47 protein-coding genes and 1 tRNA gene (1 of these 48 running past the window's edge) are annotated in these 57,671 nt (G+C 48.0%); 26 read left to right on the top strand and 22 right to left on the bottom strand.

Annotated features, from left to right (window positions below):
• The first annotated feature begins 1,019 nt into the window (after positions 1-1,019).
• The 4 genes from thrS to rnr all read left to right on the top strand — a co-directional run bounded on the left by thrS (position 1,020) and on the right by rnr (position 7,659).
• Positions 1,020-2,954 carry a threonine--tRNA ligase gene (gene thrS / locus BTV99_RS04815; protein ID WP_075101251.1) on the top strand — a complete coding sequence of 645 codons (1,935 nt, stop codon included), beginning with the start codon at positions 1,020-1,022 and terminating at the stop codon, positions 2,952-2,954.
• A 23-nt stretch (positions 2,955-2,977) separates the two neighbouring features.
• The gene (infC, locus tag BTV99_RS04820; RefSeq protein ID WP_075101252.1) at positions 2,978-3,481 is read left to right on the top strand and encodes a translation initiation factor IF-3; all 504 of its coding nucleotides are present in this window, start codon (positions 2,978-2,980) and stop codon (positions 3,479-3,481) included.
• A gap of 500 nt (positions 3,482-3,981) precedes the next feature.
• On the top strand, positions 3,982-5,226 hold the full coding sequence (locus tag BTV99_RS04825) for a toxic anion resistance protein (RefSeq protein WP_075101253.1): 1,245 nt from the start codon (positions 3,982-3,984) through the stop codon (positions 5,224-5,226).
• Positions 5,227-5,367: 141 nt separating this feature from the next.
• Positions 5,368-7,659, top strand: a complete 2,292-nt coding sequence (rnr, locus tag BTV99_RS04830; protein WP_075101254.1) for a ribonuclease R — start codon at positions 5,368-5,370, stop codon at positions 7,657-7,659.
• A 106-nt stretch (positions 7,660-7,765) separates the two neighbouring features.
• On the opposite strand, the gene BTV99_RS04835 is transcribed toward rnr, so the two are convergent.
• From BTV99_RS04835 to hisA, 3 genes are all read right to left on the bottom strand, one after another.
• Complete coding sequence (locus BTV99_RS04835) at positions 7,766-8,026, bottom strand: hypothetical protein (RefSeq protein ID WP_075101255.1); 261 nt, start codon at positions 8,024-8,026, stop codon at positions 7,766-7,768.
• 257 nt (positions 8,027-8,283) lie between these two features.
• Positions 8,284-9,939 carry a mechanosensitive ion channel family protein gene (locus BTV99_RS04840; RefSeq protein WP_172953028.1) on the bottom strand — a complete coding sequence of 552 codons (1,656 nt, stop codon included), beginning with the start codon at positions 9,937-9,939 and terminating at the stop codon, positions 8,284-8,286.
• 252 nt (positions 9,940-10,191) lie between these two features.
• Entirely contained in the window at positions 10,192-10,929 is a 738-nt protein-coding gene (gene hisA, locus BTV99_RS04845) for a 1-(5-phosphoribosyl)-5-[(5-phosphoribosylamino)methylideneamino]imidazole-4-carboxamide isomerase (RefSeq protein ID WP_075101256.1), read from the bottom strand.
• 1,073 nt (positions 10,930-12,002) lie between these two features.
• Here hisA and BTV99_RS04850 point away from each other — a divergent pair.
• The 13 genes from BTV99_RS04850 (at position 12,003) to BTV99_RS04910 (ending at position 27,337) form a co-directional block, all read left to right on the top strand.
• The gene (locus tag BTV99_RS04850; RefSeq protein ID WP_075101257.1) at positions 12,003-13,355 is read left to right on the top strand and encodes a Na(+)-translocating NADH-quinone reductase subunit A; all 1,353 of its coding nucleotides are present in this window, start codon (positions 12,003-12,005) and stop codon (positions 13,353-13,355) included.
• 5 nt (positions 13,356-13,360) lie between these two features.
• On the top strand, positions 13,361-14,596 hold the full coding sequence (locus BTV99_RS04855; protein ID WP_075101258.1) for an NADH:ubiquinone reductase (Na(+)-transporting) subunit B: 1,236 nt from the start codon (positions 13,361-13,363) through the stop codon (positions 14,594-14,596).
• Complete coding sequence (locus tag BTV99_RS04860) at positions 14,577-15,479, top strand: Na(+)-translocating NADH-quinone reductase subunit C (protein WP_075101259.1); 903 nt, start codon at positions 14,577-14,579, stop codon at positions 15,477-15,479. The genes BTV99_RS04855 and BTV99_RS04860 overlap by 20 nt, the downstream gene beginning before the upstream one ends.
• Before the next feature lies 1 nt (position 15,480).
• Positions 15,481-16,152: an NADH:ubiquinone reductase (Na(+)-transporting) subunit D gene (locus tag BTV99_RS04865; protein ID WP_075101260.1), complete on the top strand. Its 672-nt coding sequence runs from the start codon at positions 15,481-15,483 to the stop codon at positions 16,150-16,152.
• Complete coding sequence (gene nqrE / locus BTV99_RS04870) at positions 16,152-16,760, top strand: NADH:ubiquinone reductase (Na(+)-transporting) subunit E (protein WP_075101261.1); 609 nt, start codon at positions 16,152-16,154, stop codon at positions 16,758-16,760. Before BTV99_RS04865 ends, nqrE begins: the two co-directional genes overlap by 1 nt.
• Before the next feature lie 121 nt (positions 16,761-16,881).
• Positions 16,882-18,117, top strand: coding sequence for an NADH:ubiquinone reductase (Na(+)-transporting) subunit F (gene nqrF / locus BTV99_RS04875; RefSeq protein ID WP_075101262.1), 1,236 nt, complete (start codon positions 16,882-16,884; stop codon positions 18,115-18,117).
• Between the two features lie 302 nt (positions 18,118-18,419).
• Positions 18,420-19,505, top strand: a complete 1,086-nt coding sequence (locus BTV99_RS04880) for an FAD:protein FMN transferase (RefSeq protein ID WP_256713732.1) — start codon at positions 18,420-18,422, stop codon at positions 19,503-19,505.
• A gap of 121 nt (positions 19,506-19,626) precedes the next feature.
• A complete protein-coding gene (nqrM, locus tag BTV99_RS04885) occupies positions 19,627-19,872 on the top strand; it encodes a (Na+)-NQR maturation NqrM (RefSeq protein ID WP_075101264.1) in 246 nt (81 codons plus the stop codon).
• A gap of 287 nt (positions 19,873-20,159) precedes the next feature.
• Positions 20,160-21,500: a CynX/NimT family MFS transporter gene (locus tag BTV99_RS04890; protein ID WP_143507068.1), complete on the top strand. Its 1,341-nt coding sequence runs from the start codon at positions 20,160-20,162 to the stop codon at positions 21,498-21,500.
• A 95-nt stretch (positions 21,501-21,595) separates the two neighbouring features.
• On the top strand, positions 21,596-22,384 hold the full coding sequence (locus tag BTV99_RS04895; protein WP_372046515.1) for an arylesterase: 789 nt from the start codon (positions 21,596-21,598) through the stop codon (positions 22,382-22,384).
• Positions 22,385-22,452: 68 nt separating this feature from the next.
• Positions 22,453-23,154 (top strand): ABC transporter ATP-binding protein, encoded by a 702-nt coding sequence (locus tag BTV99_RS04900; RefSeq protein ID WP_075101266.1) that lies wholly within the window; start codon positions 22,453-22,455, stop codon positions 23,152-23,154.
• A complete protein-coding gene (locus tag BTV99_RS04905; protein WP_083608544.1) occupies positions 23,144-25,762 on the top strand; it encodes an ABC transporter permease in 2,619 nt (872 codons plus the stop codon). Before BTV99_RS04900 ends, BTV99_RS04905 begins: the two co-directional genes overlap by 11 nt.
• Positions 25,763-26,008: 246 nt before the next feature.
• A complete protein-coding gene (locus tag BTV99_RS04910; RefSeq protein ID WP_075101267.1) occupies positions 26,009-27,337 on the top strand; it encodes a valine--pyruvate transaminase in 1,329 nt (442 codons plus the stop codon).
• Positions 27,338-27,412: 75 nt separating this feature from the next.
• On the opposite strand, the gene BTV99_RS04915 is transcribed toward BTV99_RS04910, so the two are convergent.
• The 4 genes from BTV99_RS04915 to hisB form a co-directional block, all read right to left on the bottom strand.
• On the bottom strand, positions 27,413-28,366 hold the full coding sequence (locus tag BTV99_RS04915; RefSeq protein WP_083608536.1) for a DJ-1/PfpI family protein: 954 nt from the start codon (positions 28,364-28,366) through the stop codon (positions 27,413-27,415).
• Positions 28,367-28,641: 275 nt separating this feature from the next.
• A complete protein-coding gene (locus BTV99_RS04920) occupies positions 28,642-29,031 on the bottom strand; it encodes a hypothetical protein (protein WP_075101268.1) in 390 nt (129 codons plus the stop codon).
• 127 nt (positions 29,032-29,158) lie between these two features.
• The gene (hisH, locus tag BTV99_RS04925; RefSeq protein ID WP_075101269.1) at positions 29,159-29,794 is read right to left on the bottom strand and encodes an imidazole glycerol phosphate synthase subunit HisH; all 636 of its coding nucleotides are present in this window, start codon (positions 29,792-29,794) and stop codon (positions 29,159-29,161) included.
• Positions 29,795-29,939: 145 nt separating this feature from the next.
• Positions 29,940-30,599: an imidazoleglycerol-phosphate dehydratase HisB gene (gene hisB / locus BTV99_RS04930; protein WP_241900585.1), complete on the bottom strand. Its 660-nt coding sequence runs from the start codon at positions 30,597-30,599 to the stop codon at positions 29,940-29,942.
• Positions 30,600-30,998: 399 nt separating this feature from the next.
• Between hisB and BTV99_RS04940 the strand changes: the two genes are divergently transcribed.
• Positions 30,999-31,421 (top strand): hypothetical protein, encoded by a 423-nt coding sequence (locus tag BTV99_RS04940; RefSeq protein WP_075101271.1) that lies wholly within the window; start codon positions 30,999-31,001, stop codon positions 31,419-31,421.
• A 134-nt stretch (positions 31,422-31,555) separates the two neighbouring features.
• A tRNA-Phe gene (locus BTV99_RS04945) sits at positions 31,556-31,631 on the top strand.
• 83 nt (positions 31,632-31,714) lie between these two features.
• On the opposite strand, the gene BTV99_RS04950 is transcribed toward BTV99_RS04945, so the two are convergent.
• The gene (locus BTV99_RS04950; RefSeq protein WP_075101272.1) at positions 31,715-32,071 is read right to left on the bottom strand and encodes a hypothetical protein; all 357 of its coding nucleotides are present in this window, start codon (positions 32,069-32,071) and stop codon (positions 31,715-31,717) included.
• Positions 32,072-32,261: 190 nt separating this feature from the next.
• On the opposite strand from BTV99_RS04950, the gene BTV99_RS04955 reads away from it, so the two are divergent.
• Positions 32,262-32,762, top strand: coding sequence for a DUF4385 domain-containing protein (locus BTV99_RS04955; protein ID WP_075101273.1), 501 nt, complete (start codon positions 32,262-32,264; stop codon positions 32,760-32,762).
• Between the two features lie 228 nt (positions 32,763-32,990).
• Positions 32,991-33,674, top strand: coding sequence for a phosphoglycolate phosphatase (locus BTV99_RS04960; protein ID WP_075101274.1), 684 nt, complete (start codon positions 32,991-32,993; stop codon positions 33,672-33,674).
• A 51-nt stretch (positions 33,675-33,725) separates the two neighbouring features.
• On the opposite strand, the gene BTV99_RS04965 is transcribed toward BTV99_RS04960, so the two are convergent.
• Positions 33,726-35,294 (bottom strand): YifB family Mg chelatase-like AAA ATPase, encoded by a 1,569-nt coding sequence (locus tag BTV99_RS04965; protein ID WP_075101275.1) that lies wholly within the window; start codon positions 35,292-35,294, stop codon positions 33,726-33,728.
• Positions 35,295-35,588: 294 nt separating this feature from the next.
• Between BTV99_RS04965 and BTV99_RS04970 the strand changes: the two genes are divergently transcribed.
• Complete coding sequence (locus BTV99_RS04970) at positions 35,589-38,117, top strand: penicillin acylase family protein (protein WP_075101276.1); 2,529 nt, start codon at positions 35,589-35,591, stop codon at positions 38,115-38,117.
• 351 nt (positions 38,118-38,468) lie between these two features.
• Positions 38,469-39,932, top strand: coding sequence for an oxygen-independent coproporphyrinogen III oxidase (gene hemN, locus BTV99_RS04975; RefSeq protein ID WP_372046517.1), 1,464 nt, complete (start codon positions 38,469-38,471; stop codon positions 39,930-39,932).
• Positions 39,933-40,020: 88 nt separating this feature from the next.
• On the opposite strand, the gene BTV99_RS04980 is transcribed toward hemN, so the two are convergent.
• The 4 genes from BTV99_RS04980 to BTV99_RS04995 all read right to left on the bottom strand — a co-directional run bounded on the left by BTV99_RS04980 (position 40,021) and on the right by BTV99_RS04995 (position 42,926).
• On the bottom strand, positions 40,021-40,881 hold the full coding sequence (locus tag BTV99_RS04980) for an SPFH domain-containing protein (RefSeq protein ID WP_075101278.1): 861 nt from the start codon (positions 40,879-40,881) through the stop codon (positions 40,021-40,023).
• 39 nt (positions 40,882-40,920) lie between these two features.
• Positions 40,921-41,418, bottom strand: coding sequence for an NfeD family protein (locus tag BTV99_RS04985; protein ID WP_058025274.1), 498 nt, complete (start codon positions 41,416-41,418; stop codon positions 40,921-40,923).
• A 232-nt stretch (positions 41,419-41,650) separates the two neighbouring features.
• Complete coding sequence (locus BTV99_RS04990) at positions 41,651-42,205, bottom strand: porin family protein (protein WP_075101279.1); 555 nt, start codon at positions 42,203-42,205, stop codon at positions 41,651-41,653.
• 175 nt (positions 42,206-42,380) lie between these two features.
• Positions 42,381-42,926 (bottom strand): porin family protein, encoded by a 546-nt coding sequence (locus BTV99_RS04995; protein ID WP_075101280.1) that lies wholly within the window; start codon positions 42,924-42,926, stop codon positions 42,381-42,383.
• A 417-nt stretch (positions 42,927-43,343) separates the two neighbouring features.
• Between BTV99_RS04995 and BTV99_RS05000 the strand changes: the two genes are divergently transcribed.
• On the top strand, positions 43,344-44,585 hold the full coding sequence (locus BTV99_RS05000) for an 8-amino-7-oxononanoate synthase (RefSeq protein ID WP_075101423.1): 1,242 nt from the start codon (positions 43,344-43,346) through the stop codon (positions 44,583-44,585).
• Between the two features lie 125 nt (positions 44,586-44,710).
• Complete coding sequence (locus tag BTV99_RS05005) at positions 44,711-45,535, top strand: methyltransferase domain-containing protein (RefSeq protein WP_075101281.1); 825 nt, start codon at positions 44,711-44,713, stop codon at positions 45,533-45,535.
• 104 nt (positions 45,536-45,639) lie between these two features.
• Here BTV99_RS05005 and dnaK read toward each other — a convergent pair whose 3' ends face one another.
• Both dnaK and grpE read right to left on the bottom strand, forming a co-directional pair.
• A complete protein-coding gene (gene dnaK, locus BTV99_RS05010) occupies positions 45,640-47,577 on the bottom strand; it encodes a molecular chaperone DnaK (RefSeq protein ID WP_075101282.1) in 1,938 nt (645 codons plus the stop codon).
• 197 nt (positions 47,578-47,774) lie between these two features.
• Positions 47,775-48,374 (bottom strand): nucleotide exchange factor GrpE, encoded by a 600-nt coding sequence (gene grpE, locus BTV99_RS05015; RefSeq protein WP_075101283.1) that lies wholly within the window; start codon positions 48,372-48,374, stop codon positions 47,775-47,777.
• Positions 48,375-48,894: 520 nt separating this feature from the next.
• On the opposite strand from grpE, the gene BTV99_RS05020 reads away from it, so the two are divergent.
• A complete protein-coding gene (locus tag BTV99_RS05020) occupies positions 48,895-50,295 on the top strand; it encodes an alpha/beta hydrolase (RefSeq protein WP_075101284.1) in 1,401 nt (466 codons plus the stop codon).
• Positions 50,296-50,307: 12 nt separating this feature from the next.
• Here the strand turns inward: BTV99_RS05020 and BTV99_RS05025 are convergent, their stop codons facing one another.
• The 7 genes from BTV99_RS05025 to dprA all read right to left on the bottom strand — a co-directional run.
• Entirely contained in the window at positions 50,308-51,414 is a 1,107-nt protein-coding gene (locus BTV99_RS05025; protein WP_075101285.1) for a metallophosphoesterase, read from the bottom strand.
• 413 nt (positions 51,415-51,827) lie between these two features.
• Complete coding sequence (locus tag BTV99_RS05030) at positions 51,828-52,310, bottom strand: hypothetical protein (RefSeq protein WP_075101286.1); 483 nt, start codon at positions 52,308-52,310, stop codon at positions 51,828-51,830.
• An 87-nt stretch (positions 52,311-52,397) separates the two neighbouring features.
• Positions 52,398-53,363, bottom strand: a complete 966-nt coding sequence (locus BTV99_RS05035; protein ID WP_075101287.1) for a TIGR01777 family oxidoreductase — start codon at positions 53,361-53,363, stop codon at positions 52,398-52,400.
• A gap of 392 nt (positions 53,364-53,755) precedes the next feature.
• A complete protein-coding gene (locus tag BTV99_RS05040; RefSeq protein ID WP_075101288.1) occupies positions 53,756-54,697 on the bottom strand; it encodes a fatty acid desaturase in 942 nt (313 codons plus the stop codon).
• A gap of 241 nt (positions 54,698-54,938) precedes the next feature.
• A complete protein-coding gene (locus tag BTV99_RS05045; protein ID WP_075101424.1) occupies positions 54,939-55,457 on the bottom strand; it encodes a GbsR/MarR family transcriptional regulator in 519 nt (172 codons plus the stop codon).
• A gap of 336 nt (positions 55,458-55,793) precedes the next feature.
• Positions 55,794-56,423 (bottom strand): L-threonylcarbamoyladenylate synthase, encoded by a 630-nt coding sequence (locus BTV99_RS05050; RefSeq protein WP_075101289.1) that lies wholly within the window; start codon positions 56,421-56,423, stop codon positions 55,794-55,796.
• Between the two features lie 89 nt (positions 56,424-56,512).
• Positions 56,513-57,671: the 3' portion of a DNA-processing protein DprA gene (gene dprA, locus BTV99_RS05055; RefSeq protein WP_075101290.1), read on the bottom strand. It continues 74 nt past the right edge of the window; the window shows 1,159 of its 1,233 coding nt (coding positions 75-1,233); its start codon lies beyond the right edge, outside the window; the stop codon is at positions 56,513-56,515.

Genomic DNA, 57,671 nt, shown 5'->3' on the forward strand with positions numbered 1-57,671 from the left:
AATCGCTTAAAATTATGTTCGTAATGAATTAACTTTGAGTTTTTCTGCTGAGTAAATGATAATTTTTATAGTTAGAACTGACTCCGAAAAGAAGTCAAAACCAACTTTATTTTTTAGCATTCTAAATCAGCAAAAATCCACACAAGTTGTTCTTTAGTTGTGCTTTTAAATAGTGTCTTATACTGTCGTCCAGTAGTAAGATATTTCGCTTACTTATAGTAAGTAAGGCTAAATAGCGCTAAACCTTAGTGGTTTATCCTATCTAGCGAGCCGACTATCATATCATAACGATTTGGTTTGTCAAGCTTTTTTATCTAATTTGTTTCTCAAGGTTCGCTGCGTTGTTACTATGTAATTTACCCTAGTAATGCTTAGCTCGTCCTGATGAGGTGCGTATTATAGAGAGTTTCTGACGGGTGTCAACTGCTTTTTGATAAGTTTTTTAATTAATTTTGATAAATATAAAATAGACTAGTGTTTTCAATATGTTAGTGAAAAAACTTTTTAAAACAGCGATGCGACTTAAACCATCATCACTTCATTAGTTATATAGTGGTAGCAAAATTGGCGTTATCTATTACCTATTGAAATCTGCTTAATAAATACTTATATAGTCAACCCGATATAAACATGATGCAGCGAGATGAAACGTTATTTTTCATAGCATCGGTAATTAGATAACTTTGAAGCATCAAGTGCTGCATCGATACTTAAACAGTCACCGTGCTGACGTCGCTTGTCATAACACTTTTGTCACTTTGTATCTATAGTCTCCAACCTAGTGTTGCTAGGCAGTGTTTGCTATAATAGTGGCTTTTATGACACTACCTTGTAATGCTAAAGTGAGCCTTTAGATAAAGTGGCCAAAAGCCTGCTATTAATATCGTCTCAACTTAGTGTTTTGGGTGGTACTTTTCTTAACATATCACAGCAGTTAGATATAATTGATGCGGTCTTACGGTTATATGATTGATGGTTGCAATCATCACTGCCAACGGATCCAAAAAGGTGAATAGATTATGGTAGCGATTACTTTACCAGATGGTAGCGTAAAAAACTTTGAAGGCAATACAACCGTCATGGAAGTGGCGCAGAGTATTGGTGCAGGACTTGCCAAAGCGACGGTCGCTGGGCGCGTTGATGGTCAATTAGTCGATGCACACGATCCGATCACCCATGATGCCAAAGTTGAAATCGTGACGCCAAAAGACGCTGACGGTGTCGATATCATTCGCCACTCCTGCGCCCACTTGTTAGGTCATGCAGTAAAACAGCTCTACCCAGAGGTAAAAATGGTCATCGGACCGGTCATCGAAGATGGTTTTTATTACGACATCTATAGCGAGACGCCGTTTACCCCTGAGCATATGGAAGCCATCGAAAAACGCATGATGCAACTGATCAAACAAGATTATGATGTTATCAAAAAAATGACACCGCGCGATGAAGTCATCAAGATATTCGAAGCGCGCGGCGAAGATTATAAGCTGAAACTGATCAATGATATGCCGGGTGAAGAAGCCTTTGGTCTGTATCACCATCAAGAATATGTCGATATGTGCCGTGGTCCACACGTGCCAAATACGCGCTTCTTAAAAGTATTTAAACTGACCAAAATGTCGGGTGCATACTGGCGCGGTGATGCCAAAAACGAGCAGCTGCAACGTATCTATGGTACAGCGTGGGCTGATAAAAAAGACCTAAAGGCCTATATCCAGCGTATTGAAGAAGCGGAAAAACGCGACCACCGTAAAATTGGTAAAGCGCTCAATCTGTTTCATATGCAAGAGCAAGCGCCGGGCATGGTGTTTTGGCACCCTAATGGCTGGACGATTTATCAAGTGCTTGAGCAATATATGCGCAAAGTCCAACACGATCACGGCTATGAAGAAATTAAAACGCCGCAAATCGTCGATCGTAGCTTGTGGGAGCGCTCAGGCCACTGGGGTAATTATGCCACCAATATGTTTACCACTGCCAGCGAAAACCGTGATTATGCGGTAAAGCCAATGAACTGCCCGTGTCACGTGCAAGTATTTAACCAAGGCCTAAAGTCATATCGTGACCTGCCACTGCGTATGGCAGAGTTTGGTTCATGTCACCGTAATGAGCCATCAGGCTCCTTGCATGGTTTGATGCGCGTACGCGGCTTTACGCAAGATGATGCGCATATCTTCTGTACCGCAGCACAAATTCAGCAAGAGGTCGCTGACTTTATTAAACTAACCCTAAAAGTCTACGAAGACTTCGGCTTTGATAACATCATCATGAAGCTCTCCACCCGCCCTGAAAAGCGTGTCGGCTCTGATGAGTCTTGGGATTTTGCCGAAAAAGCTTTGGCCGATGCTCTCGACAGCTCAGGTCTCGATTGGGAATACTTGCCGGGTGAAGGCGCGTTTTATGGTCCCAAAATTGAATTTAGTCTAAAAGACTCTCTAGGCCGCGTCTGGCAGTGCGGTACCATTCAGGTCGACCCCAATATGCCTGAGCGTCTTGATGCAGAGTTTGTCAACGAACAAAACGAGCGTGAAACCCCAATCATGCTACACCGTGCTATTTTAGGATCTTTCGAGCGTTTTATCGGTATTTTGATCGAACACTATGCCGGTTGGATGCCAGTATGGCTTGCACCCAAGCAAGTGGTGGTGATGAATATCACTGACAAGCAAGCAGAGGCTTGTGAAAATGTGGTTAATGAGCTGAAAAACGTCGGTATTCGAGCCGTTAGCGACTTGCGTAACGAAAAGATTGGATTTAAGATACGAGAGAAAACATTAGAACGTATCCCCTATATGCTAGTATTAGGGGATAAAGAGATTGAAACGGGCAGCGTCAATGTCCGGACGCGTGAAGGCGAAAACCTTGGCGTGATGAGTATCTCTGACTTTATGGCATTAGTACAGACCGCTGTCGGTAAAAAAGGCCGACAGACCCCAAAAACAGATGAGGAGTAATACCTATTAAACAGTCCAACCGTTTGAACATCAACGAAGATATCAAAGTCAAAGAAGTCCGACTCGTTAAAGAAGACGGCGAACAAATGGGCGTGGTCGATATCGAAACCGCGATGAAAGCGGCGCGTGATGAAAACTTAGATTTGGTCGAATTGGTTCCTGAAGCAAAACCGCCTGTATGTAAGATCATGGATTACAAGCATTTCTTATATGATCAAAAACAAAAGGCCAAAGAAGCTAAGAAAAACCAAAAGCAGACTCAGCTTAAAGAGATGAAACTACGCCCCAGTACTGAAGAGGCGGATTATCAAGTTAAGCTGCGTAAAATTATCAGCTTTTTGGAAGCTCAAGATAAGGTTAAGATTAGTATTCGTTTCCGTGGACGCGAAATGGCGCACCAAGATATTGGTCGCAAGCAACTTGACCGCATCATTGAAGATACCGCTGATATCTCAAACGTCGAACAATATCCTAAGATGGAAGGTCGTCAGATGGGTATGCTGCTCGGCCCAACTAAGAAAAAGTGATCGACTAACCAGATTGCTATTAGTTAGTGGCGGCTGTCAATCGGCATGCTAATCCGCCGATGTTAGATAATGTCGGTATTGATTAATATGGATACTTATACTGTTGACCATCAATATGCTACGGGATATTGATGGTTTTTTTGTATATAGGCTTTCTGCCTCTTTATCATAAGCAGCGATACTGCCTTTATTAGCCATGGCTTTTATCACCTATAGTTTTTATCATTTATAGCGTTTTAAACGCTGTTTTTGGTATCACAAGCTGACGCTATTTTACAAAACCTCTCTTCTCAAGCTTTTCATTACCAGTTAGTCTAAAGCTCAATGGCTCTGTATTCATTCGCCTTTGTATTTATTCGGCTTTATATAAGACACAGGCTGTGACATACAGGCCGCGACTTGTCTTTTAAATAAAACAATACCCGATATAGTCGACACTACATAAACCGCACGGATGATATATTACTGATTTTGTCCTTTTAGAGATTATAGGAAACTTTATGCAAGAATTGACGCCACCAGAAAACGCCGCTGCGCCAAGCATTTCACTGACGCCGCCTGAGCCCGTCAAAGAAGTACAAAAAAGTGAAGCCGACCAGATGGTGACTCTCGATAAAAGCCAAATACCAGAGCTCGATGCTAAAGTTGATGCTTTTGTCGATCATGTCATCACCAACTCTGTACATAGCCCTGAGTTTCAGCAAAACGTCCAGTCCATACATAACTTAGGCAATAAAGAGATTCGTGAGTCCGCGCAAGTCTCTAATCGTATGCTCGAGCTGCCAGCAAAGAGCATCAACGACAATCTGTTTGATAACTCCCCTATCGCCAAATCTCTGACAGAGCTGCGTGGTATCGTCGAAGATTTGGACCCTAGCAAAAAAGATTTGACCAGCTCACGCAAGCTGTTTGGCCTTATTCCTTTTGGCAATAAGGTTCAAGATTACTTTCGTCAATACGAGTCAGCGCAGTCACATATCAATGCTGTCGTGACCAGTCTCTATAACGGCAAAGACGAGCTGCTCAAAGACAATGCCATGATCGAGCAAGAAAAAGTCAATATGTGGGAGCTGATGCAATCGATTCGTCAGTACATTTACGTGGGTAAAAAAATCGATGAGCAGTTGGAGCAAAAAGTCTATGCCATCGAGGCGGCTGACCCAGAAAAAGCGCGCATCATCAAAGAAGAGATGCTATTTTATGTGCGCCAAAAAAATACCGACTTTTTGACGCAGTTGGCCGTCAACGTCCAAGGCTATTTGGCGCTTGATACCATTCGCAAAAATAATCTGGAGCTGATCAAAGGTGTCGACCGCGCGACCACGACGACCATCTCAGCGCTCCGCACGGCGGTGGTGGTCGCACAAGCGATGACCAATCAAAAACTGGTACTTGATCAAATCACTGCGCTTAATAAAACTACGAGCAGTTTGATCGAATCGACCTCTGCGATGCTCAAACGCCAATCGGGCGAGATCCATGAGCAGGCGACCAGCAGCAGTATCGAGCTTGATAAACTGCAAAACGCCTTCAATAATGTCTATGATACGATGGACATGATCAGCAATTATAAAATTGAAGCGCTAGAGAACATGAAACAAACGGTCAATACCTTGACCACTGAGGTCGATAAAGCACAAAAGTATCTCGACAAATCCAATCAGACCACGGTGCTAGAGGTCTCAAAGGAATTAGACAGCAAAAAAATCACCGATAAGTCTAGTGCGGTGGATATCGATATTTGATGGTTTTTTTCAGCTGTCTTCTTTAAAAGCAGACAGCTTGTTGCGACTTAATACAGATTAGGCGATTGACGCAAGATATTGCCTCGTCGTTCGTGTTAAGATAGCCCTTATTAATAATTTTAAAAATAGATACGGTAATTTATGAGTTGGAACGATCCAAACGCCTCAAGTGAGGCAAAAAGATATGACAATCCTATCCCTAGTCGCGAGCTGATACTGGGCACGATTAATGAGCATGGCGAAGTCACTCACAAGCAACTGGCGCAGATCTTTGAGATTGAAGACCCAGATCAGTTTGATGCGCTGGGCAATCGCCTAAAAGCCATGGCACGCGACGGTCAAGTAAACCGTGAAGGTCGTCCTTATCGTTATCGGACAGTGACCAAACAAGATGTGGTCACCGGTACTGTGTCGGCGCATCCCAAAGGTTTTGGCTTTGTATTATTAGAAGACATGCCCGATTTGTTTTTGCACGAAAAACAAATGCGCTGGGTATTTAATGGCGATACGGTAGCCGCGATCGGCACCTCAACAGACAATCGCGGTCGCACCGAAGGCCGCATCGTCGATATCATAGAGCGTCGTCAAAACAACTTCATCGGCACGCTAACACGTGATGATGAAGGCTACTGTGTCGAGCTTGGTAGTCCAAACCATCACCAACCCATTACTGTCACTGATGACAACGTACAGGCTCTAAACGCCAAGCAAGGCGCGCCCGTCAAAATAGACATCATCGATTGGCCAAACCAGCACGAGTTTGCTACTGGCAAAATCACTGAAGTCCTCTCCGATGATAACGACCGCGAGCTGATCATCGAAACGACGTTGCTCAATTATGATATTCCATCAGAATTTAGTGATGCGGCTCTCAAGCAAGCCAATGATTACGAAGAGCCTACTGACAAAGACCTAAAGGGCCGTACTGACTTACGTCATTTGCCCTTAGTCACCATCGATGGTGAAGACGCACGCGACTTCGATGATGCGGTATATGCCGAAAAACGCTCAGGTGGTAACTACCGCGTCTTAGTGGCTATTGCAGATGTCAGCTACTACGTCACGCCAAACTCGCCGTTAGATAAAGACGCGTATGAGCGCGGTACGTCAGTATACTTTCCGCATCGTGTGATTCCGATGCTCCCTGAAGTATTGTCGAATGGTCTGTGTTCGCTAAACCCTGATCTTGATCGCCTATGTATGGTGGCTGATATCAAGATATCGCGCGCTGGTAAAATCACAGGCTATGATTTTTATCCAGGTGTGATGCACTCACAAGCACGCTTGACGTACAACCAAGTCAACGCGTATTTCGACAATCCAAAAGACAAAAGCGTGCCTGATTCTTTGACAGGCAATAAAGACGTCAAAAAATCAATTGATACACTGCATCAACTCTACGAGCTGCTTTTGAAAAAACGCGAAGAGCGCCATGCGATGGAGTTTGAGACAGTAGAGACCTACATTAAGTTTGATGAAAAAGGTGGCATCGAAGCAATATTGCCACGTACGCGCGGCGATGCGCAAAAGCTGATCGAAGAATGTATGCTACTGGCCAATACTTGTGCGGCAAACTTTGCTCTCAAGCATGAACTGCCTGTCTTGTATCGTAACCACGATCAGCCAGATAGCGAAAAATCCATGCGTATCCATGAATACGCCAAAAACTTTGGTTTGAGCTTCCCAGAAGAAAGCCCAACGCAGGCCGATTATCAGCGTATCATCGAAGCCACCAAAGACAGACCTGATGCCATTAGTATCCATAGCATGCTGCTGCGCTCGATGATGCAGGCCAACTACGCGCCGGACAACATCGGTCACTTTGGCTTGGCGTATGACGAGTACAGTCACTTTACCTCGCCCATCCGCCGTTATCCTGATTTGATGCTACACCGTGCGATCAAGGCAAAAGTCACGGGTAGCAAGCAGCCAGTGATGGATTTTTCACTCGAAGGTGCTGGCACGCAAACCTCAGATACCGAGCGCCGCGCCGAAAAAGCCTCGCGTTTTGTGGAGTCATGGCTCAAATGTCACTACATGAAAGATCATGTCGGTGAAGAGTTCAATGGCGTGGTGACCACCGTGACGAGCTTTGGCTTATTTGTCACCTTGACTGACTTGTATATCGACGGTCTGGTGCATATCTCAAACGTCGGCGATGACTTCTTTGTCTATGATGAGACGCAGCAGCAGCTCATCGGTAAAGACAAAGGCACGCTGTTTGGTCTGGGCGATTTGGTCAAAGTCAAAGTCGCAGGCGTCAATATGGACTTGCTACAAATTGACTTTGATTTACAAGCCAAGCTACAAGCCAGTGAGATGAACCAAACCAAAAAAGACCAAACCAAAAAAGACCAAGCTAAAAAACCACCAACCAAAAAATCACCAGCTAAAAAGAGCAGCAACCGCAAAGGCTCAAGCAAAAAAAGCTAAGCCACATAAGAGGTGGTAGATAAAAAGGTATTGATAAAAAAGGCTAATCCAGTGTTAGCCTTTTTTTGTGCCCGCTACGCTACTGGGCTTTAGCCACTTGCACAACTCACTGCTGCTCGGCTCGCTGTGCTTGCTCTATCTGCGTGGTAGCATCATCCAAGATGGCCTTGGGCTGCTGACCTAACGGCTGATTGGCAATATTTTCGCCAGTGTTTGCACCTGTATCTGTCACAGCCGCCGACTCAGCGCTATTATTGTTTACTAGTACCTCTCTGTGCTTATCACGCTGATGCCCACTTATCAGATTAAAACCCAATAATGCCACCATGCCCACAAGTGCGAAAATAATCAAATGTTTCATTTGCATAAAAGTGTCTCGTCTCTAGATAGTCATCAAATATCTATTTTGTTGCACTTTTTATGCCGTTTTTTAGGGCGTGTTCGCATTTTAAAAATGATGATAAAAATGAGATAAACTGCCGCTAAACATTGCCACTAAACAAGGAAGATAGCACAGATAATCTCGAGATATTAGTCAGCTATTTGGCCCTGTTTGGCCAGATTTAGCCATTTTTCACTCATTTAGGTGGCTATCTATTGAGTTGAGGACAGGCGCTAAGCTGATTATTCTTGCGGGCTATTGTTATTTAGCAAATCAGTCTCATCTGAGTTTTCGGCAATTTCTTGCTCGACCTTTTCCATCAGCTTATCATCGGGGCGGGCATCGAGGACATCGCTGCCACTGCGGCCTTGCAGGATAGTTTTGGCACGGGCTTTTGCTTGCTCTTTATCTTTATCATCGGTGGAGCTTGGCACTTGATTGCTTGAGGTAGCGCTGGGCACGGTGGTCGTAAGGGTAGCACCCGAGGTGGTGTTGTTTTGTGGCATCTGCTCAAAAGCGTGCTCTAATTTATGGTTAAAACGCAGTCGATAAATGGGCTCAGGTAAGCTAAAGCCTTCATTTTCTAGCGCGTGCTTGGTTTCGCGAATGGCGATACTACGCGCTTTAGAAAAATCGGTCTCGGATTGATCCACCCATACCTGAAACTCTAAAATGATATTTGAGTCGCCGACATTGGTAATGACAGCAATCGCTTTTGGCTCATCTAAGACAAACGCCAACTGGTGTATCGCATCTAGCCCAACCTTAATGGCTGCCAGTGGGTCATCGTTGGCGTCCACACCCAGCTCAAAAGTAAAGCGGCGCTCAGGGTTTTTGGTGTAATTTAGAATAGTACCTTTAAAGACCTCGGCATTCGGAATGCGCAGCTGGTTGCCATCTAAGGTCATCAAAATAGTCGCCCGCGATGTCAGGCGCACGACGATACCCTCTTGCCCATTGATGACAATGTGGTCACGCGCGCGAAACGGCTGCCGGATACTAAGCATGAGTGAGGCAATATAGTTTTCAATCGTGTCTTTGACCGCAAAGCCAACCGCGATACCGATCACGCCTGCCCCGCCAAGTAGCGTACCCAAAACAGTCTCTGCGCCGATCAGACTCAGCGCCAAGATCAGACCAAAGATGATAAAAATGACTTTGATGGTTTGGGCCAGTAGCTCTGCCACAAATGGATTTGGCGTCAGACGTTGCCACATTTTTTTGCGATTGGAGAGCCAGCTGCCAAACCAAGTCACCAAGGCAAACAGCACAATACCGACCAATAGTAGCGGTAGCGCCTTCACTAGATTGGTCACCTGTGCTTTTAGGCCTTGATAGACAGTGGTGACGTTGTCTTGTACATCGAGGGTACGATTGATTCGGTCTTCGACCGTGACCACGTCTGTCAAGCGATTGGTCAAGTTAATAGCTTGCTGCGCCTTTTTTTCATTGGGCGTCTCTCCCGTCAGGGTAACCACCCCTTGCGTCACGCTGACATTGACCGCTTGCAACCCGTCTATTTCTGAAAATATGCCAGTGATACGTTGGCGGATATCATTATCTGTTTGCGGAGTTGGCGTGGTCTCGATTTGCGCGTTATTGGTGCTCTCACCACTGATGATGGGCGGCGGGGTAGGCTCAGGTGATGGCTCTAGGGCCTCTGGCGTTTCAGCTATGCTGTCAGAGGTAGCAGGTGCTGGCTCGGCATTGTCTTCATCAAGCGCTTCTACATTGTCAACATTGTCACCACTGAGCGCAGCGCTAATGGAGGCAGCGTCTTCAATAGCTGCATGAGCTGGCAGCGAACAAAGCAGCGCCAATAGCAACAGCAGCTGACCGCATATACTGGCCAGACGGCGGATGATGGTGGGCATTTTTTGCGTTAGATAAATCGACATAAGCATCCTTTGCTTGTTGCATCATTGCCAAAACCTCAAGGTCTTATGCAAGCGTGGTCCCTGCCCTTTGTCTTAGCTTAGCAGCTAGGCGTGAGTCTATTACTATAAAGCAAACATACGGCTATTTGCTTGACGCCGCCGCTATGGCGCAGCAAACAGATAGCCGTAGCGCGTTGCCTATTCTCGCCATTGAGCGCTGAGCACAGCAAGTAAGAGCCTAGCGAGTAATTTTTTAGCAAATTTTAGGTAAGCTTAGCTGTCTAGGTATGCTTGAGCAGCACGCAAATCGAGTGTGCCTTCGTAGATGGCGCGGCCGGTGATGATACCCTCGATACAGTCGCCATAGGGTTTTAGCAGCTCGATGTCTTTTATGTCGGTCACGCCGCCTGAGGCAATCACAGGCAGGCCACCTTCGCGAGCTAGATTGACTGTCTGTTCGACGTTGACGCCTTGCATCATGCCGTCACGGGCGATGTCGGTATAGACGATTGACGATACGCCTACATCGGCAAAGCGCTTGGCCAGCTCGGTGGCGCGAGTATCAGTGACATTTGCCCAGCCATGGGTCGCCACCATACCGTCTTTGGCATCGATACCCACGATGATATGCCCTGCAAACTCACGGCAAGCTTCAGTGACAAAGTCGGGATCTTCGACTGCTTTGGTGCCGATAATAATATACGTCAAGCCTGCGGTGATGTACTGCTCGATGGTGTTCATATTACGCACACCGCCGCCCAACTGGATAGGCAGGGTTGGGTAAGCCTTGGCGATGTCATTGACCACTTGTCTATGTACTGGTATCCCATCAAACGCCCCGTTTAAGTCCACCAAATGTAAGCGGCGAGCACCTTCTTCTACCCAGCGCGCCGCCATGGCCACAGGATCGTCAGAAAACACCGTATCATCCTCCATACGGCCTTGCTTTAAGCGCACACATTTACCATCTTTTAAATCAATCGCCGGAATAATGACAGGCACAGCACACATAGGACATTCCTTATAACGCACTAATAAAATAAGTAATCACAATATCACTGATATTAAAACACTACCGCAGACCGTTTCGAAATCAGTGGCTAACAAAATCAGTCAGAATATAGTATCAGTAAATGCTCTTCGTGTTGGCTCAAATCTGAATAATTCAAACAACAAATAATGCCAAAAACTTAACAATCATAACCATAAGTTTTAGCAGACGGAATCACTGACAACATTAGGTAAATTCACTTACCGGCTGGCAATTTTAGGTCAATTTAGCGTATAATCCTAGGTAAATTTGTATTTGTTTCTATATGATAGCAACCATGCGCCACACTTTTTCAGTTAACCATCACTGAAGTGCTCATGGCGGTCAGGATGAGTCGAGCAACAGCTAAATGAACCAGTACAATATTGGCTGACAGTTGGCTAAAAGGGTTAACGTAACAATCTTCAATGCCAGTCTGAGAGCAGACTGCGCTGCGCCATTACCCTTGAGACGTCTTTTTATATATCTCCCTTACATCCCTATCATGAGATAACGCCTTAGAAAGTCACTCCTAGATTACCAGCGGCAGATGGTCATACACAGTATGTCTACCAGCGGCAGGGCTAGTGTGGCTTCGACCAGTTTATCTATCTTTGTAGATTACTTGGCTGCGTTTTTATGTCATTGGCTCTGCAACAAAAAGCCAGTTCATAAAGCGACAATCGTGCTGGTTTACAGGTTTTAATTTTCAATGAAACGTATGATGGAGCTGTTTACGATCAATGCAGTCGCTTTTGGCCAACGCTCAAAGTGAGTGCGTTTGGTTTGATGGTTTTAGCATACACCTTGGTAGCCAGTCGCCAACTTTGGTAATTCGAATAAGACATTAACGTGTTGTTAAGGAGTCTAAGGTCAGCGTTAATACTCTTACTAGCAGTGATATTCTTGCGTTGTTTTCAAAGCCTTATGTATCTCTATCCTACTATAGGAATAGCGAGTTGAGGGCTTTATTAAATGACGCAGATGTTCATGCTGCCGATATACCAAACAGGACGTCTGGTATCGTTTTAGACTATGGACTAAGTTTTCGCTTATGATTACCATCAAAAAAGGTTTGGATTTGCCCATCACCGGTGAACCCTCCCGCGAGATATCTGAGCACCAACCAACACATGTAGCAGTCATTGGCTATGATTATGTGGGTATGAAACCCACAATGAATGTCAAAGAAGGTGATGTCGTAGCTAAAGGCCAGCCCGTTTTTGAAGACAAAAAACGTGTTGGTGTTATCTACACCGCCCCTGCTGCTGGTAAAGTCGTCGCGATCAATCGCGGCGAGCGCCGAGTGTTTGAAAGCCTTGTGATTGCGGTCGACCTAAACGGTGAAGAAGTAGACTTCGAGCGCTATGACTCCCAGCAACTTGCTGACCTAGACTCGAAGGTCGTTGAAACCCAACTGCTGGCCTCTGGCGAATGGACTGCGTTTCGTACGCGCCCCTATAGCCGCGCACCAGAAATCGGTGCCCGTCCGCATGCCATCTTTGTCACCGCGATGGATACCAATCCACTTGCGTTTGACCCGATGCTGCTGATCAATGAGGAGCTGCAAGCGTTCAATGATGGCCTCGCAGTATTATCTACCCTCAGCCCTAAGACTTTCGTCTGTCATCATGGTGATGCTAGCCTGACGCCCGTTGCAAAAACCGCGGCAAGTAACGTCACTGAGTATCATAGTTTTGCAGGTAAGCACCCAGCAGGACTGGCCGGCACGCACATTCACTTTTTGCATCCAATCATGCGCGGTGTCACCGTCTGGACGATTGGCTATCAAGACGTGATTGCTATCGGTAAGCTCTTTACCACTGGCCGCCTATACACACGCCGTATGATTAGCTTGGCAGGCCCTGCAGTCAATACTCCACATCTGATCGCAACCGAACGCGGTGCTGACATCACAGCATTGACCAAAGGCCAACTGGCCGCTGGTGAAAACCGTGTCATCTCAGGCTCAGTGCTGTCAGGACGCAAGGTGTTTAGCAACATCGCTTATCTTGGCCGCTTTCACAACCAAGTCAGCGTCCTACCTGAAGGCCGTGAGCGTCCAGCATTTCACTTCTTTACCGCTGGTAAAAACCGCTTCTCTAAACTGCCAATCTATATCTCGCAGTTTTTTGGTGGCAAAAAATACAACTTCACCACCACCAGCAACGGCTCACCGCGTGCGATGGTACCCATCGGGGTCTATGAAGAAGTCATGCCGCAAGATTATCTGCCAACACAGCTACTACGTGCCTTGATTGTTGAGGACATCGTTAGCGCCGTTGATTTGGGCGCACTCGAATTGGACGAAGAAGATTTGGCATTATGCACCTTCGTCTCTCCTGGCAAATATGAATTCGGTGATATCTTGCGTGATAACTTAACGCGCATTGAGCTGGAGGGCTAACCACGATGAAATTTTTACACAATATGTTCGATCGTATGGAGCCGTCTTTCACCAAGGGTGGCAAACACGAAAAGTACTATGCCATCTTTGAGATGTTCGATACGTTTTTGCGTCAGCCAGGTACCACTACCTACGCCTCGTCACACGTGCGCGATGGTATCGATCTAAAACGCATCATGATTACTGTCTGGCTCTGTACCTTCCCTGCGATGTTTTGGGGTATGTACAATATCGGCCACCAAGCATTAACTGCCATCGCTCAGCTAGGCTTGCAGCCTGAAGGCTGGCGCACGGTCATCACCAGCATGGCAGGCTACAACCCAGATAGTATCTGGGCCAGCTTTGTCTATGGGGCCATGCAGTTCTTACCCATTTATATCGTCACCTTCGCGGTTGGTATTCTCTGTGAGATTATCTTTGCCGTGGTGCGCGGACATGAAGTCAACGAAGGTTTCTTTGTGACCTCAGTGCTCTTTGCGCTTTGTCTACCGCCAGATATCCCATTATGGCAAGTCGCCTTGGGTATCATCTTTGGTGTGGTCGTGGCAAAAGAGGTCTTCGGTGGTACGGGTAAAAATTTCCTAAACCCTGCCCTATCAGGTCGTGCCTTCCTCTACTTTGCCTATCCAGCGTATATGTCTGGTGACTCAATCTGGACGGCAGTGGACGGCTTCTCTGGCGCGACACCGCTTGGTCTTGCAGCACTTGGCGTCTCTCCACAAGATTTCGTCGATGTCTATGGCAATGCCATCACTTGGAGTGATGCGTTCTTGGGCAACATGCAAGGCAGTATCGGTGAAGTCTCTACGCTCGCTATCCTCATGGGTGCGGTCGTACTACTGTGGACGCGTATCGCCTCCTGGCGCATCATGGCAGGCTGTGTGGTCGGTCTCATCGCCACCTCGCTGGTCTTTAACATGATCGGCTCAGAAGACAATCTGATGATGAACTTGCCGTTTTATTGGCATTTGGTCATCGGTGGCTTTGCCTTTGGTGCCGTCTTTATGGCAACCGATCCTGTCTCTGCTGCGCATACCAATAAAGGCCGCTGGGCGTATGGCATCTTGATTGGCTTTATGACCGTATTGATTCGCGTCGTCAACCCAGCCTTCCCAGAAGGCATCATGCTGGCCATTTTATTCGCCAACTTATTTGCTCCATTGTTTGATTACTTTGTTACCCAAGCAAACATCAAACGCCAAACTGCTCGGAGGGTTCGTTATGTCCAAGCCCAAAAGTAATAACGCAAAAACCATCAGCGTTGCACTGACGCTATGTTTGGTGTGCTCTGTATTGGTCTCGGCAGTTGCTGTGGGTCTAAAACCAGCACAAATCGAAAACGCTCGCTTAGACCGTAACAAAAACATCCTCGTTGCCGCTGGCATGTACAATGCTGAGTCAGATACAGCAAGCGATGTGGCTGAGCGTTTTAAAGATTTTGATGTCGAGATCATCGACCTAAACAAAGGCGACTATCTCGATGATGATGCGCTAAAAGCCGCTGGCATCCCTGATCGCAACGCCTATGACGCCAGTCAAGCGACCAAAAACCAAGCCTTGAGTGAAGACTTGGGCAACAACGATCCCGCTGGTATTGGCCGTAAGCCAAAATATGCCAAAGTCTACGTAAAAAGCGACGACGCTGGCAATCCTGAAATGGTGGTGCTACCGATTCAAGGCTACGGCCTATGGGGCACGATCTATGGTTTCTTAACGCTTGAGAGCGACATGAATACCATCAAAGGTATCAGTTTTTATGAGCATAAAGAAACCCCAGGGCTCGGTGCTCGTATCGAAGAGCCAGAGTGGCGCGCCCAATGGAGTGGCATCCAGTCGTATGACGAAGATGGCAATGTGGCCACTGGTGTGACCAAAGCTGGCACACCAAAAGACAACTGGGTCGATGGCATCAGCGGTGCAACCTTAACGGGTCGCGGTGTCAGCAATATGATTCAGTTTTGGCTGGGTGAGCAAGGCTACAAGCCTTATCTAGATAAGCTGCGCCAAGATAGTGGTCAAACGATTGACAATGCAGACACGCAAGCCAGTCAAGCGACGCTGACAGCTGAACCGAACACCGAACTGGCAGCGCTGCCGCCAGTAGCAAACGGCAAGGAGGCATAACATGGCTGACACCAAAAGTATTTTAACCACGCCTATCTTTGACAATAACCCCATTGCCCTACAGATCCTAGGTATCTGCTCGGCATTGGCAGTCACCACCAGCATGGCCAACGCCATGGTGATGTGTGTGGCCTTGACACTGGTAACGGCGTTTTCGAGCTTTTTTATCTCTATCATCCGTAAGCAAATTCCATCGAGCATCCGTATCATCGTCCAGATGACGATTATTGCCTCGTTGGTTATTTTGGTCGATCAGGTACTAAAAGCGGTGGCTTATGATGTGAGTAAAGGTCTATCGGTCTTCGTTGGTTTGATCATTACCAACTGTATCGTGATGGGCCGTGCCGAAGCCTTTGCCATGAGCAATCCGCCTGTCCCTAGCTTTTTGGATGGGATCGGTAACGGTCTTGGGTATTCAGCGGTATTGTTATTTGTTGCAACCATCCGTGAGCTACTCGGTGCCGGTACCTGGTTTGGTATCACCATCTTGCAGCCTGTCACTGATGGCGGCTGGTATATTCCAAATGGTTTGTTATTACTACCACCGTCAGCGTTCTTTATCATCGGTTTGTTTATCGCCATCGTGCGTATCTGGAAACCAGAACAAGTTGAAGACGCTGAGTTTGTCATGAAGCCGCAATCTAAAGGCATGGTACATGGAGGCGGTCACTAATGGGACACTATGTTAGTTTATTTATAACCTCAGTCTTTATCGAGAATATGGCGCTGGCCTACTTCTTAGGTATGTGTACCTTTTTGGCAGTGTCCAAAAAAGTCTCAACGGCCATAGGCCTTGGGGTCGCGGTCATTGTCGTGATGGCCATCACCGTACCGCTAAACAATCTGTTGTTTCAGTTTATCCTAAAAAGTGGGGCGCTGGCATGGGCAGGTTTTCCTGATATTGACCTAAGCTTCTTAGGCCTACTCAGTTATATCGGTCTGATTGCTGCGACCGTACAGATTCTAGAGATGTTCTTAGATAAGTTCGTTCCAAGCTTGTACAACGCGCTTGGGGTGTTCTTACCGCTGATTACTGTCAACTGTGCCATCTTGGGTGGTGTTCTGTTTATGGTGGAGCGTGACTACAACTTTAGCGAATCGGTCGTATATGGCGTGGGCGCAGGTTTTGGTTGGGCATTGGCGATTACCGCATTGGCTGGCATCCGTGAAAAGCTCAAATACTCAGACATCCCAGCACCGCTGCGTGGTCTTGGTATTACCTTTATCACGGTTGGTCTGATGTCACTTGGCTTTATGTCTTTTGGCGGTATGTCAATCTAAACCGCTACGCTGAAAAGCCTAGTTAGCGATTTGACCTATTTAATTCATTTATTCGGTAGGGGGAGCAGTAGACGCTGGGCGTCCTGTTCCTCCCCTACTCCATAGATTAAGGATACATATCATGGATTATGCTACGGCGATTGGTGGCGTTGCTATGTTTACCTTGATCATCATGGGCCTTGTCGCCATTATTTTGGCGGCGCGCTCAAGACTGGTCAGTTCAGGTGATGTTACCATCCATATCAATGATAATCCCGATAATGACGTTGTGACACCAGCGGGCGGCAAGCTACTGCAAACCCTAGCAAGCGAAGGTATTTTCTTATCTTCAGCTTGTGGTGGTGGTGGTACGTGCGCGCAGTGTCGTTGCCGCGTTATTGAAGGTGGCGGTTCTATCCTGCCCACCGAAGAAGGCTATTTTACACAAGGCGAGATTCGCAATCACATGCGCTTAGCCTGTCAGGTAGCTGTCAAGCAAGACATGAAAATCGAGATCGACCCTGAGTTTTTTGATGTACAAAAATGGGAATGTGAAGTTGTCTCTAACGATAACGTGGCAACCTTTATCAAAGAGCTGGTACTTAAGATTCCAGAAGGCGAGGAAGTCAACTTCCGCGCTGGTGGCTATGTACAGCTAGAAGCGCCGCCGCATGAAGTACATTACAAAGACTTCGATATCGGCGAAGAGTACCGTGAAGACTGGGAAAAGTTCGGCGTCTTCAAATACGTCTCAAAAGTTGATGAGCCTGTTATTCGTGCGTACTCGATGGCCAACTACCCAGAAGAAAAAGGCATCATTAAGTTTAACATCCGTATCGCCAGTCCACCGCCGCGTGGTCCTGAAGGTATCCCGCCGGGCAAGATGTCGTCTTGGGTATTTAGCCTAAAACCTGGGGACAAGGTGACGGTATCAGGCCCGTATGGTGAGTTCTTTGCCAAAGATACCGAAGCTGAGATGATCTTCGTCGGCGGCGGTGCTGGTATGGCACCAATGCGCTCGCATATCTTCGATCAGCTAAAACGTCTGAACTCTAAGCGTAAGATTAGCTTTTGGTACGGTGCGCGCTCGATTCGTGAAATGTTCTATGTCGAAGACTACGATCAGCTCGAAGAAGAGTTCGATAACTTTGAGTGGCATGTGGCACTATCTGATCCATTACCAGAAGATAACTGGGATGGTCCGACCGGCTTTATCCATAATGTCCTGCTTGAAAATTACCTAAAAGACCATCCAAACCCAGAAGACTGTGAATACTACATGTGCGGGCCACCGATGATGAACGCGGCGGTAATCGACATGCTCCATAGTTTGGGCGTGGAGGATGAAAACATCTTACTTGATGACTTCGGTGGTTAAGTAAAAAAGCAACACTAAAAGCGATATTAAAAAAAGAGTCTCAAGCGAGGCTCTTTTTTTTGTCAAAAAATTGACCGCTAAGAAAAACACTGACTTAAAACTTGAACTGTAACCTGAGGCAACGCTATTGGCCTTATAAGTGATAAGGGGTGTAAAATAGGAGAGGTTTAGCGCCGTTATTCGTTGACGCTCCATTCACCCCTTTGCTTTATCAAGCTGTGATGACTCATATGACAAATGTAACCTCATTTTTTGCCGCGTTTTTTGCCGCGTCTCAATCCATACGCCCGACCTTACTGACGATGACCACGGTAGCCACTGTAATGAGCCTCAGTGCCTGCCAGCAGCTCCCTGACTATGACTATCTAAGCGGTGAAACGATGGGCACCAGCTATCATATTAGCTATCAGTTACCAGCAGGGGCGGATGAAGCGGCCATACAAGCAGCCATTGATCAGCGGCTGCAACAGATCAACGACAGCATGTCGACCTATCAATCTGACTCTACCATCTCTAAGTTCAACCAGCTGGGAAAAGACACGCCCATAGCGATCGATGCCGACTTTGCGCATGTGCTTGAGGTGTCGCGCACCGTCTATCAGCAGTCCGGCGGTGCCTTTGATCCGACAGTGATGCCCCTAGTAAAGACATGGGGGTTTGGCAGTACAATGACCGTCGAGCGCTTACAAAGTCCGCCCACTGCACTCGAGATCGCTCAAGCAAAAGCCTTGGTCGATTTTGACAGTATCGTACAAGAACAGCAAAGCATCTACAAAACCAAAGAAGGCGTGGGGCTGGATTTTTCTGCGGTGGCAAAAGGCTATGGCGTCGATGTCATCGCTGATGTGCTCAGAGACGACTATCAAATCAAAAATTATATGGTGGAGATAGGCGGCGAGATTGCGACCTCTGGTGTCAACAAACAAAAACAACCTTGGCAAATCGCTATCGACGCCCCTATCGAAGACAGCACTGTCAATGAGCGCGAGACCATATCAGCGATTCGCCAACCCATCAGCACGGCCAATCAAATGCATCTGGCGACCTCTGGCAACTACCGCAACTCTGTGGTGTTCGATGGCGAGCGCTATAGCCATACCATCGACCCCACCACGGGCATTCCCATCGCGGGCGGCGCGCCTTCTGTCACTGTCGCCGCAGAGTCTGTGGCGCTGGCCGATGCGTGGGCAACGGCGCTGACTGCCATGCCGTATCAGCAAGCGCTAGACGTCGCTCAAAAACAAAACCTAGCGGCGATGTTTGTGATATTAGCCGATACCGATCGTGATAGTGATAAAAAAACCACTAAAGACACTGACAATATTGGGAAATGGCAAGTGGTACAGACACCAGCGATGCAAGCATTACGCGCCGACAAACCCTTGTAAACTGTCAGCTGCATGCGCCAAACATCTTGATACGCTCAAGCGGCACCTGCAAAAATCTGCTATACTATGAAGGTGTTGTCTTTATAGATGACAGCCCTATTTTTAATACGAGGTTTCCTCTATGTTTACTCAATTGCTCCCCATGCTTGCGATTACCTTTACCGTATTTGTGCTGTTTTTTGTCTTTATGGGTATTGGATATATGGTGAAAAAAAAGCCCCTAAAAGGCTCTTGCGGCGGGGTGGCCAAACTGATGGGCGACGAGCATTGCTCATTTTGTGGCAATGACCCAAACAAATGCGACTCACTCATCGCCGAGCAGCAAGAAACCGCGCTCAAAGCCGCTCAGTTAGGCAAATCTGTCTAGAGTAGGTATAGATACCACGTTTGTTACCATACGCTGGTAGTATTTAGTCATCAATTGTTCTTATAATAGCGTCAAACTCTACAAAATAGAGTTGGCGCTATTTTTCTTGTGCCATATTCGTTTTGATAGCTTTTATAAGCCGCTGATGTTTTATAAAACTAGAATCAAACCTTCATCGTTATCATCCATATACTAAGTTTGCCCTGATTGATAGGGCAGCAAGTTCATATGACAGGCTTTCTGCCCATGTTGTAAAGCCCTAATGGCTTTTCTAACTCATCGTTTTAATGAGACTTTTCTGGTGTTATTTGATAAGCGGTGCTGCGGCGGCGCTATCTAATGACGTGTTTTTTATTTTATATAATAGTCGTGCTGCCATGTCTACCTCTGCAAATCTGTCTGCTTCTCAAACAAAAGCGTCAAAATCCTCCATCCCGCCATCATCACGCTTTACTTTTTGGCTGGTGCTATGCGCGATCGTATTACTCGCGACCAACATGCGCGCGCCTATCGTGGCGCTTGGCTCTATCGCACCTGTGGTGCAAGAGGCGCTTGGTATCTCTGAGACTGAGCTTGGCTGGCTGGGCGCAGTGCCGATGCTGACTTTTGCCTTGGGCGCGCTTATCTCGCCTGCCATCGGTAAGCGCTTTGGGCTTGAGAATACCTTGATTGCGATGATTGCCCTGCTAACGATTGGCATGGTCATCCGCTCGGTGATTCCGACTTGGATTGGCTTTTTGAGCGGGACGGTATTACTAACGCTGGCCATCGGTTTTGCCAACACCTTGGCCGCGCCTGTCATCAAACAGCGCACGCCCAATCACATACCGCTGGTGACAGGCTGCTTTAGCTTGACCTTGACCGTCGCCGCAGGCATCGTCGCCGGCGTGGTGTTGCCGTTATCTGAGCAGTTTGGTTGGCAGTGGGCGCTTGGCGGTTGGGCGCTTTTGGGCTTTTTTGCCTTGGTTTTGTGGGTGTTCTTGCGGGTGCGGCTAGGCTCATCGACACGGGTGGTGGCGCCGCTCGCTACCGGCTCATCAGACATTTCGGTATGGCGCTCAGCATTTGCTTGGCAGATTGCAGTGTTTATGGGTCTGCAGTCTTTGTTGTTTTATACCGTTGCCAGTTTTTTACCTTCGATTTGGCTTAGTAAGGGGCTGTCTGCGGTGAGTGCTGGACAAATGGGATCGGTATTTCAGTTTATGGCACCGGTGGCGATTTTGAGCCTGACGTGGCTGGTCAATCGCGGTCGACCGATTCAGGCACTGGCCGTCTTTGCCGCCGCCTTAAACGTGTTTGGTGTATTGGGCATCATGTACCTATCGACCGACCTTGCTTGGCTGTGGTCTGGGCTCATGGGCATGGGCTGTTCGGCGATTTTTACCTTAAGTATGATGCTGTTTTCGATGCGCACTTATACCGCCAACCAATCCAGTGAGCTGTCTGGTATGGCGCAGGCGGTGGGATATCTGCTGGCGTTTTTTGGTCCGCTCGGTACTGGCTGGATCCATGATGCCACAGGCAGTTGGGACTTGGCGCTGTTTATGCTGCTGATCTTGATGATCATCAACGTCGTGATGGCGTGGCTGGTCAGTCGCCCAATCATGGTCGATGGTAAGCACGCTTAACATCGGCTTACCCTAAATCACGGTAACCTTATCATAATATTGGTCGCGATCTTATTTTGCTACACTGGTTTGATTGCTTATAGGACAGACTACGTATTATGAAACCATCTTCTCGTTTGACTTCGCACCTACCGGTGGTAGCTCTCTTAGCCATGGTGATGGCCGCCACTGGTTGTCAAAAATCGCCTGATAATGCTGATACCACGCCAGCCGACAGCACACAACCAACCCCGCCTATCAGCCAAACTACTCAACCCAGCCAGACTGCCGACACATCATCCACCTCACGGTTGGATGAGCAGCAAGCAGCGCTGACCATCTTGGCGCTGGGCGACTCCTTGACCGAAGGCTTGGGCGTGTCGCCTGAAGATAACTACCCTGCCCAACTAGAAGCTCAGTTAAAACAGATGGGCTATCCCAATATCACTGTCGTCAATTCCGGCTTGAGCGGCGAGACCAGCACAGGGCTGGTCAATCGCTTGGATTGGGTGCTACAGACCAAACCTGATATCACCATACTGACCATCGGTGCCAACGATGCCATGCGCGGTATAGAAGTCGCCACTATCGAAAATAACATCCGTACCGCCATCGAACGCTTGCAAGCAGGTGGCAGCGAAATCATTTTGGGCGGTATGCAGATTTATGACAATCTTGGCGCAGACTACGTAGAGTCGTTTGCCGCGATTTATCCGCGCATCGCCGAAGACACGGGGGTTACGCTGATTCCGTTCTTTTTGGACGGGGTGGGCGGTGATGCCGCCCTCAACCAAGCGGATGCCATTCACCCGACTAAAGAGGGCTATCGCATGATCGTTAATGAAAATGTTTTGCCAGTGCTCACGCCTAAGCTAGAAAAAATAGTCGAAAGTGAGCGTAATTAAAGGCGCTTATCTGTAGCTGCTTCACTTCGATGCCTTATGGCCTTAAACCAACCAACCGGAACTGTCCCATGACCGCCACACTTACCAGTAACGCCATACTCAGTGCCGCGCATTTACATAAAACCGTGCAAGTCGGTGAGCAATCGCTGGTCATCATCAAAGACGTCAGCATCCATGTCGATGCCGGCGAATTTGTGGTGATTATGGGCAAATCAGGCTCAGGTAAATCCACCTTACTGGGTCTACTGGCCGCGCTAGATTATCCCGATAGTGGCTCGGTTACGCTGGCTGGACAAACGCTAAGCGCGCTTGATGAAGATGCGCTAGCGGTGATTCGTCAGCGCGAGATGGGCTTTGTCTTTCAGTCGTTTCATCTACTGCCGACCTTGAGCGTGCGCGACAATATCGCTTTTCCGCTAGATATCGCGCGGCGTGCTGATCCTGCGCGGGTCGATGCCTTAATCGAAGCAGTCGGGCTCGGCCATCGACGTGATAGCTTGCCCAGTCAACTATCCGGCGGTGAGCAGCAGCGCACAGCGGTGGCGCGCGCGCTGGTCGCCCAGCCAAAGATTGTCTTTGCCGATGAGCCGACAGGTAACTTGGATGAGCAAAACGCCGAGCAGGTCATGCAGCTATTGCTAGACTTGCGTGCGCAGACAGGCTCGGCGCTGGTCGTCGTGACGCATGATCCAGCACTCGCTGACATGGCCGATCGAGTCATCACCATGCATGACGGTATGATAGATGGGTCAAACGCTGATGAAAAATAAACCAAGCGCTGCTACAATTCAGTCTGCTACAACCCAGCCTCATGGCCTGATAGGTCAGCTATTTACTCGCACGTTAGGCGCGCAAGCCCTCACCCGTAGCTGGTGGCGACGCTGGGTGTATCCGGTATTGTTTTTACTGACGCTGACGCTATCGCTGGCCACTTATCTGACTCTGGACTCTATCCAGCAGTCCGTCGATCGCTACATCACTGACAATCAGCGAGCGCTGGTCGGCGGCGATCTGATACTCAACAGCAAACAAGACTGGCCAAGCGAGGTCATGGCACAAGTCAACACCCTGCCTGCCAGCCAAGTCGTCTACGACCATCAGTTTAGTGCGATGGTGGTGAGCGCAGAGCAGACATTGCTGACACAGCTCAAAGCCGTCTCTCCTGCTTATCCATTATATGGCGACGTCGAGCTGGCCTCCGGACAACCGCTGTGGCAACAGCTGACAGCCGATAGCATCATCGTCGCGCCAGAGGTGCTAAATGGTCTTGGCGCTACCGTCGGCGATGTCGTCACCATCGGTGATGGACGCTTTACCATCCGTGATGTACTGACCAAAGAGCCAGATCGCCCTTTAAGTGCCTTTGGCTTTGGCGGGCGGGTCTTGATGCAGCAACAAGCGCTGGCAGCCACCAACCTATTGGGGCAGCGCAGCCGTGTCAACTACCGTATCGAGATGGCAGGAGATGCCGAGACGATAGCGGCGCAGCACGCAACGCTTAAGCAGCTACTCGTAAGCCATCCTGATATCGAGCTGTCTGACGCTCAGTCAGCAGATACGTCTGTCTCGCGTATCTCTGATAATGTCTTGATGTTTTTAAAGCTATTGGTCATCGCCGTCCTCCTGCTCTCGGCGGTGGCGATGTATGGGGTGATTAGTGCCTTTGTCAGCAAAGAGCAGCCAAACAACGCCATTCGCCTTGCCTTAGGTGAGCCGCTTGCCTCGCTCAAACGCAGCTACTACCAGTTACTACTTACGACCACCGTCATCGCTTGTATCGCAGCGAGTATCCTTGGTGCCGGCTTACTACAGGTCAGTCAGCCCTACCTTGGCGCTATCTTACCTGCCGATGTGGCGCTAGCGATCAACCCCATTAGCGTCCTAAAAACCATCATCATCGCGCTGCTCTTGAGCTTTGTCATCGCCCAGCGCGGTTTACGTCCGCTGAACCACACCAAACCTGCCACCTTGCTCAATCAAGGCGCAAGTCAGTCCAATCAAAACCTGCCATGGTATCGACGCCTGCCTATACTATGGTACGGGCTGATGCTAACAAGTCTGTATGTGTTTTTTGCTTATGAAGTGGGCTCGTGGCTACTGGGCGCGCAGCTGCTGATCGGCCTGATTGGCTTTGTCGCGATATTTTGGCTGCTTGCTCGTGGCTGGCTATGGCTCTTGGCACAACTGGCCTCGCGCCACCGTATCAGCTGGATGCAGCGTATCGCCATTCATAATTTGGCGCGCAAAGGCAACCAATCGGCGCTGTTTTTTGTCACCTTATCGCTGTCGGTCGCCGTCCTAACACTTATCACCACGCTTAATCACAGTATCAACGAGCAGTTTATCAACACCTACCCTGCAGACGCGCCCAATATATTTTTGCTCGATGTGCAAAGCGCGCAGCATGAGGCGATCGGCACCATTATCGATGCGCCCGTGAGCTACTACCCAGTCATTCGGGCGCGGGTGGTGGCAGCAGGCGGCGTGCCTGTACAAGATATCGAGCCTACAGAAGGCTTTGATGATCCGGCGCGAGTGTTTAATTTAAGCTACGCCGACACGGTGATGGATACTGAGTTCATCACTGATTCTCTAGAAAAAAACGCGCTCTATGCGCCTATCACCACCGATCATACCGATAATGGCAACGCCGCGCAGACCATAGCGCCCCTATCTATCTTGGATACGGCCGCCAGTTTGCTCAATGTCGACATGGGCGACGAGATCATTTTTAATATCCAAGGGATCAAAATCGTCGGGCAAATCACCAGTATCCGCTCGCGCTTCGAGCGTGGCCCGAGTCCGTATTTTTATTTTTTGTTTGAGCCATCGGTGCTGTCCAGCGCGCCGCAAATCCAGTTTGCCACCGCGCATATCCCTGAGGACCGTATCGCCGAGGTACAAGGTCAGCTGGTACGCAAGTTCCCTGCTGTCACCACCATTGACGGTACCGCTATCGCCGAGCAAGTCCAAGATTTGGTCGTGCAAATGAGCCGCTTGGTCTATGTCTTCACCCTACTGGCATTGCTAACAGGCGTCATGGTATTGATCAGCTCGCTCCTCTCAACCTCGCAAGATCGCATGACGGAGAGCGCCTCATTTCGCCTGCTGGGGATGCAAAAGCGCGATTTATATATGCTCAATATCTTAGAGCTTGGCGTGCTTGGGATTAGTGCGGCGGTGTTTGCGATGACGATTGCTAGTGTTGGCGCTTGGTTTGCGATTACCCAATGGTTTGACTTACGCTATAGTGTGCCATGGATGAGCTTAAGCATTGGCGGTGCAGCATTAGTTGCCTTGTTATTTGGTATTGCTATTATTTATGTACGCTTGGTGATTGGACGCGGGATTATGGCTCGAGTACGGGCGATGGTTTGAGAAGCGTTAAAAAATTGTATTCAATTTTAGCTTTGCAAGAATTCCGCCCCAAATCCCTGAATTCCTAAACCCTCAAACCAAAACGCACGCTATGGATATAGTGGGCGTTTTTTTACTTAAGACACAACTATATAAACCAATATCAGCCGCGCAGATTGCTTATTTTATAGAAACCTTTTGCTATACTAGCCTAACTTTATCGATTAAATTCTCCCTTATACTTCTCTAAAACAGCACGGTAACCTTATGAAATTCTCCAAGTTTGGTCAGAAATTTACCCAGCCGACCGGCATCTCTCAGCTTATGGATGATCTAGGCGATGCGCTCAAAAGCGATCAGCCAGTCAATATGCTCGGTGGTGGCAATCCGGCGCGGATCGATGCGGTCAACGAGCTGTTTTTGCAGACGTATCGAGAGCTTGGCAATGATAACGATACAGGCGAAGCGAATAGTACCTCAATCATCAGTATGGCCAATTACTCCAATCCGCAAGGCGATGCCGCCTTTATCGAGGCGTTGATGGGCTTCTTTAATCGCCATTATGATTGGAATCTCACGGCGGACAATATCGCCCTGACCAATGGCTCACAAAATGCGTTTTTCTTTTTGTTTAATTTGTTTGGCGGCGCTTTCGTTGAGGCAAAAGACTCGGAAGAACAAACCATAGATAAGTCGATTTTGCTACCGCTTGCGCCTGAGTATATTGGCTATAGCGATGTGCATGTCGAAGGTCAGCACTTTACCGCTGTGTTGCCGCATATTGAAGAAGTGACGCATGAGGGCGAAGAAGGCTTCTTTAAATATCGCGTGGATTTTGAGGCGTTAGAGAGCTTGCCTGCGCTGACCGAAGGTCGTATCGGGGCGATTTGCTGCTCGCGTCCGACCAATCCAACCGGTAATGTGTTGACCGATGAAGAAATGGCGCGCTTGGCCAAGATTGCGCGTCGCTATGAGGTACCACTGATCATCGATAACGCGTACGGTATGCCCTTCCCCAATATTATTTATTCAGACGTCACGCTCAATTGGGATGACAATACCATTTTGTGTTTTAGCCTGTCCAAGATTGGCTTGCCGGGGGTGCGTACGGGAGTTATCGTGGCCGCGCCTGAGGTCATCGCAGCGGTCAGCGCGATGAATGCGGTGGTGAATCTCTCGCCCACGCGCTTTGGGGCGTCTATCGCCACGCCTCTAGTCGAAAACGATGCGATTAAAGACTTGTCCAATAACGAGATTAAGCCGTTTTATCAGCAGCAAGCACAAACCGCGGTTGCCCTACTAAAGAACGAGCTGGGTGATTATCCATTGATGATTCATAAGCCTGAGGGAGCGATATTCTTTTGGTTGTGGTTTAAGGATTTGCCGATTACCACACTTGAGCTTTACGATATTCTCAAAGAAAAAGGCACGCTTATCGTCCCAAGTCAGTATTTCTTCCCTGGTGTCGATGTCAGTGACTATCAACACGCGCATGAGTGTATTCGCATGAGTATCGCGGCGGATGAAGACACATTGGCCAAAGGCATTGCGGTGATAGGTGAAGTGGTGCGAAAGCTGTATGATGAGGCTAAGTAAAACCATCTCTTTTTGAATATAAAAAACGGACTATTTATTAGTCCGTTTTTTTTGGATTAAACGCATCAAGACCTGTTAATTAAGCGCTTTTAGCAACGCTTTGGCGCTTATCTTACCAAACTCATTGGCTGCGAGTGGCCCATCACCTGAGATTAGCTTTCTATCTTGATGCGTTTGCCCTGAAGCCAGTTTATTGTCAATGGTAACGCCTAAATCCTCTAACTTATCCGCAAAGTACCACGTTAACTCACCCGGCAAATAACCAATTTTTGGCATTTGCTTATCCATCGCAGTGGGGAACGCCACCATTTTATAGCCTTTATAGATAAAGTCGCGACTGCCATCATCGTTTTGATTTGCCTTTTTATCGGAGCGGTCAGGGCTATCTAGATTAGCCGCCAATAACGCTGCTGGTCCATGACAAATCGCTAAGGTAAACAAATCGTTTTTATACGCCCAGCGTAGCAACTCACCAAGATTTTTATCCTCCGGCAGGCCGAGCATCGCGCCATGCCCACCAGGGATAAAAATCGCTGCATAGTCATCACTGGCATCGCTATCAGCCATGTCATTTTTGACAAAATTCGCGAGGCTTTTTGGACTTTCAAACTTGGTCTCGTACTCGCTATAGAGTTGTTTGACGTCGTCATCATCCTCTGGCATCGCCCACTGCTCGACTTTTACAGCCTTGCCGGTTGGGGTAAATACATCGACATCGAAGCCTGCTTGCTTAAAGTGTAATAACGGCACCATCATCTCTACAGGGTGATTACCGGTCTTAAATTTATTACCGTTTTTCATGGTCATATACTGCTCTTGGGTACAGACCATCATGATTTTCTTATCGCCGGTATAGGGGTCGTCGTACTCGGTATGATCGTAGTTGGTCTTACTCGGTGCGGCTATTTTTAGCGAGGATGGGGAGGGTATAAAAACGCCTGCCTCTATCTCTTGCGGCTCTAACCCCAAGGTGTCTTTGGCCTTGTCTAACCTGTCTTTGGCTTTGTCTAATAGCTCTTGGATATTCATAGTACTTCCTTTTTTATTACTTATAGTTTTGTGACTTGTATTGGCCTCATCAAGAAAGATGACACCTGTAAAGTAGCAAAATAAGGAGACGTGAAATAGACGAGACTTTTTATGTTTCGTAAGCTTTGTAAAGATAAGGCCGCTTATGAGCCTGCAACTGGCACAATTTTTCTTGCATGCTGTGCCTGCGACGCTCAAGACTAAGAAAAACCACGTGTCTTCTCCCTGTATCGTTTTTATATCGGATTGACTATAGTGACGGGCGACAGCAGAAGCTAGTCGTCCATTTTTTTATGGCGCTTGAGTAAGGCTTTGGTATGGGGGGTGGGCTGAAATATTTTTAGCCATTTATTGGCCGCATACAGAACCAAGGGCAGCAGGCAGGTGTTTATCAAGTCGTGTAGGCTGGCTTTGATATCCAAGACTCCCAGCGCAAACACCCCTTTTGGAATGATGATATGGCGATTATCCAGATACTCCCCGAGCAGCGCCACGCTCACCACCACCAGCAGGGCCATAAAAGCTCTGAGGTTTTGGTTTTTGATAAGAGGGCGCAGTATCAGCAGGCACAGCAGATAGACCCCGACACCGACATAGATGTGCAGCGCATCTTTGGCTAGGCCTGTGACGTCGATGATATTGATTTTAAAGGCGGTAAAATCCACTGGTGTTTTCCATATATAACAGCAAGCAATAGCTGCGGCCAATAAAAAATGAGCAACGCCGTCGACTCGCCTTTCAAACTAATATCTGTTCAGCGTGACTACTGATGAAAAAGACAGCGTTGTCAGGCTATATATCCCACTCCACAAAGTTTTTTAATAGCTGCAAGCCTGCGGTGTGGCTTTTTTCGGGGTGAAACTGGGTGGCAAACAAGTTGTCTTGGATCACGCTGGCACAAAACGGCTGGCCATAGTCGCAGACAGCGGCCACTTGTGCGCTGTTGGCAGGCGCGCAGTAATAACTGTGCACAAAATAAAAATACGCATGGTCATCGATACCGCGCCACAATGGATGGTGAAAGTCCATACCGCTAATGGTATTCCAGCCCATGTGCGGCACTTTAATCGTCGCGCCTTGCTCGTCTGTCCACGCCGGATCAAAGGCTTCTACGCTACCATTTAGGATGCCTAGGCAATTTGTGCCGCCATTCTCTGCCGATTGCTCAAACAGCGCTTGCATACCGACACAAATGGCCATCACGGGTTTGTTAAAGATCGCGTCGCGTACGACATCATCGATACCCGCAGCGGCCATACCAGCCATACAATCGCGCATGGCACCGACACCGGGGAAGACGATTTTGTCGGCAGCAGCGACGACTTTTGGGTCATTGGTGATAGAGATGTCTGCCCCTACCGCTGACAATGCTTTGCCAGCTGAGTGCAAATTGCCCATGCCGTAATCTAATAAGGCGATTTTGGTCATTGATTGGTTCTCATTTTTGAATCGTTTTTATTATATTTGATAACAGCGGATGAGGTACAGATAAAATCCTGCTACGAGCAATAGCGCCAACGGTACAAGCAGTGTAGTAAGCGCGGCTGTGACCGTAGCAGCACCGCACCTACCCTTAAAACGCCTCTTTGGTCGACGGTAGCGTATTCAACGCACGCTCATCATATTCACAGGCCATACGCAGGGCGCGAGCAAAGGCTTTAAAGGTCGACTCGATTTGGTGATGGCTGTTTTTGCCTTTAAGATTGTCCAAATGCACGGTCATCCATGAGTGGTTGACAAAGCCGTAAAAGAATTCGCTAAACAGATCGACATCGAACTTGCCGACATGTGAGCGGGTAAATGGAATATCCATATGCAGGCCTGGACGCCCTGAGAGATCGACGACCGCGCGAGTCAATGACTCATCGAGCGGCGCATAAAAATGCCCATAACGACGAATGCCTTTTTTGTCGCCGAGCGCTTTGGCAAATGCCTGCCCAAGGGTGATACCTGTGTCCTCGACGCTGTGATGGTCATCGATATAGGTATCGCCTGTGCATTTGATATCTAAGTCAAACAAGCCATGACGCTTGATTTGATCGATCATATGATCCAAAAACGGCACCCCTGTGTCGACGACGCCTTGACCGGTGCCATCGAGATTGACCGTACATTTGACTTGGGTCTCAGCGGTATTGCGCTCGACGGTGGCGGTGCGCGCTGGACGGCCATGTAGGTTTGGGGTTTGTGGCAGGGATTGTTCAGGGGTATGGGTGGTCGAATTGGCGGTCATGGCTACTCTCTATCAATAAAAGCGGTCAATAAAATGTGCTCAATAAAATAGGACGACAAACGTCCAATAAACACTCGTACGTTGCGAGCGGTGTCAACAAAGTCTGTCAAATACAAAAGATTAATAAGACTAAAATATGGCTGGCGCGCATGGGCTAAATGCAGTCTGTCTGCCAGAGACAATACGCGACCTACCTGCATCATAGCAAACCCTAACCACGACCGCCACGACCAAGCGCCAAACCACGCACAAAATCTGCGTATTCTGCTAAAATAGTGCATTGAGTTTTATCAATCATCAATGCTGTGACGCTGTGATGCCGCGTGCTATCTTATTTATACCGACCTGACCTTATCACTGTCTACTTATAATATTCCATTTTTGATAGGAACAACTGCCATGCCTTTAGAAGCCATTGCCATCAACCGCTTAGACGCCCCGCTGATCAAAAAACCTGCACGCGACAATGAGCTGGCCGAGCGCTTGGCGGCACTATATGACAGCGATGAAACCCAGCCTAGTGGTGCAGAGGTGCTTCGGCTCGTTGAGCAAGGATTTAGCCGTGGGCAATATCTATACGTCGGTATGTTTAATGATAAGCCCATCGCTGCGGTGGCTTGCTTCGACGACGGGCAAACCAATGCCAAACGCCTGCAGTACCTCACCGTACATCCAGAAAACCGCAAACGCGCGATTGATGCCAAGTTTATCAAGCTGGTCTATGATGCCGAGATCAAAAAAGGCGTGCGAGAGTTCGTCCCTGCCGATGATGCTATTCATCGTATCATGAGCGAATATGAGCTGCTGCGCGTTAAAGACTAAACCAATCACTTATATCAAGACAAAACCCGATTATTTCGCTTATATTGACGGATATAGAGACTTTTATCACATATAATGCAAAAACCCCTTGACAGCAGCGGCGATATTTAGTTTAATAGCGCCTCAACGAAGACGGCTCGATAGCTCAGTAGGTAGAGCAACGGATTGAAAATCCGTGTGTCGGCAGTTCGATCCTGCCTCGAGCCACCATTCGTTTACTAGATTCTAAAACCCCAAACATTGAGAAATGTTTGGGGTTTTTTTATGGCTGATTTTTATGGATTAATACTCACTTAACGCTGGTATAGCCTACCACGCAATAACAGCTCACAGCGCTCGCGCGAATCCAAATCATACACCGTGGCGCGGTAATCAATACCATGACGCCCCTCAAAAAACACCACCCGATCCCCCACCGCCAAAAAACACGACGTGCGCGCATCATAGATAAAACCATCAATCACAAAGGCCAAGTCACGGTCTATCTCTCGTACGGTATAGGTCTCACCCTGCGGGATAAAACGCTCAAACCACGCGCCATATGCCGCAGTGGTACTGAGTACACTGATGAGTAGCGCCGCGACACCCAACCTGTATTTTGAAAATAAAATCGAGGTGATGCCACATGGTTTTATACGTTTTATTGTCATGGTTTTGACCTACTTAGTAATCATCAAACGCTATCTAATGCTGGCCTTAGCGATAAAGCCAGCAGCGGTGACTCATATAGTAATCGCTCACTGTCACGGTTGTATAACACTTTTGCGCTGTTTTTTAGACAGCTGCGCTCAGTATACTCGATAGTAGCCGTAAACATCATACAAAGGATAAGGGCACACGATGCGAGAGTTTGATTATGACTTAGATTATAAAAACCTAGACCTGCGCGCGCAGCCTGAGCTATACCGAGTCGGGCGCGGCGAGCAAGGAGTGCTGTTGGTCGAGCCTTATAAGTCTGAGATTTTGCCATACTGGCGCTTTGCCACTCCTGAGGTTGCCAAGCAAAGCAGCGAAACGATTTATCAGATGTTTTTGGATTACTTGGCGAAGGATGATTTTGTCGGTGCTGACATGGCGCGCAAGTTTATCCAAATGGGCTACACACGCGCGCGGCGCTACGCCAATCACAAGGGCGGCAAAAAATACAAAGGGCCGGTACCTGACGATAAAAAAGGCCAAAGCGGCGCGCATGGCCGCGAAGAGTTACCGCGGCAGCAAGAGGACCCTATCAAAGCAGAGTCCGCTCGTATTTTTAAGCAAAAATGGGACGCGTGCCGTAAAAATGACACCTATCTAAAAATGAAAAAAGCACACCGCGAGCGCTATAAAGATGTCGACTAGCGATATTCAAGCCTGCATAACAGTGGGTGCAAAAGCTTAGCTGTGCTATGGTAGCACAGACGATTAAGATAGCTATCCTTGCATAAAATCAATACAGCGCTTGGCTCGCTTGCAGTGCCCCAACTCATTGCACACTGTCGCTTGCCTGCCTTGCCTTACATTGTTTGGTATTGTTTGACATCGAAGCTATCTTAAATTCGCTATAGCAACACGAAACCGAGAGGAATAATGGATAAGCAACTGTTGATTTTTGATTTTGATGGTACGCTCATCGATAGCGTACCAGACTTGGCCGATGCCGTAAACGCCATGCTGAGAACACTTGGCAAAGACACCTACCCTATTGCTACCATACGTAATTGGGTCGGCAACGGCTCACGCATGCTGGTGGCACGTGCCTTGGTCGGCAAAATAGAGGTGCTAGAAGACGAGCTGAATACAGACACTCTAGATCACGCCGAAGCGGTGTTTTTTACGGCTTATAAAGACATTAGCGGTAGCAAAACGGTCGCCTATCCAGACGTCGATGATGGTCTCAAACAACTAAGAGCAGCGGGCTACACACTGGCTTTGGTCACCAACAAGCCCATTGGTTTTGTCCCAAAAATCTTACAGTCTTTCGGCTGGCAAGAGCTGTTTAGTGCCGTGCTCGGCGGCGATAGCTTACCGCAAAAAAAACCAGATGCCGCGCCGCTGCTACATGTCTGCCAAACGCTGGGCGTCACGCCAGCACAAGCCATCATGATAGGCGACTCTAGAAATGATATCTTGGCCGGCCAAAACGCCGGTATGGACACGCTGGGGCTGTCTTATGGCTACAACTATGGACAAGATATTCGTAAGCTAAATCCCACCCATGCATTCGATGACTTTGCCGCCTTGGTGCAATGGATCTTGCAAAACGATGCGTAAGCAATAAAACACAGCCTATAAGACTTTAACTTAAGCGATCCTGATTTGCTGTTATGCTTTGCCTCGATAGCTGAGCGCCTCGGACAAATGAGCGCTGGTGACATCCTGACTAGCGGCAAGATCGGCAATGGTGCGAGCAACGCGTAAGACTCTATGATAGCCACGCGCCGATAAATTAAGTCGCTGCTGAGCCAACTGCAACAGTTGCTGCTCGCCCTCGCCCAGTGGCACATACTTATCGATCTCGCTTGGGCTCAGTGCATTATTGACCTTGTGTTGCCGCGTTATTTGACGTTGATGCGCGGCGGCGACACGCTCGCGGACTTGGGCGGAGGTTTCGCCTGTCTGCGCGCTCTGCAAGTCTGCGATGGGTAGTGCAGGTACAGTGATGTGCAAATCAATACGATCGAGTAGCGGCCCTGAGAGTTTGTCTTGATAGCGCTTGATCTGCTCAGGTCGACAGCGGCAGCGCCCCGAGCCATCACCATCATAGCCACATGGGCAAGGGTTCATCGCCGCTACTAGCTGAAAGCTGGCCGGAAAGGTCATTTGTGAGTTGGCACGGCTGATAGTGATTTGCTTGGCTTCCAACGGCTGACGCAAGACCTCGAGCACCGTACGATCAAACTCTGGCAGCTCATCGAGAAATAAAACCCCCTTATCAGCAAGTGTTATTTCACCAGGTTTCGGACGTGAGCCACCGCCCACCAGTGCCACCGCCGATATGGTGTGATGCACTTGACGAAAGGGCCGTGTACCATAATCATAATCACTGTCTGCCACCGAGTAAGTGCTGGCTACCTCCAGCGCCTCCTCATCACTCAAATCTGGCAAGATGGTCGGCAATCTCGATGCCATCAACGTCTTGCCAGAGCCAGGTGGCCCTGTAAACAGTAACGAATGACCGCCTGCTGCCGCAATCTCTAATGCCCGTCTGGCATGATGCTGGCCTTTGACATCAGCCAAATCTACCTGATAGCCGACATGCCGCTGCACGGTACTGGGCGTGACAATGGGCAAACACTGAGAGGTCGCGCTTGGGTCAGTCAGTGACTGTAAGTGCTCACACACTGCCTGCAAGCTTTCGGCGGCCAATACATCTACACCCTCGACGCGGCTGGCCTCAGCACCATTGTCCATGGGCACGATCAACTGCGGTAGTTTTTGCGCGCAGCCTTTTGGGTCAGCTGTCGTTGTCATTTGCCCTAACCGCGCCGTTACCCCCTCTGCTTTTATCGCCCGTGCTACTGCCAGACTGCCGCTGACTTGGCGCAGCTCGCCATTTAGCGCCAGCTCGCCGATAAACTCAAACGCGGACAAACCCTCAGGCTCGAGCTGACCACTCGCCGCTAAGATACCGATCGCAATCGGCAAATCCAGCCGCGCGCCATCTTTTGGCAGGTCAGCTGGCGCTAGGTTGATGGTCAGACGACGATTGGGAAACTGAAAGCCCGAGTTTAAGATGGCGGAGCGTACGCGATCCTTACTCTCACGGACGGCCGCTTCTGGCAAACCCACGATGGTGAGTGCAGGCAAGCCTTGCGATAAATGCACCTCAATGATGACCTTGGGGGCATGCAGTCCGACGACTGAGCGGGTATAGACTTGGGCAAACGACATCAGTACTTCCTAATATAGGGAATCAATCGATAATAAAACATTATTTATCAGTGCGCAAATGTCGTGTTTCACTCGCTTTATTTTCAATTTTAATGTCACTTCATACCGATGCATTAAATAAGGCGTAAGCGCTAGCATCACGCTTCTATATTGTTATATGATGAATAGATGCGTCTTAATCTCAACCCTAGTCTTAAACGCATGAGCAATAAAAGGATGTTATTGCCTCATAAAGCCGGCTGAGTCGAGCTTTATGTACCACGCTTTTTTTAACCAACCAAGGATGGATAAGTTATGAGCATCAATGCGCTTAATCGGCGTGTGCCGACCCTTACGCTACTGACAGTGGCCGTCTCCTTAGCTCTATTCGGTTGTTCGGATAGTGACAATAGTTTTAATAACGCTGATACCGCCCAGCCCACGACCACCTACGAGGTGGACATTCAGCGCACCGAGTTTGGCATCCCGCATATCACCGCAAAAGACTATAAAAGCCTAGGATACGGCGTTGGTTATGCCTTTGCCGAAGACAACATCTGCTCGCTGGCCCGCGAAATCGTGGTTGCTCGTGGTCAGAGCATGCTCTATCTGGGCGAGGACGGTGATGTCACCAGCGATGTGTTTTATACCTGGTACAACTCGCCTGCCAAACGCCAGCAGTTTTTGACCGCCCAACAGCCAGAAGTACTTGATGCCGTAGCAGGCTATGCGGCAGGCTATAGCCGCTACTTGCGCGATACAGGGGTGGACAACATCGACCCTGAGTGTGCAGGCGCGCCATGGGTACAAGAAATCGATACCGATGACTTGCTCGCACTTTATGGCAAGGCCAACTTGCGCGGCGGTCTTGCCAATTTTGTTGCGCCCATCGTCGCAGCAGCCCCGCCTGCAGTAGATACAGCTATGACGAGCCGTAGGCTGCCTACCAGCTCAGGTGCGGCATCAGAGACATCGCTATACTCCTCTTCATCCTCATCTTCATCGGCCTCAGCATCAGAGCTGGCGGCGGGCTTTGATTTTGATATGACCACCATCAATGTGATGGATGGCGGCAGTAATGCTTATGCCTTGGGCAGTGAGGTCACCGGCACCCAGCGCGGCATTCTCTATGGCAATCCGCACGAGCCTTGGGATGGCGTACAGCGTTTTTATCAATTTCATCTCACCTTGCCAGGCGAGCTAGACGTCATGGGTGCCGCTCAGCAAGGTCAGCCATTTCCCAATATTGGGTTTAATAAAGACGTCGCTTGGAGCCATACCGTCTCTACCGCCAAACGCTTTACGCTCTATCAGCTTAACCTAGTCGATGGCGATCCGATGAAATATACCTATGAAAACACTGAAGGCGCTGTCGAGGAGCGCGACATCAAAAAAGTCGATGTGACGATCCAGCTGCCTGACAACGGCAGCCTGACTCAGCCCATTTATCTGTCGCACTATGGCCCGATGCTCGCGGTCAACACCGTCAATGGTCTCCTGCCAGCATGGGGCAGTAACAATCTGGCCTTTACCATTCGTGATGCTGCCTCAGAAAACCCGCGCTCACTTAACCAATGGCTTAGTATGAATAAAGCCGATAGCGTCGAAGATTTAAAAGAGCGTATGCAAGACACCGTCGGGCTTGGATTTGTCAATACCATCGCTGCGGATAGACATGGCAAAGCCTTGTACGCTGATATCTCAACCGTCCCTCATGTGACCGCAGACAAGCTAAAGAGCTGCATCGCAGGACAGCCGTTTTTACAAGGCATTGTCAGTTTTGATTTACCCGCGCTCAATGGTAGTAAGGCCGCTTGTGAATGGGGCAATGATGCAGATTCGCCGCAAGCTGGGATTTTTGGCGCATCAAACCTACCTTTTTTGATACGTGATGATTATGTGGCCAACTCTAATGACAGCTATTGGTTTAGCAATCCAAATCAGCCATTGACCGATTTTTCACCACTACTGCGTCGGCGCTTAGCCCCCTTTATCTCGGCCAATCCACCAGATGGCGTACCATTATTGATGCGCACGCGTATGGGTTTTCAGCAGATATTTGATCGTTTGGACAACTCAGATGGGTTAGGCGGCGACACCTTTACTCTAGAAAACCTCCAACAAGTGGTCTATGGCAACCGCAGTTATGTCGCGGAGCTAGTGCTTGACGATGTCCTCGCTGACTGCGCCGCCAATCCGGTGCTGACGTTATCGAGCGGTGGCAGTATCGACGCGACCCAAGCCTGCACAGTGCTGAGCAATTGGGACCGCCGTAATAACTTAGACAGTAGGGGCGCTCATGTCTTTAGAGAGTTTTGGCGCAATGTCGACTTTACCGAAACCACTGATGATGCCTTTGCTGTGCCGTTTGATGAGTCTGACCCTATCAACACACCGCGCGATCTTAAAATCACAGCGGGCACTCGTACCGCCTTGGCAGATGCGATTGCCTATTTTCAAAACAATGGCGTGGCGCTCGATGCCACATTGGGTGAGCTACAATACACCCTTGATGCCAGCAAAAACAACGAGCGTATTCCGATGCATGGCGGCCAAGGACGTGAAGGCGTCTTTAACGTAGCGCGCGGCCCAGCACCAAACGCCGATGCCAGCGAGTATGCCTTTATCAATAACGGCCCGACATATATGCAAGCGGTGACGTTTGATGACAAAGGCCCTGTGGTCAACGCCTTACTGGCGTATTCGCAATCCGCGGATAGCACGCGCCCTTATCACCGTGACCAGACGCGGCGTTACGCTGCAAAAGACTGGATTCGCCTGCCGTTTAGTACTGGTGAGATTGCAGCTCAAGCGGTGGACGATACGCTGCAATTAACCGAGTAAAACCAACTGCTATTTAACCTTATCAAAAGACCTCAGATCACACCGCTGAGGTCTTTTTTCTGCTGAGCGCGCCGTTTCAAGAGCGTAGCAATTCTAAGCCTTTAACCCCCCACTATTACCTCTCCACATCCAAGTCCTTACCCCTCTGCTATAAGTCGTCTCCCCACTACTGGTAGGGATTTGTTATACTAACGGCAGTAAATCCATCATCTCTATACAACCAAAAGCAACACCCAAAACCGCAGCCTGTATGGTCAACCCGAGGAATGCCGTATGACAGAATACTCACAACCAGATACTCAGCAGCCCTACAACCGCGCTGACGAGCAGCCGACGACCACGCGCCCTGTCATGCAGCCTGACAACCCATATGCCAGTACGCGCGGCAGTATCACCAGCAAACAGCTGCCAGCGTTTGATGAAACGATGATCCAAAAATACAATCGCTCAGGGCCACGTTATACCTCTTATCCAACAGCGCTGGAGTTTACCCCGATACCAGTAGAGTTAGAGACCAAAATTCTAAAAAATCGCGAAGCGAGAGCGCCGCTGTCTTTATACTTTCACATTCCGTTTTGTCGCCACCTTTGCTATTACTGCGCTTGCAATAAAATCATCACCAAAAAAAACAGCGACTCAGGCGACTATCTACAATACTTAATCAAAGAGATTACGCATAAGCGCCGCTTGTTGTCGGCGCCAGAGGGCAGTAGCAAGCCTGTCGTCAAGCAGCTACACCTAGGCGGCGGCACGCCAACTTTTTTGCGTGATGAGGAAATGGTTCAGCTCTGGCAGTTTTTACAGACGCAGTTTGAGTTTTTGAGTGATGATGAAGGCGACTACTCTATCGAGATTGATCCGCGTGAGCTGAGCGGCAACACCCTCAAGGTCCTACGCGATCTGGGCTTTAACCGCATCAGCTTAGGGGTACAAGACTTAGACGAGAGCGTCCAAATCGCCGTCAACCGCGTGCATTCAGCGGAATTGATCGAAAACGTACTTACTGAAGCACGCGAATTGGGTTTTCATTCTATCAATATCGATCTGATCTACGGTCTGCCGCATCAAACGCCTGAGACATTGGAGCAAACCGTACGTCGCATCATCGAGATGGCACCCGACCGGCTGTCGGTGTTTAACTACGCGCATCTGCCAGAGCGCTTTAAAGCCCAGCGTCAAATCAAAGAAGCGGATTTACCTAGCCCTGCGGCCAAACTGACCATGCTGGGCAATACCATTAACACGCTCACCGAGACAGGCTATCAATACATCGGCATTGACCACTTTGCCAAGCCCGATGACGAGCTGGCTGTGGCACAGCGCGAGGGTAAATTGCATCGCAATTTTCAGGGCTATACCATCATGGGCGACTGTGATTTGCTCGGCTTTGGGGTCTCATCGATCAGTCAAATCGCCAATGCCAATAGCCGCTATATCTTGCAAAACGATACCGACCTGCAAGCTTATCAAGCCACCATCGATGCCGCGCAGCACAATCTGGCCATCATGCCTGCGGTCAAAGTGATCAAAACCTCTATCAAAGATCGCTTGCGCGAGTATGTGATCATGAATTTGCTGTGTCACGACTACATCGACTTTAAAGACGTCAATCAAAAATTTGGTATCGATGCCATCACCTATTTTATTGATGAGATTGCGCAGTTAGGCGCGATGCAAGAGGACAGACTGATCGATATGGATGTCGCTGGTATCCGTGTGCTGCCAAAAGGCCGCCTACTCGCTCGCAACGTCGCCATGGTGTTTGATGAATATTTAGACAAAAAGCACAAAAACCGCTTTTCTAAAGTGATTTAACGTACTTTAAAAAATACTTTATGCACAAAAAAGACCTCGTTTTTGAGGTCTTTTGTTATGTCAATATGAGCGCTCAACCGTAGCGTTGTTACACCTTAAACTTGTCGCCGACCATACCTTTGACCGTGCTCAAGATGTCGGCAGGCAGTACCACCATTTTTGAGTTATCAGACTCTGCAAGCTGACGTATCGACTTGATGTATTGCTCACCGAGCAGATAAACAATCGGCATCTCTTCATCGCCCATCGCGGCAGTAATCAGACGAATGGACTCCTCAGAGCCTTTGGCCAGCACCACTTGTGCTTCAGCGTCACGACGTGAGGCTTCTAGGCGACCATCTGCTTCTAAAATAGCGGCTTGTTTTTGTCCATCGGCACGCGTCACTGTCGCACGGCGCAGGCGCTCTGCTGCGGCCTGCTCTTCCATTGATGCTTGCATCGTATCTGAGGGGTTGATATCTTGAATCTCGACTGTTTTGAGTGTGATACCCCAATCAGCGATGTCTTCTGAGATGGCGTGCTTGAGCTTGGTTTTAATCTCCTCACGACTAGATAGTGCGTTATCCAAATCCATCTCACCGATGATCGAGCGCAGGGAAGTCTGTACCAGATTACGGATACCATACTCATAATCTTCGATACCATAGACCGCCTTATCGGGGCGGACGATATTGATATACGCCACCGCGTTGGCGATGATTACCACGTTATCACGGGTGATGACTTCTTGTGATGGAATATCGAGTACGATGTCTTTGGTGGTGACTTTATACGCGACGTCATCGACATAAGGGATAATAAGATTGAGACCAGGCTCTAGCGTTTGGCTATATTTACCCAGTCGCTGCACCACCCACTTATAACCTTGCGGTACGATACGCACCCCTTTAAACACGGTAAAGACTACCAGCGCAATCAACACCACCATCACAATGCTAAAGCTTTCCATAATTCATCCCTATAATTGATAATTGTATTTGACTGGCAGTCAAACTTGCCTATTTTTTTGGCTCAGCGTAGGCGACTGCATACTTCTGACGATCAGCTCATTGCCCACGATATCTGTCACCACCACCCGCTCACCAACTGCAATCTCCTCTCCTGTGGTGCGGCACATCCACTCTGCCGCGCCAACGATAGGGACACTAAAGCGCACGATACCTGCGCGCTCGGGCTGCGGTGATAGCACAATCATTCCTGTCTCACCCACGATGACACCCCCGCCCAATCCAGCTTTGGTACGGTCCACTGATAAAGGTTTGATAAACTTAAACCATGCCACTAAAAACACCGCCGACAGCACCAACCAAATGACAACTTGCACAAAAAGAGAAATCGGCAAGAGCCAAGCCAATGCTGCGACAATAATGGCAGCGGCACCAAACCACAGGCTGGCGAATGTCGGCACAAACATCTCAACAATCAGCAACAAAAAGCCCAGTACCAACCAATGCCAAGGCTCAATCATCAAAAACATCTCCATCATTGCCACCCACCCTGTCTGAATCATCCTAGCTTGCTATCCTAGCTTTCAATGTAGCATACTTTGAGCGTTTATAACCTCTTAAAAATCATCAATATACACCACTCATAACACAGCGCCCATACCTTAGATGAAATCAAAAAGCGCCGAATAATCTTTGCCACATAAAAAAACGACCGCCAAAGCGATCGTTTTTTGTCTGATATATAAATATAAATTGTAATCAATCAATGTCTTAGAACTTTAGCTGAGCGCCAACAGTCATTAGATCAGCATCACTTCCCAGCTTGTCGTATTCAGCTTCAACGCTAAAGTTAGGATTTACTGAATAACCAAGACCAACACCGCCAGCTAGGCTCGTATCACTGTCCGAATACGTCTCCGTTCTGATTTCAGTATCGCCGATACTGCGCGTGTAGTCCCCTTCTATCTCAGTTTTTGCCACACCTAATTTACCTTTGGCATATAACCCTGTATTTGGGAACTGATAGCGGTAAGTACCATAAGCGCCATAAGACTTAGCATCAATATCACCACCGCGATAATCTGCATCATCTGAGCCGACGTACTCAGCTTCGATACCAAAGTTAGGATCAAAGTTATAACCCCCATAGATACCATAAGCCGTTGGATCATCAGCACCATTGACGTCTAGATCAAATTGACCGACTTTGGCACCGACGTAAGCTTGACCGGCGTAACCATTACCATAAGTGACGGCCGCTTGCGCGCCTACGGTGAGTAATGAACCTGCCGCTAAAGCCAATAGTGTCTTTTGTAAAGTTTTCATAATATTCCCCTAAGATAGTGTAGTTCGTCAATCTTATATAGAGTATTGGTTTGAGAAACGAGATAGACAACTGTCGTTTCTCAATGACTGCATAACTATTTATGACTGTATTGTATGACTGTGTTTCTCTTATAAATTTCTAATCCGGTAGACTTTTAGTCATCTTATCATCGATTTAGAATTTTAAATGAGCGCCCACTGTTAATAGTTTGGCATCGACGTCGCTATCCATCATGGCGTACTCGGCTTCAACCCCAAAGTTTGGGTTCACTGAATAACCAAGGCCCACGCCACCTGCGATACCAGTATCACTGGTTGAGTTTGACACTTTTAATGGACCAACCGTGTAGTCGCCTTCGACCTCAGTTTTGGCTACCCCTAGTTTACCTTTGGCGTATAAGCCCGTGTTTGGAAACTGGTAGCGGGCCGTACCATAAGCACCATACGTTTTGGCATCTAGGTCACCATTTCTGTAGTCAGCATCGTCTGAGCCAACATATTCTGCTTCGATACCGAAGTTTTGGTCAAAGTTATAGCCACCGTATATACCGTAAGCTGTTGGGTCATCAGCATTGTCGATATCTAAGTCAAACTGACCGACTTTTACACCCATATAAGGTTGGCCTGTGTAGCCGTTACTATAAGTCGTCGCAGCTTGAGCACTGACTGTCAACAATGAACCAGTAGCTAGCGCAAGTAGGGTTTTTTGTAGAGTATTCATGATAAGCTCCTTAAAATTGTGACAAACAAGTTATCTATTTATATAGGCTTTTGGCCTTATCGCCTTGTTTGCTAACGATGAATATATAGTAACAAACTATTTCAAACTCTCTGTCAGTGTTTGATGGTGTGAGAGTTAAGTTTTGCAAGTATTTATCAGTGCGTGGGTTACAAAGGCAAAGATATGAAATCTTTTGTTACAACCTCCGTTTTTGTGCAATAATCCCTACTTATTTCACCGAAAGCGAAGGCAGCGTGTGTGTCTGAGCACTAGGTTTTACCGAGCATATCCTCATGTTTCACCCAGTTAGACGATTATCGCTTGAATAAAAGACAGGCCCTAGCCGCAAGGGACAAAGAGACCGAAAAGGGCCAAAAAATCGCTTTGTTTAATCAAAATAACAGGAAAAAATAGATGATGACCCTCAAGGACGAGCTGGAGCAAGCACTACAGACGTTAAAGAAAAATGAGCAGTATCGACAGATACCGGCGCTGGCGCATGATGGGCGCTATGTTGTTTATCAAGGCAAACGCTTACTAAATATCGCCAGTAATGACTATCTGGGTTTGGGCAGCGATGGTAGGCTACAAAGGGCGTTTTTTGAGCAGATGGATCAGTTGGCTGACACGCATTATCCTAAAATGAGTGCCACCTCCTCACGGCTACTCACAGGAGACGACACGCAGTTACAAGCATTAGAGCTTGAGATGCAAGCGTGGTATCAAACGGCAGTGTGTCAAGAAGATGCCTCTAATAGTCCTAACAATTTGAGTAGGCCAAAATCTGTGTTGGTATTTAACAGCGGCTACCATGCCAATATCGGTATTTTGCCTGCGCTGACCGCCTTACCCATCAAAACACTGGTGTTAGCAGATAAACTGGTGCACGCCAGTATCATCGATGGGCTTCGCCTTAGCCAAAACAAAACCGTTGGCTATCGCCGTTATCGTCATAATGACTACGCGCATCTGGCTCGGCTTATCGAGCAAGCTGATGACGATATCAGGCGCATCATTATCGTGACCGAAAGCGTGTTTAGTATGGATGGTGATCGCGCAGACTTACAACAGCTGGTACAAATAAAAGCCCAAGATGCGCGCATTGAGCTGTATGTTGACGAGGCTCATGCCATCGGAGTTTTAGGTAAGACAGGGCTTGGGCTGGCAGAAGACACGCAGACACTCGGGCAAATTGATTATTTGGTTGGTACTTTTGGCAAGGCATTTGCTTCCGTTGGCGCTTATATCATGTGCGATGAAACCATCAAGCGCTGGCTGGTCAATCACATGCGCTCACTTATCTTTAGTACCGCATTGCCGCCCATCAACCATGCTTGGACACGTTTTGTGTTGGCCAAAATGCCAAGCTTGACGTCGGCACGGACGCATTTGGCGCTACTGTCTACCGAGCTGAGCGAGGCCATTGCCCTCAAATACTCTACCAGCGCAGCCAGCAGCGCCTATACCTCACCTATCGTCCCTTATATATTAGGCGATAATGCGCGCACACTGGCCAAAGCCCAGCAGCTACAGGCCGCTGGGTTTTATGCACTGCCTATTAGGCCGCCTACGGTGCCTGCCAATAGCGCGCGCATTCGTCTCGTGATGAATGCCAAACTGACCTATGATGACTGTGAGCGGTTAATTCAGCAACTGTAGTTGTCTTAAATATAGGTTGAATCGCTACTGGCGATGACTGACGTACAGGTACCTTACGATCAGGTAAAGACGATGATATGGTTTAGGAAAAATGGCTCGCCGACAGATAGGATGTAATAGCATAGATGACACACTCAGCCGCACTCAAGCTAGATCACAGAAAGCAAACCATCGCGCGCCATTTTGCCAATGCCAGTCGTTATGATGAGCACGCCACTATCCAGCAAAAAATCTGTCGCGACTTGCTGGCAACCATCCCCAAAAGAACGCAAGACAGCGTCTTAGAGATTGGCGCAGGTACAGGTCAGATGACCCGCCTATTGGCCGAGCACATTCAAAGCCAGCGCTGGCTGATCAATGAGCTATGCGCGGAGCAAACAGCTACCCTGCAAGGCATTTTGCCGAATGCTCAGATCGTCATCGGCGACGCCGAAACTATCGACTTCAAAGGAGAGCATAGTTTGATTGTCAGCGCCAATGCTGTGCAATGGTTTGATGATCCTCTCAGCTTTGTTGCCCACTCTGCCTCTCGCCTCCAAGCAGGTGGCCAACTGGCCTTTAGCACCTTTACGCCTAATAATTTTTTGCAAATCAAAACCCTGACTGGTCAAGGCCTTCACTATCCTGACATGCAGCAATGGCGCTTGGCATTGCATCACGCTGGGTTTGACAATATTGCGCTATCGACACGGCGCTTTGATGTGACGTTTTCTAGTCCTTATGCGGTACTCAAACATATGAAACTCACTGGTGTATCAACCAATCAAACGCAAAACAAAGCCAGCCCGCGCGTGGCTTTCATTTGGAAAAAATCGAGCTTACAGCAATTTGAGCGGCGCTACTGGCAGCAGTTTTCGGCGATAGACGAGGCGGGAGACGCTGGTGTCATACTCACTTATGAAGCACTGATTATTAGTGCCCAGCTTATTGAACCAAATATCGATCGTTGAACCAAATATCGGTCGTTGATCAAATGAGTAACTGCCATAAAAAAACGCACCTCGAAAGGTGCGTTTTTATGTCACATTAATCAACGGTCAGCTTATCAGCCGTTTTATTTTTTGTCGTCTACTTCTGTAAACTCAGCATCGACAACATCATCGTCGGCTTGGTTGTTACTTGCTGCGTCCGCGCCTTGCTGGAACTGGCTTGGATCCATACCTTCTGCGCCTGCGCCGCTATCAGCATAGATTTTTTGGCTGATAGGCAAGAAAGCATTGTCTAGCGCTTCAAGTTTGGCTTTGATGTCGTCATGATCATCTTCTTTAGTCGCTGTCTCTAACTCAGAGATTGCCGCTTCTACTGATGATTTTTCTTCTTCAGTGACTTTATCACCCGCTTCTTTTAGCGCTTTTTGTACCGCATGGATACGACCATCCGCTTCGTTACGCACTTGTGCCAGATTTGCAAACTTCTCATCTTCAGCTGCGTTGGCTTCAGCGTCTTGTACCATTTGCTCAACTTCTTCATCCGACAAGCCAGAGTCTGCTTTGATCTGGATGCTTTGCGCTTTACCAGTACCTTTGTCAGTCGCTGAGATGTTCATGATACCATCAGCGTTGATATCGAAAGTCACTTCGATTTGTGGCAGACCGCGCGGCGCTGGTGGAATATCTGTTAAGTCAAAGCGGCCAAGCAGTTTGTTTTGGTTAGCGATTTTACGCTCGCCTTGATAAACCTGAATGGTTACCGCAGGCTGGTTGTCTTCTGCTGTTGAGAACACTTGTGATTTCTTGGTAGGAATCATTGTGTTTTTCTCGATGATTGGGGTCATTACGCCGCCCATCGTCTCAATACCAAGCGTCAATGGTGTCACATCAAGCAATAAAACGTCAGTTTTGTCACCAGACAATACCGCACCTTGAATCGCGGCACCCGCTGCTACTGCTTCGTCAGGGTTTACGTCTTTACGTGGCTCTTGACCGAAGAACTCTTGTACTTTTTGTTGTACAAGTGGCATACGAGTCTGACCACCGACCAAGATCACGTCGTTGATGTCGCCGACTTTTAGGCCAGCATCTTCAAGGGCAATCTTACAAGGACCCATGGTACGCTGTACCAGTTCTTCGGTTAAGCTCTCAAGCTTAGAGCGGCTGATAGTAATGACCAAGTGCTTAGGACCACTGCTGTCAGCGGTGATGTATGGTAAGTTCACTTCAGTGCTTTGAGCGCTTGATAGCTCGATTTTTGCTTTTTCGGCTGCTTCTTTTAGACGCTGCATCGCAAGTGAGTCACCTTTTAGGTTGACGTCTTGCTCTTTTTTGAATTCATCGACCAAGTAATCAATCAATGCTGAGTCAAAGTCTTCACCGCCAAGGAATGTGTCACCATTGGTCGCTAGTACTTCAAACTGCTGCTCGCCATCGACGTCAGCGATTTCGATGATTGATACGTCAAATGTACCACCGCCTAAGTCATATACAGCAACTGTGCTATCGCCTTGCTTTTTGTCCATACCATAAGCAAGAGCGGCGGCAGTTGGTTCGTTGATGATACGTTTTACATCAAGACCCGCGATTTTACCGGCGTCTTTGGTTGCTTGACGCTGTGAGTCGTTGAAATAAGCAGGTACCGTTACGACCGCTTCTGTTACTTTTTCGCCCAAATAGTCTTCTGCTGTTTTTTTCATTTTTTTCAAGATTTCAGCAGAAACCTGTGGTGGCGCTAGTTTTTTACCGTTTACTTCTACCCAAGCATCACCGTTATCCGCTTTGGCGATTTTGTATGGCACCATGCCGATGTCTTTTTGTACCACTTTGTCATCAAAACGGCGACCGATCAGACGTTTGATCGCAAACAAAGTGTTTTTTGGGTTGGTGACCGCTTGACGCTTAGCCGATTGACCAACGAGGATTTCGTCGTCTTTATAAGCGACGATAGAAGGTGTGGTACGGGTACCTTCAGCGTTTTCGATGACTTTGACTTTGTCACCTTCCATCACTGCCACACATGAGTTGGTTGTACCCAAGTCAATACCAATTACTTTACCCATAATCAAATGCTCCTAATGTATACTTTAAATATAACTACTTATATCTTCAGACCATAGTCGGTCACTTGTTGCTATATATCGGTTTGCCTGTCGGTTTTTTCAAGGCAATCATCAAGCAAAAATTATCTTTTGTGTGATTTTTTGTCAAAACCCTTTATATAAGTAAGGTTTAGACGCTTAAAATCAAGTAAAAAATCCTACTGACCCACGCGTACCATCGCTGGACGTAGTAGGCGACCATTTAAGCTATAGCCTTTTTGTAGCACTGTACCGACCACATCAGCGTCGGCTTCGGCATCGATACCCACCGCTTCGTGGACATCGGCATTGAACTTTTCACCTTGTGGGTCAATCACTTCGATACCGTTTTTGTTAAGAACAGACAGCAGAGCTTTGTGCGTCAGCTGCACGCCTTCGGCAACCGGATCGCTGGCGTCTGCGTTTTCAATAGCACGCTCTAGATTATCGACGACTTCCAATAGCTCTTTGGCAAATTTTTGTAGGGCAAATTTTTTGCTCTTATCGGCTTCTTGCTCCATGCGTTTTTGCGCATTGTAAGCTTCGGCATTGGCACGGGCGGTGGTCTCACGGGCGTGCTTGACCTCGCCTTCAAGCTCAGCAATACGTGCTTTGAAAGTGTCGATATCGATTTCGTTTTCGATGGTGACGTTTTCATCCGAATTGTTTTTTGGATCAAACTCTTGCATGGTTTCTTCTAAAATACTGTCATTATGCTCGACATTGTCGTGCGCCACATTGTGCTCAGGGGATTTGTGGTTATTGTTTTGCTCGCTCATGATAGCTCCTTAGAATTTTAATAATGACGATTGAGGTATGGCACGACAAACCTGCTGGCAGCAAGTCATGCTGTGCTCTTATTAGTCTGCGCTTTTATTAGATAATCAACAGATATCACTGATTTTTTGCGAATATGCTTTGATAGCTGATTGATAAAGGTGATGAGGACAAATTTCAAGCCTTGAGCTGAGGATTTTTTCCCATTTACAACAATTGCTGTACCAACGAGTGTGGGACCTCTAAAGACATGGTAATGACAATGACATAAACGGTGAGGCCAAACATTGAAATAAAACGTTGGAACAAACAGGCAAATCTATTTTGCAAGAGGTACCCTCCTACTGGTATTGATTTACCTTTATAGCTCACACCCGCTACCAAACCCTTGGTTTATTCCAAAATTTTTACTGTTTTCACTCAATCCATTACCAAAATATACTCAATTTTATTTTCTTTTACTTTACTATGGCCAAAAACATCTGTTATTTCAAACACTAACCATCATATATCCGAGGTGTTATGTCTCACTCAACCATATCGCTCAACACCTTATTAAATAGAGCGTTTATCAATCTAAAGCGCTCAAACGAGCTAGCGCCTGAGATAGAAGCTGTACCAAAAGATAGCGCTGTGCGTCAATGCTGTGCGTTAAAAAGCACGTGTTTGGGTTATCAGCAAGTCGTTAATCATCAAGCGCATACCTTGCATTATGCGATGAAAGGGCTGGGTTATTTGCCATTGCCGCTATTAGAAAGTTTGGTCAGCTGCCTTGGCGGCCCCACTTCTAAGCAATACTTGCATGCCGATGCCCATCTGCGGCTGATTTTGGCGATAAATAGTAAGCTAAAAACCCCGCTTGAGCTGACGCCGATGCCTAAGCTGCGTGAGAGGTTCGCTGCCGATGCTGTGGCCATGCAATCCCCAAAGGTTTGGCAACAGACGGGCGATACGCTGATGAGTAATATAAAGCGCTTTCGCAAAAAAGGTGAGGTCAGCGTTCGTTGGACTGATAAGGTGATTGCAAATGCTGATGATGGCGATATGACCATTCGCTGCTATCAGCCAGACGCTAGCACTTATAGAAAGACAATCAAAAAAGGCAGCGTGCACAATCCTGATGAGACCGTGTTGTTGTTTTTTCATGGTGGCGGGTTTTGTATCGGCGGTATCGATACACATCACGAATTTTGTCATGCGCTGAGCCAGCAGACTGGCTGGCCTGTCGTCAGTGTCGACTATCGATTGGCACCTGAGCATCCCGCCCCAGCCGCGCTAAAAGACTGTATCAGCGCTTATGCTTGGCTGGCCGAGCATTGTCATATGTTTGGCGCGCTGCCTTCACGTATCGTCTTGGCAGGTGACAGCGCGGGTGGCGGCTTATCGACCCTTATTGCTCAGCAGCTCACCGCCCCTGCCAAACAAGCTTGGGCAGACCTAGGTGAAGCGGGGCAAGATATGTTTGCACTGTTAGAGCGTCTGCCTCAGCCGCTTGCGCAAATGCCGCTTTATCCTGTTACCGATATCGAGACAGATTATCCAAGCTGGGAGCTATACGGCGAAGGCTTGTTGTTAGATCATGCCGATGTGGCGGTGTTTGACGCGGCATGTCTAAAAAACAGCCCCTTACCGCGGCAACACATTCTCAACTCGCCTATGCTGGGGGACAACAGCCACGTCTGTCCCACTTATATCGTCACCTCAGAGCTGGATGTCTTACGTGATGAAGCGTTTGCGTATGCAGAGCAACTAAAGACACATAGTGTATCGGTGCGAAACTATACGGTACTTGGTGCGCCGCATGGTTTTATTCACTTTATGAGCATTCATCAGGGGCTAGGATTAGAAACCCGCAAAATCATCCACGGTTTTGCCAGTTTTGTCCGTGAGGTCATTCGTGAGCAGGGGCAATTGGCAGCCTAATGACTGACCGCCTTAGCGCGCTGACTGTGACGACGGCTCAGCCACGGCATCACTGGGCGTCAGGGTAATCATCCAAATCTCAGAGCGCGTCCCCAGTCGAAACGGTACCGGCCCAAAGCCATATCCCGATGTCACCAAAAACTGCGTCTCCCCTACCACCTTAGCGCCATAATGTAGGGGCGCAAGCCCGCGCATCAATAACGTCAATGGAAATATCTGGCCGCCATGCGTGTGCCCTGCTACATGCAAATCTATCGGTAAAGAACTGATTTCGTCCATCATAGATGGGCGATGCTCTAAAAAGACAATAGGCAAATCGGTATCTACCTGAGTCAGTAGCGCCTGCGCTGACAGTCTGCTCTGATCCACATCATCCGAGCGGCCGATGAGCCACACCGAATCATTTAATAGCACGCTTTGGTTATCAAGCACGGTGATACCAGCAGCCGTTACCGCCTGTGCGATTTGCTTATCATAGCCGCGGTAATCGTGATTGCCCAACGTGGCATAAACGCCAAGCGGCGCGTCGAGCTTTGATAAATGCTCATGCATATTATGATGGTCATAAGCGATGGTGGTATCATTCATAATATCGCCAGCGATGAGCACCACATCTGGCTGCTCGCTATCGACTAGGCGCACCAGCTTATCGAGCTGGCGATTGCCAAACCATCTGCCCAGATGAGTATCTGATAGCAGTGCTATCGTCATTGGCTCAGCAAGTGGTTTGTCGGTCATAACCGTTAGGTGATGTACGACTGGCGAGTAGGCGTTAAATACCGCCAGCCCCACGATGCAGACATACATCATACTCGCCGCACCTCGTGCCTGTTTTGGCTGCCATACGTACTTAAATAGCTGGGCGTTTAGCAGCCAGCCTACCGCCGTGAATGCAGCGGCATAGAGCATAAACCCTTGCAATATACTAATGACCAGATATACATGAAAGCGCTCATACCAAAACTCCGTCAACCCGTATATCAGCGCTGCATTATTGACAACAAAAACCGCGGCGAGCACCTCAGCCTTATTAACCTTGCGATACGGTCTTATAAACCAATAAAGTATCGCGCTGGTCAACAAGGTAAGCAGCTGCGTAAAAACGATAAATACCCACATAGTAAAATCTAATCAAATAACGGTGGAGCTATGTTACGCGAAAAGCGAGCCGACTTTGGCCTTTAGACGCTCTTTCATCAATGCTTCACGCTTTTTACATAAAACCTCATATAGTCAGTTGAAAATAAAACTGTTATATAAATTTAAACGCGCTACTGGTATAAATTTTACTTGCGTGCTGCGTTCCCAGAGGCTGCGCAAAATTCATCCCAGTAGCGTTATGCGCTTTTTAGAGTGCATCGACTATATAATCGAATCCAAATAAACCAGCTGCACGGCGCTCAGGTCGCTCAAAGTAACGTGGCTATTAATTTAAACGCGTAACCGGTATAAGTCAGTTATATGGTTTCACGTGAAACAACTCTAAGTTAAAACTTCTCACAGCAAAGTCAAATATATCCATTCGTTTAGCACTACGATTTGGGAATCGTTAAACCGCCTACTATGATGGCGCTACATAACCCTGACATACCCACCAACATCGCCAAATAAAAGAGCTCAAGATCTACCGACTCCGCTATCAGCATTACGATGAGGCTAAACGGAACAGTCGCCATAAATCCCAATACTCCTAATGCAAGCCAGCTTTTGATTGTTTTAAGATGCAGCTTAAAATATATAACGACACCTGCAGTTATCAAAGCAGGAAATAGACCCGCTATCATCTTAAAACCAAGACCTTCGAACATGTCTGCTATGAAGTACTGAAAATCAAACCCTTGCATATTTCTTGGCAAAGCGCCGTCCAGCAAAAACAATATAAAATTCATCGCATTGGCCCCGATCCACCCACCAAATAGCGCAAAGCTGACAACAATCCTTAACCACGGATAAGGCTTGCGAGCGTACTGTTTTGTTAGTGTGATACTTGGGTCTTTGCTTTTTTTGACAGCCATAATTAAGCACCAGTTTTATCATATTAAGGCGGATGGTGAACGGGTTGTATTTGTTTCACATGAAACAACTACAACCCGTTCTTTTATTTAGCGCTGTTTCGCCTCTAAGGCTTGCATGAGCGTAGGATATCGAAACTCATAACCCGCCGCTAATAACGCCTGTGGCAATACTTTTTGACCATCAATTAGTAGTGTCGACATCTCACCAAATATCAGCTTTAGTAAAAATTCTGGTAAAGTAAAGAATGTTGGACGATGTAACCATGTACCTACGGTTTTGGTAAAAGCATGATTGGTTACAGGATTGGGCGCGGTCAAGTTATAGACCATGGCTGGCGTATCATTTGTGGTTTTTAGTGAGTTATTATTTGTGGTTTGACTGTTGTTATAATCGGCAAGGTGCTGCTCAATGATAAATATCACAGCGCCGACCCAGTCTGCCCGACTGATCCAGCTCATGATTTGCTTACCATCGCCCAATTGTCCACCAACGCCCATTTTAAATGGGGTCAAAAGCTTGGCAAGCATTCCGCCATCAGGATGAATCACCACGCCAGTGCGCACGATTGCCACAGGCACGCCATGTTCAGTGGCTTTAAGCGCTAACTGCTCCCAATCATCACATAATTTATGAGCAAAATCTGTCTCAAAACCACTACTTTCTGTCAATGGTTTATCGCCTTGTGTGCCGTACCACCCTATCGCTGAACCACTAATCAATAATTTGGGCTTGCTGCGACTGCGAGCGATAAATGCCAACAATGCCTCGGTAGGCCGAATACGGCTCGCCATCAGCTGCTCTTTGCGACTATCGCTCCAGCGCGAGTCGGCAATACCTGCCCCCGCTAGGTTTATTATCACATCAAAGCGTTTATCGGTCTTTGTAAGCTCATCATAAGTCATCATAGCGATATCGTCAGGGTGCGCCTGGTTACTATCACGCGTCAGCCAAGTGACTTGTGGTGCCTTTTTTCGCTCACGATACCGCGCCATGATTTCGTCGCTAAATGCTCGACCCAAAAACCCTGAACCACCACTGATTAAGATATGCATGTCTGACTCCTTATTCATATCGCCAACTATCTATATCGTCAACTCTTTGAAGATAAACGCTGTCTCACCATCATCGTCTTCTTTCACCGTGATATCAAAACGACTTTCACAGGTTTTTGGTAACGTCTTTTGGTCTAGGACATCTCTTTAATTCAATCAATAGCCATCTAAATGGGTTATAGTCGATACACTCTAAAAATGTCATAGCGCTACTGGGATGAATTTTGCGCAGCCTCTGGGAACGCAGCACGCAAGTAAAATTTATACCAGTAGCGCGTTTAAATCCATAACAGTTTTACATTCAGCTAACTATAAAAATGAAGACACGCTCTAGTGACCAGCACCTATAAAATAATTGGCTTTCTTTCATCCATTTAGAGATCTACTCGTCTCTAAGCAAAACGCTTACGGATAGGGCATTCACTGTCATTACTGTTTTGATACTTGTCTTTTATGGCACTCCAGCGACGCTTCATGTGCTTTATAACAGTAGCGCGACTGGGTAGTACAGGCGCATTGGTCAAGTGAGGTGCGGCTGCGTCCAAACGCTTGGCAAGCGCTGGCAAATGGTTGGATGGTATCGCAGGAAACAAATGATGCTCTACGTGATACAGTAAATTAAATGTCAGCAGATTTATCAGAGGGTTGCGCTCAGTGCGAGCTATCGTCTCGTCACAGTCATGATGCACGCCCCACACAGCGATGATACCGACACTGGCATTGGCCAACATCATCACCACAAGATGATATAGCACCACCTGCCCAAGCACCGTAGACGCAGCAAACACGCTCATCATCAGAGCACCCATGATCACCAATGCCATCAGTCCAAACTCTAGCCAAGCCAGCATCCTATGACGGCGACTGCTCAAGCGCAGCCCTTGACGGTAGATAGCCAACCGATACGTGATACCGCCGAGCAGCGCTTGCTGCCATGATGCCTTTGCCAAACGACCCTCAACGTCTTGGTCGCCTAATGGGTCTCGATGATGCGCCATGTGAGTGGCTCGGATACTATGTAAGCTGGTCATCAATAGCACACTAAGCAGCAATAAAAGAGCAGTGGTCAGACGCCGACCTGCACCTAAACTATGGTGATAACCATCATGCGCTTGACGAAAAGCGGCGGCAAAAAACAGATAAGACGCACCGCACGCCAGTACATACCAAGACTGGCTAGCAAACCACCACGACAACAATAAAAACGGATAAGGCAAAATAATATTATAAGCGATCTGCCTACCAGTCAGCTGGCGCAGGTCTTGCCAGGCTATCGACCTCACCATATCCTTGACCGTTTGCTCTGTCTGACTCTGTGTGTTATTTGGTTTCATGTGCCACATCCATTTGTGATTGGTCTAAGACCTCTGTCTAAAACCTCTATAAGTTATCTTATTATTTTTATTTCTGTCAAAACAGAAATAACAACTTGAGTTTTTATGAGTCTATGTAAGGCGTGTCCTCTGTCGGCGTAAGCACCGCTCGCAAAAAGACTGAATACCAGTCGCGCTGTACCTGTTTACAGTAGATTAACTATCATTAAACCACGCACCATCGCTTGTTTAACACAGCCCATTAACGTAAGACTTTTTTTATACTACTACCCAACTTCAATATCTTTTTGAGTACACTGCTGGGCAATCGTAGCATCTCAGAAGACCACGTGGTCACTGTTTCGACGAATACTTGTGTCTCACGAAGCCGAGCTTTTACGTCACTGTTTTCGTGCTCAAACTCTGGGCTGTCTATGAGCGCCTGCAAAAACTGTACTGTCGGCTCAAGCTCACGCTTTTGACGCTCAATTACGATGATACGTGCCAACTCCCAAACGTCGGTATTGGTGGTAAAGTGATCGCGGCGGTCGCCCAGTATTGAGACCTTTTGTACCAGCCCCCAATGTTGTAGCTCTTTGAGGCTGTTTGAAACGTTTGAGCGTGCAACACCAAGCGTTTCAGTAATCTGCTCAGCATTTAAAGGCTTTCCAATGATAAACAATAACGCATGAATCTGCGACATGGTGCGATTGATGCCCCACTGCGAGCCCATCTCTCCCCAATGCAAAACGAATTTTTCAGTCACAGGATTTAGTTTCATAATTGATAGATACACGCTATTTTTAAATTGATAACCATTGTCTATCTCCATACTGCGCTATTCTTTTATTTCTGTCAATAGTGAAATCACAAGACAATATGATGATATGGTGAGTTCATTATAAAAACGATACAGTGGGACTGGGATGAGTTTTATGCAGCATCGAGCAGCGCAGGCACAGCACGCAAGGAAAATTTAGAACAGTTCCACGTTGATATATAATGTATCTGTTTTATTTAGAATCGACTATAAGACGATATATAGTTAGATTAATACAAAACCCAGTCCAACCTACTTATGCCGTGTGTCTGATTTTCTGTAAAGCATGAGTAGGCGCTAACGAATGATCAAACCTGTGCGCGCGTCACGGATTTGGCTCGGCAGCGTATATCTCAAGGTATCAGCCTGTAGGTAGCCGATTTGCTCAGAAAAATACGCATAAGCTTCAGAGAAAGTCATGGCAGGCGGCTGGCCTGAAGGGTTACAGCTGGTGGAGACCAGCAGGCCAAAAGGGTTTTGCTCACTGACCAACTGCTGGCACAGCTGCTGGATAAGCGGATGAGAGATGACCCGTACCGCCACGGTTTGATGCTGGCCGGTTATCCAATGAGGGATACTGGTGCTTAGTGTTTGCGGAATAGGCAATAGCCATGTATGCGCTTGTTGATACTGCGGCTGGGTGTTGTCGCTGTCCGTCTGCCAGCTCGCCAAAATAGGCTGACGCTGAGCCTGTGTTAAAGGCGCAAGCAACGGCGCTAAACGTTCGGCACTATCGGTAATGACAATCATGCCTTTGGCGATTGGTCGCTGTTTGATGGTCAAGATGCGCTGTACGGCGGCTTGATTATAAGGGTCACAGCCGATACCCCAGACACTTTCGGTTGGATAAGCAAGTAGCTGGCCATTTTTTAGCCAAGTAGCAGCTTGGCTGACAGAGTCGGCCAAAACGGAGGAGGATGGTTTCATGATGGAGGTACAGAAAATAAAAAGGTAGAAACTTATCATACCACAGCAAAAAGCCAATCTAAGACAGCCACTCGCAAAAATAGCACTTTTTAAACACGCAAGTAACGCCCGCCTTGTACGCTGATAAGACCTAATAGCTCAAGCTCCATCAGCTGCCCGATCAAAACGGGTGCTTCAAGCGTGGTGGCCAGCAACAGCGCATCCAAATCTTGCCCATGCCAATCAAGCTGCTCATATATTGGCTGCAAGTGTTTGGGAACCACAGGGTCAGGGTAATGAGCTATCGTAGATGGCAATGCGCTCTCTGCAGTATTGGTAACCTGAGCTGATGGTATGGCGTTATCATTATCAGAAGGTGTGCGTTTTTTCGGCGGCACGCGACTACCATGACCTATCTGGTGGCTAAGCTGGCTGCTGACATCTTCAATAACCTGCTGAGGATGGTAAATCAACGTCGCCCCTTCGCGTATCAAATGATGGCAGCCTTCAGCATTGCTATTGTCAATATGACTTGGCACCGCAAAGACTTGCTTGCCTTGCTCTGAGGTCAAGCGCGCGGTAATCAGCGAGCCACTTTGAATGGTGGCTTCGGTGACGATAGTCGCTAGACTGAGTCCTGCGACCAAGCGATTACGGCGCGGAAAGGTATGCTTGTGCGGCGGCGTATGCGGTAGCAGCTCACTGATGATACAGCCGCCCTGCTCGATGATTTGACTAAATAGCTGGTCGTGGTGATTGGGATAATTGACATCAATTCCTGTGCCCATTACCCCGATCGTCCGGCCTTGATGGGCTAAATCTGTCTGTGCCAGTGCGCCTAGATGTGCGCGTTTATCCACCCCCATGGCCAGCCCGCTGGTGACAATGTAGCCTGCCTGCGCTAAGTACTGCGCCATATCAAAGGTGATTTTTTGTGCGTGGGCGGTGGGCTTACGACTACCGACGATGGCGATTTGGGCTTGGTGTAGACGAGAGAGATTACCGCGATAAAACAACACTGGCGGCGGATCATAGATCTGTAGCAGCTGGGCAGGATAGTCCGCTTGATCGGCAAACAGTAACCCATAGCGTCCTTCTACGCGCGCTTGTTGGATTTTGTCGATATTAGCGCGTGTTTGCGCTGGCTGCTCATGGCGTTTGAGATGGGTATAATGAATACCCAGCTGCCGCCAAGCCTCTACTGTCGCCGTCCACGCCAGCTGTGCACTACCAAAGCTCGTCGTCAGCTTGTGATAAGCAGACAATGAC

The sequence above is a fragment of the Psychrobacter sp. Rd 27.2 genome, from assembly GCF_001921755.1.
In the GTDB taxonomy this organism is placed as follows: Bacteria; Pseudomonadota; Gammaproteobacteria; order Pseudomonadales; family Moraxellaceae; genus Psychrobacter; species Psychrobacter celer.

What these genes read in the sequence shown, in the direction of transcription:
- thrS (WP_075101251.1), top strand. Translation starts at nt 1,020, where the DNA reads ATGGTAGCGATTACTTTACCAGATGGTAGCGTAAAAAACTTTGAAGGC.
- BTV99_RS04825 (WP_075101253.1), top strand. Translation starts at nt 3,982, where the DNA reads ATGCAAGAATTGACGCCACCAGAAAACGCCGCTGCGCCAAGCATTTCA.
- rnr (WP_075101254.1), top strand. Translation starts at nt 5,368, where the DNA reads ATGAGTTGGAACGATCCAAACGCCTCAAGTGAGGCAAAAAGATATGAC.
- BTV99_RS04835 (WP_075101255.1), bottom strand. Translation starts at nt 8,026, where the DNA reads ATGCAAATGAAACATTTGATTATTTTCGCACTTGTGGGCATGGTGGCA.
- BTV99_RS04840 (WP_172953028.1), bottom strand. Translation starts at nt 9,939, where the DNA reads ATGTCGATTTATCTAACGCAAAAAATGCCCACCATCATCCGCCGTCTG.
- hisA (WP_075101256.1), bottom strand. Translation starts at nt 10,929, where the DNA reads ATGTGTGCTGTGCCTGTCATTATTCCGGCGATTGATTTAAAAGATGGT.
- BTV99_RS04850 (WP_075101257.1), top strand. Translation starts at nt 12,003, where the DNA reads ATGATTACCATCAAAAAAGGTTTGGATTTGCCCATCACCGGTGAACCC.
- BTV99_RS04855 (WP_075101258.1), top strand. Translation starts at nt 13,361, where the DNA reads ATGAAATTTTTACACAATATGTTCGATCGTATGGAGCCGTCTTTCACC.
- BTV99_RS04860 (WP_075101259.1), top strand. Translation starts at nt 14,577, where the DNA reads ATGTCCAAGCCCAAAAGTAATAACGCAAAAACCATCAGCGTTGCACTG.
- BTV99_RS04865 (WP_075101260.1), top strand. Translation starts at nt 15,481, where the DNA reads ATGGCTGACACCAAAAGTATTTTAACCACGCCTATCTTTGACAATAAC.
- nqrE (WP_075101261.1), top strand. Translation starts at nt 16,152, where the DNA reads ATGGGACACTATGTTAGTTTATTTATAACCTCAGTCTTTATCGAGAAT.
- nqrF (WP_075101262.1), top strand. Translation starts at nt 16,882, where the DNA reads ATGGATTATGCTACGGCGATTGGTGGCGTTGCTATGTTTACCTTGATC.
- BTV99_RS04880 (WP_256713732.1), top strand. Translation starts at nt 18,420, where the DNA reads ATGACCACGGTAGCCACTGTAATGAGCCTCAGTGCCTGCCAGCAGCTC.
- nqrM (WP_075101264.1), top strand. Translation starts at nt 19,627, where the DNA reads ATGTTTACTCAATTGCTCCCCATGCTTGCGATTACCTTTACCGTATTT.
- BTV99_RS04890 (WP_143507068.1), top strand. Translation starts at nt 20,160, where the DNA reads ATGAGACTTTTCTGGTGTTATTTGATAAGCGGTGCTGCGGCGGCGCTA.
- BTV99_RS04900 (WP_075101266.1), top strand. Translation starts at nt 22,453, where the DNA reads ATGACCGCCACACTTACCAGTAACGCCATACTCAGTGCCGCGCATTTA.
- BTV99_RS04905 (WP_083608544.1), top strand. Translation starts at nt 23,144, where the DNA reads ATGAAAAATAAACCAAGCGCTGCTACAATTCAGTCTGCTACAACCCAG.
- BTV99_RS04910 (WP_075101267.1), top strand. Translation starts at nt 26,009, where the DNA reads ATGAAATTCTCCAAGTTTGGTCAGAAATTTACCCAGCCGACCGGCATC.
- BTV99_RS04915 (WP_083608536.1), bottom strand. Translation starts at nt 28,366, where the DNA reads ATGAATATCCAAGAGCTATTAGACAAAGCCAAAGACAGGTTAGACAAG.
- hisH (WP_075101269.1), bottom strand. Translation starts at nt 29,794, where the DNA reads ATGACCAAAATCGCCTTATTAGATTACGGCATGGGCAATTTGCACTCA.
- hisB (WP_241900585.1), bottom strand. Translation starts at nt 30,599, where the DNA reads ATGACCGCCAATTCGACCACCCATACCCCTGAACAATCCCTGCCACAA.
- BTV99_RS04940 (WP_075101271.1), top strand. Translation starts at nt 30,999, where the DNA reads ATGCCTTTAGAAGCCATTGCCATCAACCGCTTAGACGCCCCGCTGATC.
- BTV99_RS04950 (WP_075101272.1), bottom strand. Translation starts at nt 32,071, where the DNA reads ATGACAATAAAACGTATAAAACCATGTGGCATCACCTCGATTTTATTT.
- BTV99_RS04955 (WP_075101273.1), top strand. Translation starts at nt 32,262, where the DNA reads ATGCGAGAGTTTGATTATGACTTAGATTATAAAAACCTAGACCTGCGC.
- BTV99_RS04960 (WP_075101274.1), top strand. Translation starts at nt 32,991, where the DNA reads ATGGATAAGCAACTGTTGATTTTTGATTTTGATGGTACGCTCATCGAT.
- BTV99_RS04965 (WP_075101275.1), bottom strand. Translation starts at nt 35,294, where the DNA reads ATGTCGTTTGCCCAAGTCTATACCCGCTCAGTCGTCGGACTGCATGCC.
- BTV99_RS04970 (WP_075101276.1), top strand. Translation starts at nt 35,589, where the DNA reads ATGAGCATCAATGCGCTTAATCGGCGTGTGCCGACCCTTACGCTACTG.
- hemN (WP_372046517.1), top strand. Translation starts at nt 38,469, where the DNA reads ATGCAGCCTGACAACCCATATGCCAGTACGCGCGGCAGTATCACCAGC.
- BTV99_RS04980 (WP_075101278.1), bottom strand. Translation starts at nt 40,881, where the DNA reads ATGGAAAGCTTTAGCATTGTGATGGTGGTGTTGATTGCGCTGGTAGTC.
- BTV99_RS04985 (WP_058025274.1), bottom strand. Translation starts at nt 41,418, where the DNA reads ATGATGGAGATGTTTTTGATGATTGAGCCTTGGCATTGGTTGGTACTG.
- BTV99_RS04990 (WP_075101279.1), bottom strand. Translation starts at nt 42,205, where the DNA reads ATGAAAACTTTACAAAAGACACTATTGGCTTTAGCGGCAGGTTCATTA.
- BTV99_RS04995 (WP_075101280.1), bottom strand. Translation starts at nt 42,926, where the DNA reads ATGAATACTCTACAAAAAACCCTACTTGCGCTAGCTACTGGTTCATTG.
- BTV99_RS05000 (WP_075101423.1), top strand. Translation starts at nt 43,344, where the DNA reads ATGACCCTCAAGGACGAGCTGGAGCAAGCACTACAGACGTTAAAGAAA.
- BTV99_RS05005 (WP_075101281.1), top strand. Translation starts at nt 44,711, where the DNA reads ATGACACACTCAGCCGCACTCAAGCTAGATCACAGAAAGCAAACCATC.
- dnaK (WP_075101282.1), bottom strand. Translation starts at nt 47,577, where the DNA reads ATGGGTAAAGTAATTGGTATTGACTTGGGTACAACCAACTCATGTGTG.
- grpE (WP_075101283.1), bottom strand. Translation starts at nt 48,374, where the DNA reads ATGAGCGAGCAAAACAATAACCACAAATCCCCTGAGCACAATGTGGCG.
- BTV99_RS05020 (WP_075101284.1), top strand. Translation starts at nt 48,895, where the DNA reads ATGTCTCACTCAACCATATCGCTCAACACCTTATTAAATAGAGCGTTT.
- BTV99_RS05025 (WP_075101285.1), bottom strand. Translation starts at nt 51,414, where the DNA reads ATGTGGGTATTTATCGTTTTTACGCAGCTGCTTACCTTGTTGACCAGC.
- BTV99_RS05030 (WP_075101286.1), bottom strand. Translation starts at nt 52,310, where the DNA reads ATGGCTGTCAAAAAAAGCAAAGACCCAAGTATCACACTAACAAAACAG.
- BTV99_RS05035 (WP_075101287.1), bottom strand. Translation starts at nt 53,363, where the DNA reads ATGCATATCTTAATCAGTGGTGGTTCAGGGTTTTTGGGTCGAGCATTT.
- BTV99_RS05040 (WP_075101288.1), bottom strand. Translation starts at nt 54,697, where the DNA reads ATGAAACCAAATAACACACAGAGTCAGACAGAGCAAACGGTCAAGGAT.
- BTV99_RS05045 (WP_075101424.1), bottom strand. Translation starts at nt 55,457, where the DNA reads ATGAAACTAAATCCTGTGACTGAAAAATTCGTTTTGCATTGGGGAGAG.
- BTV99_RS05050 (WP_075101289.1), bottom strand. Translation starts at nt 56,423, where the DNA reads ATGAAACCATCCTCCTCCGTTTTGGCCGACTCTGTCAGCCAAGCTGCT.